The organism is Xanthobacter agilis, assembly GCF_021730435.1.
GTDB lineage: Bacteria > Pseudomonadota > Alphaproteobacteria > Rhizobiales > Xanthobacteraceae > Xanthobacter > Xanthobacter agilis.
In genome coordinates, this window is record NZ_JABWGX010000004.1 from 1 (window position 1) to 55,126 (window position 55,126).

At 68.6% G+C, this 55,126-nt stretch carries 51 protein-coding genes, 1 tRNA gene and 1 pseudogene (1 of these 53 cut by a window edge); 30 read left to right on the top strand and 23 right to left on the bottom strand.

Features of this window, described 5'->3' with window-relative positions; genetic code table 11:
- Window positions 1-445 precede the first annotated feature (445 nt).
- Complete coding sequence (locus HUW53_RS03395) at window positions 446-964, bottom strand: GcrA family cell cycle regulator (RefSeq protein ID WP_237344347.1); 519 nt, start codon at window positions 962-964, stop codon at window positions 446-448.
- A 544-nt stretch (window positions 965-1,508) separates the two neighbouring features.
- On the opposite strand from HUW53_RS03395, the gene HUW53_RS03400 reads away from it, so the two are divergent.
- The 4 genes from HUW53_RS03400 (at window position 1,509) to HUW53_RS03415 (ending at window position 5,506) form a co-directional block, all read left to right on the top strand.
- Window positions 1,509-2,717 (top strand): aspartate aminotransferase family protein, encoded by a 1,209-nt coding sequence (locus HUW53_RS03400; RefSeq protein WP_237344348.1) that lies wholly within the window; start codon window positions 1,509-1,511, stop codon window positions 2,715-2,717.
- Window positions 2,714-3,640: an ornithine carbamoyltransferase gene (gene argF, locus HUW53_RS03405; protein WP_237344349.1), complete on the top strand. Its 927-nt coding sequence runs from the start codon at window positions 2,714-2,716 to the stop codon at window positions 3,638-3,640. Before HUW53_RS03400 ends, argF begins: the two co-directional genes overlap by 4 nt.
- An 80-nt stretch (window positions 3,641-3,720) precedes the next feature.
- The gene (locus HUW53_RS03410; protein ID WP_237344350.1) at window positions 3,721-4,716 is read left to right on the top strand and encodes an Hsp33 family molecular chaperone; all 996 of its coding nucleotides are present in this window, start codon (window positions 3,721-3,723) and stop codon (window positions 4,714-4,716) included.
- A 175-nt stretch (window positions 4,717-4,891) separates the two neighbouring features.
- The gene (locus HUW53_RS03415; protein WP_237344351.1) at window positions 4,892-5,506 is read left to right on the top strand and encodes a 2-hydroxychromene-2-carboxylate isomerase; all 615 of its coding nucleotides are present in this window, start codon (window positions 4,892-4,894) and stop codon (window positions 5,504-5,506) included.
- Between the two features lie 54 nt (window positions 5,507-5,560).
- Here HUW53_RS03415 and HUW53_RS03420 read toward each other — a convergent pair whose 3' ends face one another.
- The 5 genes from HUW53_RS03420 to HUW53_RS03440 all read right to left on the bottom strand — a co-directional run bounded on the left by HUW53_RS03420 (window position 5,561) and on the right by HUW53_RS03440 (window position 9,078).
- A complete protein-coding gene (locus HUW53_RS03420) occupies window positions 5,561-6,070 on the bottom strand; it encodes an RNA pyrophosphohydrolase (protein WP_237344352.1) in 510 nt (169 codons plus the stop codon).
- A 200-nt stretch (window positions 6,071-6,270) separates the two neighbouring features.
- On the bottom strand, window positions 6,271-6,903 hold the full coding sequence (locus HUW53_RS03425) for a GNAT family N-acetyltransferase (protein WP_237344353.1): 633 nt from the start codon (window positions 6,901-6,903) through the stop codon (window positions 6,271-6,273).
- Between the two features lie 197 nt (window positions 6,904-7,100).
- Complete coding sequence (gene rpmA, locus HUW53_RS03430; RefSeq protein ID WP_237344354.1) at window positions 7,101-7,373, bottom strand: 50S ribosomal protein L27; 273 nt, start codon at window positions 7,371-7,373, stop codon at window positions 7,101-7,103.
- A gap of 20 nt (window positions 7,374-7,393) precedes the next feature.
- A complete protein-coding gene (rplU, locus tag HUW53_RS03435; protein ID WP_237344355.1) occupies window positions 7,394-7,768 on the bottom strand; it encodes a 50S ribosomal protein L21 in 375 nt (124 codons plus the stop codon).
- A gap of 215 nt (window positions 7,769-7,983) precedes the next feature.
- Window positions 7,984-9,078, bottom strand: a complete 1,095-nt coding sequence (locus HUW53_RS03440) for a linear amide C-N hydrolase (RefSeq protein ID WP_237344565.1) — start codon at window positions 9,076-9,078, stop codon at window positions 7,984-7,986.
- A 381-nt stretch (window positions 9,079-9,459) separates the two neighbouring features.
- Here HUW53_RS03440 and HUW53_RS03445 point away from each other — a divergent pair, with 381 nt between their 5' ends.
- Window positions 9,460-9,855, top strand: coding sequence for an acyl-CoA thioesterase (locus tag HUW53_RS03445; protein WP_237344356.1), 396 nt, complete (start codon window positions 9,460-9,462; stop codon window positions 9,853-9,855).
- A gap of 50 nt (window positions 9,856-9,905) precedes the next feature.
- On the opposite strand, the gene hrpB is transcribed toward HUW53_RS03445, so the two are convergent.
- Window positions 9,906-12,380 (bottom strand): ATP-dependent helicase HrpB, encoded by a 2,475-nt coding sequence (gene hrpB, locus HUW53_RS03450; protein WP_237344566.1) that lies wholly within the window; start codon window positions 12,378-12,380, stop codon window positions 9,906-9,908.
- Between the two features lie 171 nt (window positions 12,381-12,551).
- On the opposite strand from hrpB, the gene HUW53_RS03455 reads away from it, so the two are divergent.
- The 6 genes from HUW53_RS03455 to HUW53_RS03480 all read left to right on the top strand — a co-directional run bounded on the left by HUW53_RS03455 (window position 12,552) and on the right by HUW53_RS03480 (window position 18,644).
- Entirely contained in the window at window positions 12,552-13,748 is a 1,197-nt protein-coding gene (locus HUW53_RS03455; protein WP_237344357.1) for an ABC transporter substrate-binding protein, read from the top strand.
- Window positions 13,749-13,888: 140 nt separating this feature from the next.
- A complete protein-coding gene (locus tag HUW53_RS03460) occupies window positions 13,889-14,908 on the top strand; it encodes a WD40 repeat domain-containing protein (RefSeq protein ID WP_237344358.1) in 1,020 nt (339 codons plus the stop codon).
- 125 nt (window positions 14,909-15,033) lie between these two features.
- Window positions 15,034-15,783 (top strand): acetoacetate decarboxylase, encoded by a 750-nt coding sequence (locus HUW53_RS03465; protein WP_237344359.1) that lies wholly within the window; start codon window positions 15,034-15,036, stop codon window positions 15,781-15,783.
- Window positions 15,784-15,933: 150 nt separating this feature from the next.
- A complete protein-coding gene (locus tag HUW53_RS03470) occupies window positions 15,934-17,091 on the top strand; it encodes a patatin-like phospholipase family protein (protein WP_237344360.1) in 1,158 nt (385 codons plus the stop codon).
- A 330-nt stretch (window positions 17,092-17,421) separates the two neighbouring features.
- Window positions 17,422-17,904: a hypothetical protein gene (locus HUW53_RS03475; protein ID WP_237344361.1), complete on the top strand. Its 483-nt coding sequence runs from the start codon at window positions 17,422-17,424 to the stop codon at window positions 17,902-17,904.
- Window positions 17,905-18,164: 260 nt separating this feature from the next.
- Window positions 18,165-18,644 carry a toll/interleukin-1 receptor domain-containing protein gene (locus HUW53_RS03480; RefSeq protein WP_307500138.1) on the top strand — a complete coding sequence of 160 codons (480 nt, stop codon included), beginning with the start codon at window positions 18,165-18,167 and terminating at the stop codon, window positions 18,642-18,644.
- Window positions 18,645-19,386: 742 nt separating this feature from the next.
- Here HUW53_RS03480 and HUW53_RS03485 read toward each other — a convergent pair.
- The 4 genes from HUW53_RS03485 to HUW53_RS03500 form a co-directional block, all read right to left on the bottom strand.
- A tRNA-Leu gene (locus HUW53_RS03485) sits at window positions 19,387-19,473 on the bottom strand.
- Between the two features lie 267 nt (window positions 19,474-19,740).
- Window positions 19,741-20,511 carry an enoyl-CoA hydratase gene (locus HUW53_RS03490; protein ID WP_237344362.1) on the bottom strand — a complete coding sequence of 257 codons (771 nt, stop codon included), beginning with the start codon at window positions 20,509-20,511 and terminating at the stop codon, window positions 19,741-19,743.
- Window positions 20,512-20,669: 158 nt separating this feature from the next.
- On the bottom strand, window positions 20,670-21,551 hold the full coding sequence (gene mutM / locus HUW53_RS03495) for a bifunctional DNA-formamidopyrimidine glycosylase/DNA-(apurinic or apyrimidinic site) lyase (protein WP_237344363.1): 882 nt from the start codon (window positions 21,549-21,551) through the stop codon (window positions 20,670-20,672).
- Window positions 21,552-21,642: 91 nt separating this feature from the next.
- Window positions 21,643-22,788, bottom strand: coding sequence for a DNA recombination protein RmuC (locus HUW53_RS03500; RefSeq protein ID WP_237344364.1), 1,146 nt, complete (start codon window positions 22,786-22,788; stop codon window positions 21,643-21,645).
- Window positions 22,789-22,868: 80 nt separating this feature from the next.
- On the opposite strand from HUW53_RS03500, the gene def reads away from it, so the two are divergent.
- The 5 genes from def (at window position 22,869) to recN (ending at window position 28,120) form a co-directional block, all read left to right on the top strand.
- Entirely contained in the window at window positions 22,869-23,387 is a 519-nt protein-coding gene (gene def, locus HUW53_RS03505; protein ID WP_237344365.1) for a peptide deformylase, read from the top strand.
- A gap of 32 nt (window positions 23,388-23,419) precedes the next feature.
- A complete protein-coding gene (gene fmt / locus HUW53_RS03510; RefSeq protein WP_237344366.1) occupies window positions 23,420-24,343 on the top strand; it encodes a methionyl-tRNA formyltransferase in 924 nt (307 codons plus the stop codon).
- 15 nt (window positions 24,344-24,358) lie between these two features.
- A complete protein-coding gene (gene truA / locus HUW53_RS03515; RefSeq protein ID WP_237344367.1) occupies window positions 24,359-25,096 on the top strand; it encodes a tRNA pseudouridine(38-40) synthase TruA in 738 nt (245 codons plus the stop codon).
- A gap of 450 nt (window positions 25,097-25,546) precedes the next feature.
- Entirely contained in the window at window positions 25,547-26,413 is an 867-nt protein-coding gene (locus tag HUW53_RS03520) for an outer membrane protein assembly factor BamD (protein ID WP_237344568.1), read from the top strand.
- Window positions 26,414-26,419: 6 nt separating this feature from the next.
- Window positions 26,420-28,120, top strand: a complete 1,701-nt coding sequence (recN, locus tag HUW53_RS03525) for a DNA repair protein RecN (protein WP_237344368.1) — start codon at window positions 26,420-26,422, stop codon at window positions 28,118-28,120.
- Window positions 28,121-28,249: 129 nt separating this feature from the next.
- Here recN and arfB read toward each other — a convergent pair whose 3' ends face one another.
- Both arfB and olsB read right to left on the bottom strand, forming a co-directional pair.
- A complete protein-coding gene (arfB, locus tag HUW53_RS03530) occupies window positions 28,250-28,672 on the bottom strand; it encodes an alternative ribosome rescue aminoacyl-tRNA hydrolase ArfB (RefSeq protein WP_237344369.1) in 423 nt (140 codons plus the stop codon).
- A 339-nt stretch (window positions 28,673-29,011) separates the two neighbouring features.
- A complete protein-coding gene (gene olsB, locus HUW53_RS03535) occupies window positions 29,012-30,121 on the bottom strand; it encodes a l-ornithine N(alpha)-acyltransferase (protein WP_237344370.1) in 1,110 nt (369 codons plus the stop codon).
- 329 nt (window positions 30,122-30,450) lie between these two features.
- Between olsB and HUW53_RS03540 the strand changes: the two genes are divergently transcribed.
- From HUW53_RS03540 to HUW53_RS03550, 3 genes and pseudogenes are all read left to right on the top strand, one after another.
- Window positions 30,451-31,044: a hypothetical protein gene (locus HUW53_RS03540; protein ID WP_237344371.1), complete on the top strand. Its 594-nt coding sequence runs from the start codon at window positions 30,451-30,453 to the stop codon at window positions 31,042-31,044.
- A gap of 185 nt (window positions 31,045-31,229) precedes the next feature.
- Entirely contained in the window at window positions 31,230-31,646 is a 417-nt protein-coding gene (locus tag HUW53_RS03545) for a transposase (RefSeq protein ID WP_237344569.1), read from the top strand.
- Window positions 31,592-31,999, top strand: a pseudogene (locus HUW53_RS03550) (transposase); the annotation flags it as partial. The gene HUW53_RS03545 and the pseudogene HUW53_RS03550, both read left to right, overlap by 55 nt.
- Here the strand turns inward: HUW53_RS03550 and HUW53_RS03555 are convergent.
- Window positions 31,996-33,528, bottom strand: coding sequence for a YifB family Mg chelatase-like AAA ATPase (locus tag HUW53_RS03555; RefSeq protein WP_237344372.1), 1,533 nt, complete (start codon window positions 33,526-33,528; stop codon window positions 31,996-31,998). The pseudogene HUW53_RS03550 and the gene HUW53_RS03555 overlap by 4 nt on opposite strands.
- 103 nt (window positions 33,529-33,631) lie before the next feature.
- Window positions 33,632-34,423, bottom strand: coding sequence for an MmyB family transcriptional regulator (locus HUW53_RS03560; RefSeq protein WP_237344373.1), 792 nt, complete (start codon window positions 34,421-34,423; stop codon window positions 33,632-33,634).
- Between the two features lie 116 nt (window positions 34,424-34,539).
- Here HUW53_RS03560 and HUW53_RS03565 point away from each other — a divergent pair, with 116 nt between their 5' ends.
- Window positions 34,540-35,334, top strand: a complete 795-nt coding sequence (locus tag HUW53_RS03565; protein WP_307500145.1) for a class I SAM-dependent methyltransferase — start codon at window positions 34,540-34,542, stop codon at window positions 35,332-35,334.
- A gap of 19 nt (window positions 35,335-35,353) precedes the next feature.
- Here the strand turns inward: HUW53_RS03565 and HUW53_RS03570 are convergent, their stop codons facing one another.
- The 4 genes from HUW53_RS03570 to rsmI all read right to left on the bottom strand — a co-directional run bounded on the left by HUW53_RS03570 (window position 35,354) and on the right by rsmI (window position 38,400).
- On the bottom strand, window positions 35,354-35,809 hold the full coding sequence (locus HUW53_RS03570; RefSeq protein ID WP_237344374.1) for a PepSY domain-containing protein: 456 nt from the start codon (window positions 35,807-35,809) through the stop codon (window positions 35,354-35,356).
- Between the two features lie 37 nt (window positions 35,810-35,846).
- Window positions 35,847-36,791 carry a glutathione synthase gene (gshB, locus tag HUW53_RS03575; protein ID WP_237344375.1) on the bottom strand — a complete coding sequence of 315 codons (945 nt, stop codon included), beginning with the start codon at window positions 36,789-36,791 and terminating at the stop codon, window positions 35,847-35,849.
- 225 nt (window positions 36,792-37,016) lie between these two features.
- Entirely contained in the window at window positions 37,017-37,394 is a 378-nt protein-coding gene (locus HUW53_RS03580) for a YraN family protein (RefSeq protein ID WP_237344376.1), read from the bottom strand.
- Entirely contained in the window at window positions 37,387-38,400 is a 1,014-nt protein-coding gene (gene rsmI, locus HUW53_RS03585) for a 16S rRNA (cytidine(1402)-2'-O)-methyltransferase (RefSeq protein WP_237344377.1), read from the bottom strand. Before rsmI ends, HUW53_RS03580 begins: the two co-directional genes overlap by 8 nt.
- 143 nt (window positions 38,401-38,543) lie before the next feature.
- Here rsmI and HUW53_RS03590 point away from each other — a divergent pair, with 143 nt between their 5' ends.
- From HUW53_RS03590 to HUW53_RS03610, 5 genes are all read left to right on the top strand, one after another.
- Window positions 38,544-39,929: a sensor histidine kinase gene (locus HUW53_RS03590; protein ID WP_237344378.1), complete on the top strand. Its 1,386-nt coding sequence runs from the start codon at window positions 38,544-38,546 to the stop codon at window positions 39,927-39,929.
- Window positions 39,926-40,933 (top strand): NADH-quinone oxidoreductase subunit B family protein, encoded by a 1,008-nt coding sequence (locus HUW53_RS03595; RefSeq protein ID WP_237344379.1) that lies wholly within the window; start codon window positions 39,926-39,928, stop codon window positions 40,931-40,933. The genes HUW53_RS03590 and HUW53_RS03595 overlap by 4 nt, the downstream gene beginning before the upstream one ends.
- A complete protein-coding gene (locus tag HUW53_RS03600; protein ID WP_237344380.1) occupies window positions 40,930-42,384 on the top strand; it encodes a nickel-dependent hydrogenase large subunit in 1,455 nt (484 codons plus the stop codon). Before HUW53_RS03595 ends, HUW53_RS03600 begins: the two co-directional genes overlap by 4 nt.
- A gap of 3 nt (window positions 42,385-42,387) precedes the next feature.
- On the top strand, window positions 42,388-44,697 hold the full coding sequence (gene hypF / locus HUW53_RS03605) for a carbamoyltransferase HypF (protein WP_237344381.1): 2,310 nt from the start codon (window positions 42,388-42,390) through the stop codon (window positions 44,695-44,697).
- A gap of 631 nt (window positions 44,698-45,328) precedes the next feature.
- A complete protein-coding gene (locus HUW53_RS03610) occupies window positions 45,329-46,660 on the top strand; it encodes a globin-coupled sensor protein (RefSeq protein WP_237344571.1) in 1,332 nt (443 codons plus the stop codon).
- A 57-nt stretch (window positions 46,661-46,717) separates the two neighbouring features.
- Here the strand turns inward: HUW53_RS03610 and HUW53_RS03615 are convergent, their stop codons facing one another.
- Together HUW53_RS03615 and HUW53_RS03620 are read right to left on the bottom strand one after the other, a co-directional pair.
- The gene (locus HUW53_RS03615; RefSeq protein ID WP_237344382.1) at window positions 46,718-47,677 is read right to left on the bottom strand and encodes a hypothetical protein; all 960 of its coding nucleotides are present in this window, start codon (window positions 47,675-47,677) and stop codon (window positions 46,718-46,720) included.
- A gap of 94 nt (window positions 47,678-47,771) precedes the next feature.
- A complete protein-coding gene (locus HUW53_RS03620; protein ID WP_237344383.1) occupies window positions 47,772-48,392 on the bottom strand; it encodes an alpha-ketoglutarate-dependent dioxygenase AlkB family protein in 621 nt (206 codons plus the stop codon).
- Between the two features lie 129 nt (window positions 48,393-48,521).
- On the opposite strand from HUW53_RS03620, the gene HUW53_RS03625 reads away from it, so the two are divergent.
- Window positions 48,522-48,902 carry a VOC family protein gene (locus HUW53_RS03625; protein WP_237344384.1) on the top strand — a complete coding sequence of 127 codons (381 nt, stop codon included), beginning with the start codon at window positions 48,522-48,524 and terminating at the stop codon, window positions 48,900-48,902.
- 12 nt (window positions 48,903-48,914) lie between these two features.
- Here the strand turns inward: HUW53_RS03625 and pncA are convergent, their stop codons facing one another.
- Window positions 48,915-49,586 carry a bifunctional nicotinamidase/pyrazinamidase gene (gene pncA, locus HUW53_RS03630; protein ID WP_237344385.1) on the bottom strand — a complete coding sequence of 224 codons (672 nt, stop codon included), beginning with the start codon at window positions 49,584-49,586 and terminating at the stop codon, window positions 48,915-48,917.
- Between the two features lie 223 nt (window positions 49,587-49,809).
- Here pncA and dnaK point away from each other — a divergent pair, with 223 nt between their 5' ends.
- Window positions 49,810-51,708 (top strand): molecular chaperone DnaK, encoded by a 1,899-nt coding sequence (gene dnaK, locus HUW53_RS03635; RefSeq protein ID WP_237344386.1) that lies wholly within the window; start codon window positions 49,810-49,812, stop codon window positions 51,706-51,708.
- A gap of 305 nt (window positions 51,709-52,013) precedes the next feature.
- Window positions 52,014-53,195 carry a molecular chaperone DnaJ gene (dnaJ, locus tag HUW53_RS03640; protein WP_237344387.1) on the top strand — a complete coding sequence of 394 codons (1,182 nt, stop codon included), beginning with the start codon at window positions 52,014-52,016 and terminating at the stop codon, window positions 53,193-53,195.
- 24 nt (window positions 53,196-53,219) lie between these two features.
- Here the strand turns inward: dnaJ and HUW53_RS03645 are convergent, their stop codons facing one another.
- Entirely contained in the window at window positions 53,220-54,209 is a 990-nt protein-coding gene (locus HUW53_RS03645; protein ID WP_237344388.1) for an NAD-dependent epimerase/dehydratase family protein, read from the bottom strand.
- A gap of 77 nt (window positions 54,210-54,286) precedes the next feature.
- Here HUW53_RS03645 and HUW53_RS03650 point away from each other — a divergent pair, with 77 nt between their 5' ends.
- Window positions 54,287-54,913 carry a TetR/AcrR family transcriptional regulator gene (locus tag HUW53_RS03650; protein ID WP_237344389.1) on the top strand — a complete coding sequence of 209 codons (627 nt, stop codon included), beginning with the start codon at window positions 54,287-54,289 and terminating at the stop codon, window positions 54,911-54,913.
- A gap of 66 nt (window positions 54,914-54,979) precedes the next feature.
- Window positions 54,980-55,126 carry the 5' end (the start) of a class I SAM-dependent methyltransferase gene (locus tag HUW53_RS03655; protein WP_237344390.1) on the top strand. 483 nt of this gene lie beyond the right edge of the window, so only the first 147 of its 630 coding nucleotides appear in the window; the start codon lies at window positions 54,980-54,982; its stop codon lies beyond the right edge, outside the window.

Consider the following 55,126-nt stretch of genomic DNA (forward strand, 5'->3'; position numbering starts at 1 on the left):
ATCCCGAAGAGCATCGCAATCCATCGCCGATCCTCCAAAATCAGCGTTGAATCTGATTTGCGACCACTTGGGAATCCCAAATCCTTAAATCGTCACTACAGCCTAGGCAGAGTCGCCAGCGGGGAGCGCCTGGATGACGGCTCCGGTTGAGGGTCCAGGTAAGCTGAATTGGCGCCCGTGAGCGCTTAGGCGCGGCGTCAACCCGCGACGGTGGATCCACGACAGTCGATCCCTGCTGGTCGGCACCCGCACCATGCGTGATCCGCCGTTTGCTCCGGAAGGCCCGCCAACGTGGACGTGCGCCGCACAAGGGCGTTGCGATGATCGCGATGCATGGCACAGCGATGCAGGTTCGGCGGATAGCCCGACATCATCCCCGCGTCGCCCGTCCTGCGGGCGACGCATCCGCGTCGGGGCGAAGAGCGCTTGGGGGTGCCTGCGGCGATCAGAGGTAGGCGAGGCGACGATCCCGGCGACGATCTTGCACGGGCTGATAGGCAATGCGTGCGTGATGGCTGCAATAGGGCATGCCCGGATTGCTCTTGGCGCCGCAGAAATAGAAGCTCTCGGTGCCCGGCTCGCCCATCGGCCAGCGGCAGGTGCTCTCGGTGAGGTTCATGATCGTGCAGCGCTGGGCCATGGGCAACACATTGCCGCTGGCCTGCGGCTGGGGCGCCGGGGCTTCCTCCGGCAGGTCGTCGAACTCGGCCGCAAGGGCGGTGTTGCCCTGGGTCATCGGCCGCTGCGGGCGGCTCTGCTCGCGCGGATTTTCGGGCCTGGTCGGCCGCTGCGGGCGAACCGCCGGGGCGGCGGTCTTGGCCCGGCCCGACAGGCCCAGCCGATGCACCTTGCCGATCACGGCATTCCGGGTGATGTCGCCTAGTTCATTCGCAATCTGGCTCGCGGAGAGGCCTTCGCTCCAGAGCTTCTTCAAGAGTTCGACGCGCTCGTCATTCCAGCTCATCGCTCTTCTCCATTTGCCGCATCTTTTCGGCGCCGGATCTGCACGACGCCACCGTTCCGCCGGGGCGGCAGCACCGCCATGCTGCCGGAGATAATCCGGACTCCGTCCCCGAGCCCGCCTGCGCACCGCAAGCGGAAGGTTAACAACCCATAGGTCCCAGGAAGCTTAGTCGCACGAGATCTCGTAGGCGATGTTGCGTAGACTACAATATGCGCCGCGCCGGCGACAGAGTCGGTTAACGCCTTCAGGCCGTTTTCCCCAGATCGTTGTCCCGCCCCCCTTCCGCTGGGGCGCACGCGGGCGCCGTCAGATGTGTTGACCTCGTGCGCGCGATCATTAGTATTCACGAGGTCGGGCCGCTCCCCCGCTGGGGCGGCCTTTTTTAATTCTTGCCACCGCGCCCCGCCCCGCGGGGTGTCCGATGGACCAGCGTTGCGCGCGGAGGGGTGCCTTCCGTTTGGAGTGCTGGCCCACAACCAGAAATGAAGATGTCGTCTTTGGCCGGTAATGTTGCCGGTTCCGGACCCGTTTTCAGGAGGATCACGTGATCGCCGCCGTTCTGCCGACCTATGCGCGCATCGACCTCGAATTCGAGCGGGGAGAGGGCTGCTGGCTCGTCACGACGGACGGGCGACGTTTCCTCGATTTCACCGCCGGCATCGCCGTGAACGTGCTGGGCCATGCCCATCCCTATCTGGTGGACGCGTTGACGCAGCAGGCTCGGAAGCTGTGGCACACCTCCAACCTGTTCCGCATCGTTGGTGGGGAGCGGCTGGCCGCGCGGCTTTCGGCTGTCACCTTCGCGGATACCATGTTCTTCACCAATTCCGGGGCGGAAGCGCTGGAATGCGCCATCAAGATGGCGCGAAAATATCAGTTCGCGAGCGGCAATCCCGAGAAGAACCGCATCATCACTTTCCAGGGCGCGTTCCATGGCCGCACGCTGGCGACCATTGCCGCCGGCGGCAACGCCAAGTATCTGGAGGGGTTCGAGCCGGCCCTGCCGGGCTTCGACCAGGTGCCGTTCGGCGACATCGACGCGGTGAAGGCGGCCATCACCCCCTATACTGGCGCCATCCTTCTGGAGCCGGTGCAGGGCGAAGGCGGCGTGCGGGTGCCACCGGACGGCTTTCTTGAGGCCCTGCGTGCCTTGTGCGACGAAAAGGGCCTGCTTCTGGTCCTCGACGAGGTGCAGTGCGGTGTCGGCCGCACTGGCAAGCTGTTCGCCCATGAATGGGCAGGCATCCGGCCGGACATCATGGCCGTGGCCAAGGGCATCGGCGGCGGCTTCCCCATGGGGGCCTGCCTTGCCACCGAGGCCGCCGCCAAGGGTATGACGCTTGGCACCCACGGTTCCACGTATGGCGGCAATCCTCTGGCCATGGCGGTGGGCAATGCGGTGCTCGACCTCGTTCTGGCCGATGGCTTTTTCGACCATGTGAATGCCATGTCGGCCCGGCTCAAGGACAAGCTGGGCGCGGTGGTGGCGCGCCATCCGCGGGTTTTGGCGGAGGTGCGCGGCAAGGGGCTGCTCCTGGGGCTCAAGGCCCAGGTGCCGGCCGGTGATCTCGTGACGGCGCTGCGCGCGGAAGGGCTGCTTGCCCCCGCCGCCGCCGACAATGTGGTGCGGCTCCTGCCGCCTCTCGTCGTTTCGGCGGACGAGGTGGATCTGGCAGCAGAAAAAATCGAAGCCGCATGTGTGCGGCTGGAAGAGGCTTCGAAGCCTCTCCCGGCCAAGGGGGCAGCGGAATGACGGAAAACGGTGTGCGCCACTTCCTCGACCTGTCGGAGATCCCGGCGGACGAGTTGCGCCGGGTACTGGATTTGTCCAAGGAACTGAAGGCCAAACGCAAGGCGGGGGAGATCGATCGCCCGCTCGCCGGCAAGACCTTGGCCATGGTGTTCGACAAGCCGTCCACCCGCACCCGCGTGTCGTTCGACGTGGCCATGCGCCAGCTCGGCGGCGAGACCATCATGCTCACGGGCCAGGAGATGCAGCTCGGGCGGGGCGAGACCATCGCCGACACGGCCCGCGTGCTGTCGCGCTTCGTCGACGCCATCATGATCCGCATCCTGGATCACGACGACCTGATGCAGCTCGCCGATTACGCCACGGTGCCGGTCATCAATGGCCTCACCCGCATCTCCCACCCCTGTCAGGTGATGGCGGACGTGCTGACCTTCGAGGAGCATCGCGGCTCGATCCAGGGGCGGCAGGTGGCCTGGACCGGCGACGCCAACAATGTGCTCGCCTCCTGGGTCCATGCCGCCGAGCGGTTCGACTTCTCCATGAAGGTGGCGACCCCGAAGGAGCTTGGGCCGCGCCAGGCGCTGAAGGATTTCGTGAAGCGCACCAAGGCCAAGGTCACCTTCATGCGGGATCCGGAAGAGGCGGTGGAGGGGGTGGATTGCGTCCTCACCGACACCTGGGTCTCCATGGGTGACAAGGAGGCCGAGCGCCGCCACAATCTGCTGAAGCCCTATCAGGTGAACAGCGCCCTGATGGCGCGCGCCCACAAGGATGCCATCTTCATGCACTGCCTGCCCGCCCACCGCGGCGAGGAAGTGACCAGCGCGGTGATGGACGGTCCGCAATCGGTGGTGTTCGATGAGGCCGAGAACCGCCTGCATGCCCAGAAGGGCATTCTGGCCTGGTGCTTCCACACGGCGGGCTGAGGCGGGCTGCGGCGCCGCAGCGGACCAAAGGATGCCGGGCGATCCCGGCATTCCGCCGACACAGGGATGAGGAGGGGCGCATGACTGCCGCGCGCTCGCGCAGCGCCAAGGACGAGGCGCAGGACGATATTGTCACCGCCTTCCAGGTGGACGCGCTGGACCTGCGCGGCCGCGTCGTCCGGCTCGGTTCGGCTCTCGACGCGGTGCTGGCGCACCATGATTATCCGGCCTCGGTGAAGCGGGTGCTGGGCGAGGCGGTGGCGCTGGCGGTGTTACTGGGCTCCTCCCTGAAGTTCGAGGGGCGCTTCATCCTCCAGACCCAGACCGACGGCCCGGTGGACATGGTGGTGGCGGATTTCGTGAGCCCGGACAAGATCCGCGCCTATGCCCGCTTCGACAAGGACGCGGTGGCGGCGGCGGAACAGCGCAACGACACGGCCCCGGCGGTGCTGCTCGGCCGTGGACACCTCGCCATGACCATCGACCAGGGCCTGTCCGCCAACCGGTATCAGGGGGTCGTGGCCCTCGACGGCGCGGGGCTTGAGGCGGCGGCGCACGAATATTTCCAGCAGTCCGAGCAGATCCCCACCCGCGTGCGCCTCGCCGTTGGCGAGGAGGTGCGGCCGGGCGGGAAGGCATCGTCCTGGCGCGCCGGCGGCCTGCTCGCCCAGTTCCTGCCGGATGATCCCTCCCGCGCCCGCATGGCGGACCTCGCGCCCGGCGACGCGCCCGAGGGAACGGCGCCCCATCGCCTTGACGAGGATGACGCCTGGGCGGAGGCGCGGTCCCTCACGGCGACGCTGGAGGATGTGGAACTGCTCGACAAGGACCTGTCCAGCGAGCGGCTGCTCTATCGCCTGTTCCACGAACGCGGGGTGCGGGTGTTTGACCCGCTCGCCATCGGCGCCCACTGCTCGTGCTCGCGCGAGCGGGTCGCCGGCGTGCTCGCTTCCTTCACGGTGGAGGAGCGTCGCGGCATGATCCAGGACGACGGCAAGGTCACGGTGACCTGCGAATTCTGCGGCCGCACCTATGGCTTCCCCGCCGAGGAGGTGCTGGGCCACGGGGACGCCTGACGCGGAGCAGCCTTGCGCGTGTGCGGCGACGGGAGCGTTGACGCATTTTCCTCACGCGCACCGGATCCACTTCGCTTGAAACCGCTTCAAGGTGCCGGTGGTTGAGTGGTGAGGATGTATCCTGTCCCCGGCCCCGGCGCGACGGGTTGGGGCCGCGACCTTCTGGGGGACCCAATTGCCCGAGATCATCTGCTATTTCAGCCCGCAATCGGGCTATGCCTATCTGGGCCATGCCCGCCTGCGTGAGATCGCGCGGGAGGCCGGAGCCCGCATCCTCTGGCAGCCGGTGGACATCTTGAAGGTGTTCGCCGCCGGCGGCTCCACGGCGCCGGCCAAGCAGTCGCCCCAGCGCAACGCCTATCGCAAGCTGGACATCGTGCGCTGGGCCAGGCGCGCGGGTGTTTCCATCAATACGGAGCCGGCCTATTGGCCGACCGACACGCTGCCCGCCTGCCGGCTCATCGTCGCCGCGCAGATGGAGGGCATCGACCCGGCCGATCTCATCGGCGCTTGCCTCGCCGCCGTCTGGGCGCGGGACATCCAGATCTCGGAGCGGGACAACCTCATCCGACTTGCCGACGGGCTCGGCCTCGATGGGGCGCGCCTCGCCACGCTTTCGGACACGGTGGAAGCGGCCGAGCGGGTGGAGCGCAACACCGCCGCGGCGATCGCGGCCGGCGTGTTTGGTTCGCCGTCTTATGTGGTGGGCGGAGAGCTGTATTTCGGACAGGACCGGCTGGACTTCGTGGCCGCCAAGCTGGCGGAGCTGAAGGCGGCCGGGGTGGTTTGAGCGCTGGCGGCCCGACGACCGGCGCGGGGCGCGCCGGTCGTCCCATGGCGGCCGTCACATGCCGGCGAAACGGCGGAAGTTCTTCACCACATCCTCATAGACGTGTCGCTTGAACGGAACGACAAGGTCGGCGATGGCGCCGATGTCTTCCCAGCGCCAGTCCATGAATTCCGGCTTGTGGACCCCGCCGCCCGGCGTGGTGATGTCGATCTCGCCATCGGCGCCGGTGAAGCGCAAGGCGAACCATTTCTGGGTCTGGCCGCGATACTTGCCTTTCCAGGCTTCTCCGGCGATGCGACCCGGCAGGTCATAGGACAGCCACTCCTCAACCTCTCCGAGCTTGACCACGGAGCGCATGGAGGTTTCCTCATAGAGCTCGCGCAGGGCGGCATCGAAGGGCTCTTCCCCTTTGTCGATGCCGCCTTGGGGCAATTGCCATGAGTGGGTGGCGTCCACATGCTCGGGCCCGCCGATGCGGCGTCCGACGAAGACCTTGCCGGCGCCGTTGAAGACGCATAGCCCCACGCAGCGGCGATAGGGAAGTTCGTGGTGATGCTTACTCATGGCGTCCCCTTGGATCGGTTCGCCGTGTGATGGCGCCTGCTGCGTCGCAGCGCAAGCTCTGCCGCAGGGGAAGGGGTGCGGCGGCGCGGCAGGCGGGTCGCGCTCCGGGCCGGGGGCCAGTCGCGTCCCCACGGTCGGGGGGCGGCTGGCGATCCCTACGCCGGTGATGCGGCACCCGGTCGAAGACCGGGCCGCCGGGTTCAATGGGCGGCGGCGCGCAGGTGGGGCAGCACGGTGGTGCCCCAGGCCCGCAGCGATGCCCAGGTGCGCCGGTCGAGCTGGAACCGATCCACCGGCACCGAGGCGCCCAGCGCCCGCACCTGGCACAGGCCGACCCCGCACCACTGGAAGCCGCACTTCTCCAGCACCCGGCGCGAGCCCGGATTGACCACCCGCGCGGCGCCCGCGACCAGCGCGATGTCGGTCTGCGAGAAGACATAGTCGATGACGGCGCGGGTGGCCTCGGTGGCGATGCCACGGCCCCAATAGGGCTCTCCGACCCAATAGCCGATCTCGGGATCGGTCTCGGTGGGGCGGCGGCCAAAGCCGCACATGCCTGCGAATTCAAGGTACCCTTCGCGCTTCAGCAACAGCGCGAAGGTGGCGGCATGGGGCGTGGCGCCGAGGGTTTCGACGAAGGCGTGGGCGTCGGAGGCGCGATAGGGGAAGGGCAGGTTCGCGGTCATCTCCGCGATCCGGCGGTTGTTGGCGAGCTCCGCGATGGCTCCCACGTCCTCGATGTGCGGCGCGCGGAGCACCAGCCGATCGGTTTCGAGGACGGGGATACTGGACTCCGCGAGCGGCCTTTCGGGCGGCACTTCGATGACGGTCATGGCGGGCTCCTGACGGCTGGACAAACGAAAACCGGGAAGACGTCTCGTCTCCCCGGTTCGTTCGGAGCCCAGTCCGTGAAGCCGCCCGATCTGCGATCCGCCTTCTTGCGATCCGCTGTGGCGCTTCGGGATCCTGGCTCAGGCTCCCCCCGGTTCGACGAGACCGGCGGGATCCTGCATTGAGCGGTCTCGCCGGCTTACTCAGCCGCCTCTGCGGCGGTGGGAACGACCGATACGAAAGTGCGGTCGTTGGCTCGGGTGCGGAACTCGACTTTCCCTTCCACCAGGGCGAACAAGGTGTGGTCCTTGCCCATGCCCACATTGGTGCCGGGATGCCATTGGGTGCCGCGCTGACGCACGATGATGTTGCCCGGAATGACCGCCTGGCCACCGAAGCGCTTCACGCCAAGGCGTTTGCTCTCGGAATCGCGACCGTTACGGGACGAGCCGCCTGCCTTTTTATGAGCCATTGTTGCTCTCCTCGTTCAGATCAGGCGTCGGCAGCGGCTTCAAGAGCCGGCGCGCCTTTGGTTTCGGCTTCGGCCTTGACGGTCTCGCCCAGGCCGGAAATCTCGGTGATGCGCACCACGGTCAGGTCGGCGCGGAAACCGCGCTTGCGACGGGAGTTCTGCCGGCGGCGCTTCTTGAAGGCGATGACCTTGTCACCGCGGGTCTGCTCCACCACTTCGCCGGTGACGACGGCGCCGTCCACGTGGGGCGTGCCCACGACGGTGCTCTGGCCGCTCAGCATCAGCACCGGGAAGGTGAAGATGGAACCCACCTCGGCGTCGAGGTAGTCGATGGTGATCTTGTCGGCGGCGGCGACGCGATACTGCTTGCCGTTTGCCTTGATGACCGCGAACATTCTGTCTCGCTTTCGTGTTCCGCCACGCCTCTTCGAGGGGCTTGCAAGGACACCTTGCAAGGCAGCCGGAGGGCGGGCTTCTTTCGGTCGGTTCGGGATCTGCGGGTGCAGGCACCCACGCGAAGACGGTTCGATACAGGAAGAAGGGACCCAAAGTCAATGCGCCGCAGCGCTTGCGCGGGGCGGCGCATTGGGGTCTGGCGCTGTCCGCGCGGCTATTTCACATCCACCGGCAGGAAGGTGAAGGGCTGCGCCAGCTCGAACGCGCGCGCCGCATTGCCGGAATAGAGCTTGCCGCCGGTCAGCGGCAGCTTCTTCACCGGCGCGCCCGGCTTCAGGTCGAGGTCGTCGAGCGGCACCCAGAAGGTGTTGGGGCTGGTGGCGGAATCGAAGAAATAGACGCGGTTCTTCTGGTCACTCACGGTGCGCCAGAGGGTGGAGGCGATGTTGGGGGAGCCGGGCTCGATGAAGCCGAGGGGCACGCTCACGGCGCGCATCACGCTGGCGACGCTGCCCACCGCCTGGTTGGCATAGCTGTGGTCCGGCACGGCGGTGATGATGGCGGGCTCGGCCTTGGTCGGCAGCGCCTTGATGAGGAAGCTCGCCCGCGCGAAGCGGTCGGCCGCGCGGAAGGTGCCGGGCAGGAACACCGTGCCGCCGATCTCTTCCCAGTAGGAATCGAGGGCGAGCTGCTGGTCGTAGGACGGCGAATTGGTCATCACCTGGTACTGGCGCCCGTGGTGGATCACCAGCTTGCCATCCAGATACTCGAAGATGGCGCTGTCGCCCGAGGGGTCGGAGATGGCGAGATGGAGCTGCGCGGCCCGGCCGTTGGGCAGCACCGATGTGACCACCACGAACGGTTCCTTGGCGAGCGCCTCCACCGCCTCGGTCACGGTGGCGAAATTATCGAGAACATACTGCGCCCACAGGCTGATGGAGAGGGCCGGCCGGCCGTTGGGCGTGGCGTATTGGGATTCGGCCAGATAGAGCAGGTTGGCGACGAGGCCCTTCTCGTTCATGCCGTCGGCGGTGCCCACATCGTAGCCGGAAGCGATGACGCTGCCGTATTTGGCGACCCACTTCGGCGTATTGGCCCCGGCGGCGCCGTTGCGCGTGATGCCGGCCGGGAAGGCCCACAGATTCGAGCGCATGTCCTCCGACCAGTCCATGGACCGGCCGGTGACCACCATGCCCTCCCCGCCGAGATAGACGGCGCGGGTGCAGGCATCGGCGGCGCCGACGCCGAGCAGGGTTCCGCTCAGTACGGATGCGGTCATGCCAAGGGCGAGGCCGGCACGGCCGATCATGCGGGAGAGGCGGGCCGCAGCCGTGCGCAGGGGAGCTGCGCGCTTCAGGATGGAGGTTTCAGGGATGTGTCGCATGACGGTTCTCTCCGACGAAACAATCCGCGATCCGGCGCGCCATCCCGGCGCTGTGCGGTACGCTGATATGCAAGAATCGAGCTTGAGAGAGAATAGCGAAAAGAGAAGATACCGGCTCCGCCCACACAGCCGGGCGGAGCCGGTTATCCATGCCCTGTCTGCCCCGAAAAGACATGGACAAGTGGAGATAAACACAGTCGCCGGATCGATTCTCTGAGGTGGATCAAATTTCGGTGTGCACCGGGTTATTTTTGTCTAATCGGAGCGTGGCCGGGTCGTGGGTCCGGCGACCTGGAGAGCGTTAGGATGCAGGATAAAGAGTCGAAGGTGCCTGATGGCATGCCGGTCATTCGCACCATTGCCATGCCGGCGGACACCAATCCGAGCGGGGACATCTTCGGCGGCTGGCTGATGTCGCAGATGGACCTTGCGGCCGGCAATCTGGCGGCCCGCCACTCCCGTGGCCGCGCGGCCACGGTGGCGGTGGAGGCCATGAGCTTTCTCTCGCCGGTGCTGGTCGGCGACGAGGTGAGCCTGTTCGCGCGCCTGGCGAAGGCGGGGCGCACCTCCATGCGCATCGAGGTGGAGGCTTGGCGCCGGGCCCGCGAAAGTGAGGAAACGACCAAGGTCACGGAAGCGGTGTTCACGTTCGTCGCCATCGACGCTTCCGGCCGTCCGCGCGCGCTGCTGCCGGCCGCGTAGGGCGGACCAACCCCCGCGCCGTCGCACGCGTTCAGGTGCCGCGCGCCCTTTCAGGTGCCGCGGGGCTTGGCGCGGGTGGTCGGGGGCGCTTCGGCCGGGTCCTCGGGCCAGGGGTGCCGGGGATAGCGTCCGCGCATCTCGGTCCGCACCTCGCGCCAGGAGCCGCGCCAGAACTGGGGCAGGTCCTTGGTCACCTGGATCGGCCGGTGGGCCGGCGACAGCAAGGCGAGGGTGAGCGGCACCCGCCCGCCGGCGATGGCGGGATGGGCCTTCAATCCGAACAGCTCCTGCACCCGCACCTCCACCTGAGGGCCGCCTTCCGCGTCATAATCGATGGCGAGGCGCGAGCCGGTGGGCGCGGTGAAATGGGTGGGCGCCTCCGCCTCCAGCCGCGCGCCCAGGCCGTAAGGCAACAGGGCGTGGAGCGCGTTCGACACCGTATCGGCGCCCACATCGGCGCGGCCGGTGCGGCCTTCCAGGAAGGGCGCGAGCCATGTGCCGGCGGTCGCGGCGAGGGTCGCATCGGACAGGTCGGGCCAATCCTCCCCCTCGGCGGCGCGCAGGAAGGCGATGCGGGCGCGCCATTGCTTCAGCGCGGGACTGAGGGGCAGGCGCGACAGGTCGGCGCCGGCCAGGCCATCGGCGAGGATGCGGGCTGTGGCGGCATCGGCCGGCACCGGCTGTGGCGCATCGGCGAGCACCAGGGCGCCGAGCCGACGCACCCGCCGGGCGCGGACCGTCCCGGACGCCGGGTCGAAGGCGACCTCGGTGCCCTCGGTGATGGCATCGGCGAATTGGGTTTCCACCTCGTCCCCGGTCAGCGCCGCGGCGAGGGTGATGCGGGCGGCCTCGGCGCGGCCGGTCACCTCCGCCACCGCCAGGAACGGCGCGCGGGCGAGGCTCGCGGCGGGGTCCATGACGGCGCCGCGGCCGTTGGCGAGGAGGAAGCGGGTGCCGTCGCCGCGCGCTTTCGCCACCCGGTCGGGATAGGCGAGGGCGAGTAGGGCGGCGGGCGAGGGCGCTTCTTCGGACACGGTTGCGCCGCCGGCCAACTCCGCCCAGCGCCCGGCGAGGCGCCGGGCATCCTCCGCCCGGCGGGAGCGGTCGTGGCGGACCGTGTCCAGGCGGTGCAGGAGATCCACCCCGTCGCCGCCGAGGCCGCGCTCGGAGACCAAGGCGGCGATGTCGGCGGCGCGGCGCCCGGCGCCCCGGTCGGCGCCGGTCACCACCATGTGGGCGAGCCGCGGCGGCAGCGGCAGGCGCGCCATGCGCTGGCCCAGCGGCGTCACCCCGCCGCCTGTGTCAAGGGCGCCGAGCAGGCGCAGCAGCGCCTTGGCCTCGCAGACGGCGGGGGCCGGAGGGGGATCGAGGAAGGGCAGGGTCGCCGGGTCGCGCACGCCGACGCGGGCGAGGTCCAGCACCAGGCCGGTGAGGTCGGCGGCGAGAATCTCCGGCGTGGCGAAGGCGGGCAAGGCGGCGGTTTCGCCCTCGCCCCACAGCCGGTAGCACACGCCGGGCGCGGTGCGGCCGGCGCGTCCGCGCCGCTGATCGGCGCTGGCGCGGGAGACGCGCAGGGTTTCGAGGCGCGTCAGCCCCACGTCGGGCTCGAAGCGGGGCACGCGGGCCAGGCCGCTGTCCACCACCACCCGTACCCCCTCGATGGTGAGGGAGGTTTCGGCGATGGAGGTGGCAAGCACCACCTTGCGGCGGCCCTTGGGCGCCGGCAGCACGGCGCGGTCCTGCGCGTCCGTATCCAGGGCGCCGAACAGGGGGGCGATATCGGTGTCGGGGTCGCGCACCGCCGCCCGCAGCAGATCCTCGGTGCGGCGGATCTCGGCGGCGCCGGGCAGGAAGGCCAGCACCGAGCCGCGCTCGCGCGACAAGGCCTTGAGAACGGCATCGGCCATCTGCCGGTCGATGGGCGTGCGGGGGTCGCGGCCGAGATAGTGCGTCTCCACCGGAAACGCCCGGCCCTCGCTCTCGACCACCGGGGCCGGGGTGGCGCCGTCGCCCATCAGGCTCGCCACGCGGGCGCCGTCGAGGGTGGCGGACATGGCGAGAAGGCGCAGGTCGGGACGCAGCGAACGTTGACTGTCGAGGGCCAGGGCCAGCCCCAGGTCGGCATCCAGGCTGCGTTCGTGGAACTCGTCGAACAGCACGGCGGCGACGCCGCTCAGCTCCGGATCGTCCAGCACCATGCGGGTGAACACGCCTTCGGTGACCACTTCGATGCGGGTGCGGCGGGAGACTTCCGCCTTGAGGCGGACCCGGTAGCCCACCGTTTCCCCGACCCGCTCGCCCAGGGTCTGCGCCATCCGATGGGCGGCGGCGCGGGCGGCTAGGCGGCGGGGCTCCAGCACCAGGATGCGTCCGCCCTTCACCCAGGGCTGCTCCAGCAGGGCCAGGGGCACGCGCGTGGTCTTGCCCGCTCCGGGCGGCGCCACCAGAACGGCGCATGCGGACGCGGCGAGGGTGGCGGCGAGGTCGCCGAGGACGGCGTCGATGGGCAGGGGCGAGGCGTACATCACGCCCGCGTCATAGGGCAGAGGGCCGGGCCAAGGCAAAGGGAGGATCTTTGCCGCAAAATCACATTAAATAAATGTTTAATCTATGAAATATCACATAAAATAGTGTTTTTAATTGAATCACCCGACATTGTTGTTTAAGGAGGCACCGAACGTCCATCGGAGCCCCTCATGCGTGCCCTTCTCGCCCTCGCCGCCGTTTTCGGCCTCGCGTCCACGGCCGCCCTCGCGGAGCCCGCGCCGCTGAAGATCGGCGTGCTCAACGACCAGTCGGGAATCTATGCGGACATGGCCGGCCCCGGCTCGGTCATCGCCGCGCAAATGGCGGTTGAGGATTTCGGCGGCAGCGTGCTCGGCCGCCCCATCGCGATCGTGGCGGGCGACCACCAGAACAAGCCGGACGTGGGCGCGGCGCTGGTCAATCGGTGGATCGACGAGGATGGGGTGGAGGTGATCGCCGACATTCCCACCTCATCGGTGCTGCTGGCGGTGCAGGAGATCGGCCGGCGCAAGAACAAGCTGGTGCTGGCCTCCACCGGCGGCTCGTCCGACTTCACGGGCAAGGCCTGCGCGCCCACCGGCATCCATTGGACCTATGACACCTACGCGCTGGCCGCCGGCACCGGGAAGTCGCTGGCCAAGGATGGGCCGTGGTTCTTCATTACCGCGGATTATGCCTTCGGCGCGGCGCTGGAGCGCGACACCGCCAAGGCGGTGGAGGAGAGTGGCGGCAAGATCGTGGGAGCGGTGAAGCATCCCCAGGGCACCACCGATTTTTCCTCCTATCTGCTCCAGGCCCAGGGCTCGGGCGCCAAGCTAATCGCCTTCGCCAATTCGGGCGCCGACCAGGTGAACGCCATCAAGCAGGCCAACGAATTCGGCATTCCCCAGTCGGGCGTGAAGCTGGCGGGGCTCTACCTGCACATCACCGACATCCACGCCATCGGCCTCGATGTGGCCCAGGGGCTCATCCTCACCCAGGGCTTTTACTGGGACCTGAACGAGGAGACCCGCGCCTGGTCGAAGCGCTTCTACGCGCGGCACAAGGCGATGCCGACCATGGGCCAGGCCGGCACCTATTCCGCCATCCTGCATTATCTGAAGGCGGTGAAGGCCGCCGGCACCACCGACACCGACAAGGTGGTGGCCCAGATGAAGGCCACCCCGGTGGATGACTTCTTCTCCCACGGCGGCCGGATCCGCGAGGACGGGCGCATGGTGCACGACCTCTATCTGCTCCAGGTGAAGGCGCCCTCCGAGCAGAAATACCCTTGGGACTATCTCAAGCTCATCCGCGTCATTCCGGGCGACGAGGCGTTCCGTCCCCTCAAGGACGGCGGCTGCCCGCTGGCGACGGCGGGCCACTGACCCGGCTGCCGAAGTCCGCTCGCGCCGCCGGTTCGCGCCACGGGCCGGACCGAGCGACGCGAACGGTCCTTGCGGTGACGGCCGCGGAACGCCTAAACGAGGGCATTCCGCGGCCGTCGCGTTTGGGGAGTTCCGCCGTCATGTCCTCCGCCCCGTCCAGCCTCTCCGACAAGGTGCTGCCGTTCTCCGTGGACGGCGCGATCATCGCCGCCGCCTTTCTCGGCGCGGTGCCTGCCCTCGTCACCGGCGGTGGCAAGATCGTGCTGGAGGGCGCGGCGCCGGTGACGGTGGAGGCCCATGGCGGCGCCATCCTGGCCGCCGCGGGCGACGGCACCCGCCTCGTGACCGGCGGCGACGACGGCCGGGTGATGGAGACCGTGGCCGATGGCACCTCGCGCATCCTGGCCGAGCACAAGGGGCGCTGGATCGACCGGGTGGCCGTGGGGCCCGACGGCGCGGTGGCCTATTCCGCCGGCAAGACCGCTTATGTGCTGAGTGGCAAGGGCGCGGCGACCGGGGGTGAGCCGAAGAGTTTCGAGGCACCCTCCACGGTGGGCGGCCTGGCGTTCGCGCCCAAGGGCTTGCGCCTCGCCGTCGCCCATTACGGCGGGGTGAGCCTGTGGTTTCCCAATGCGGCGGGGGCGAAGCCGGAGCTGCTGGGCTGGAAAGGCTCGCACCTTGGGGTTGCCTTCTCGCCCGATGGCCGGTTCGTGGTGACCACGATGCAGGAGCCGGCCCTGCACGGCTGGCGGGTGGTGGACGGCGCCCATATGCGCATGAGCGGCTATCCCTCGCGGGTGAAGTCCTTCGCCTTCACCGCCGATGGCAAGTGGCTCGCCAGCTCCGGTTCGGGGGAGGCCATCCTGTGGCCGTTCCAGTCGAAGGACGGCCCCATGGGCAAGCAGCCCACCATGCTGGCGCCATCGCCCACCTCGCGGGTGACGGTGGTGGCGCCCCACCCCAAGGATCCGGTGGTGGCCGTGGGCTACGAAGATGGCATGGTGATGATGGCGCGCATCTCCGACGGTGCCGAGATCCTGCTGCGGGCGCCCACCAACGCCGCCGGCGGCGACGGCGTGAGCGCCATCGCCTGGCATCCGGCGGGCGGCGCGGTGGTGTTCGGCACCGCCACCGGCAAGGCCGGGCGTCTCGTTTTCTGACGGAACAGGAACGATTTGGCCGTGTTGCGGAATCCGCGTCGCGGGGGTGTCACGGCGCGGCATTATTGGCTAACGTGTCCTGCCTCTCGCATCCGCGAGATCCGCGCAGCCGGAGATTTCCGCCGATGAAGATCGACGACGTCCGCCGCACCGCCTATTCGATGCCGCTTACCAGTCCCTCCTTTCCCAGGGGCCCCTATCGTTTCATCGACCGCGAATTCCTCACCATCACCTACCGCACCGATCCGGAGGCGCTGGCGAAGGTGGTGCCCGAGCCGCTCGAGATCGTTGAGCCGGTGGTCAAGTATGAGTTCATCCGCATGCCGGACTCCACCGGCTTCGGCGACTATACCGAGACCGGACAGGTCATTCCGGTGAAGTTCAACGGTGTCGAGGGCGGCTATGTGCACGCCATGTATCTCGACGATGAATCGCCCATCGCCGGTGGTCGCGAGCTGTGGGGCTTCCCCAAGAAGTTCGCCAACCCCAAGCTCAAGGTGGAGAAGGATACCCTGGTCGGCACCCTGCACTACGGCAGCGTGCTGTGCGCCCAGGGCACCATGGGCTACAAGCATGTGGCCGCCGACAAGGAGAAGGTGCTCGCCTCCCTCCTGGCACCCAATTACATGCTGAAGATCATCCCCCATGTGGACGGCACCGCCCGTGTGTGCGAGCTGGTGCGTTACTTCCTGGAAGAGGTGACGCTGAAGGAATGCTGGGTGGGGCCCGCCGCCCTCGGCCTTTATCCGCACGCCTTGTGCACCGTGGCGCAACTGCCGGTGCTGGAGGTGCTCTCCGCCGTGCACCTGAAGGCGGACCTCACCCTCGGCCTCGGCACGGTGATCTACGACTATCTCGACGAACCGGCGAAATGAGCCGCGGCCGGCGCCCTCCAGGCGCCGGCCCACCCGTTCGCGACGATGCCGCGCCGCGGCCGGTCCCTGGCCGCGTGCCGCTCCACCGTGAGGCCGGGGTCCGTTTCGGGGCTCGCTGCCAGACAGAACACGTTGTTAGGACAAAAGGCCATGACCGACAGCCCGCGCGCGAAGAAGGCCCTGCCGCCTGATCTGTGTGACATCGTCAAGCAATATGAGCGCACGGCCCTGGTGTTCCAGGGCGGCGGCGCGCTCGGGGCCTATCAGGCCGGCGTCTACGAGGCCCTGGCCGAGGTGGGCTGCGAGCCCAACTGGATCTCCGGCGTTTCCATCGGCGCCATCAATTCCGCCATCATCGCCGGCAACACCCCCGAAAACCGGGTGCCGCGCCTGCGCGAGTTCTGGGAAACCATCTCGGCCCGCAAGGCCGCGCCCTGGGCGCCGGAAGGCGATATTTACCGCCAGTTGCGCAACCAGGTGAGCGCCACCCTCACCATCTTGCAGGGACAGCCCGGCTTCTTCCGGCCGCGCGTGCCCAGCCCATGGCTGCTGCCGGCGGGCGCGACCGGCGCCACCTCTTTCTATGATACCTCGCCCCTGCGCGACACGCTGCTGAAGCTGGTGGACTTCGACCTCATCAATTCCGGCGAGAAGCGGTTCTCGGTGGGCGCGGTGAATGTGCGCACCGGCAACTTCATCTATTTCGACAACAAGGACACCGTCATCGCCCCCGAGCACATCATGGCCTCGGGCGCGCTGCCGCCGGGGTTCCCGGCGGTCAAGATCGACAGCGAATACTATTGGGACGGCGGCGTCGTCTCCAACACCCCCCTTCAGTTCCTGCTCGACCAGCCCGATCACCCGAGCGCGCTGGTGTTCCAGGTGGATCTGTTCAGCGCCCGCGGGCCGCTGCCGCGCGACATGTACGACGTCGCCGAGCGGCAGAAGGACATCACCTATTCCAGCCGCACCCGCTACACCACCGACGTGTTCCGCCGGGTGCAAGAGCTGCGGCAGAAGCTTTATGAATCGCTGCAGCGTATTCCCGAGCAGTTGCGCACCGAAGAGGACATGGCCCTCATCGACGATTATGCGTCCTCGGGGCCGGTCAACATCTGCCACCTGATCTACCAGGAAAAGCCCTACGAGCGGGAATCGAAGGACTACGAGTTTTCCTACACCACCATGCGCGAGCATTGGCAGACCGGCTACGAAGACACGGTGAAGACCTTGCAGCGGCGCGAATGGCTGAAGATGCCGGACGATATCGGCATCGTCGTGCACGACATCCACCGCATCTCCGAATAGGCGCGGCGACGATCGGGCATCGGGGGCGGTTCTGCGCGGCCCGACCCGATGCCGGCACCGTGGGCCGTGCCGGAGGCGGGCATGATACGCGGGCATGACACAAGGCGCGTGGGATCCGGGGATCCCACGCGCCTTTTTTGCGCCCCGCGCCGGGGGTGGGTCGCGTCGGTGCGGGCGGACGGATGGCAGACCCCCCGATCGGTCCGGGCTTCTTCCATTTCCGCGACGGCTACCCGTGCCGCCCACAGACAAGCGGGGGCAAGGGCTGATGGCACCCATGTGGCCACTGCCCACGACACCGCCCCCGCCGAGCAACGGAAAGGATGACCGATGGCCGATTTCGATTTCGTGATTCACCAGCGCACGGGCGTGAAGCGCCGGCTCATGCCGGGGGACACCATGCGCACGGGCGAGGTGATGTACATGCCCATGGAGGGGATGCACCAGTCTGCCACCCTCAAGCTGTCTGACACGACCGTGACCGCCTTCATTCGGAACGCGGCCGGCGGCGGCAAGCCCGACGACGTGCCCGCCGGCTTCTTCCGCGACGGCTACGGCCGGCTCCTGCCTACGGGCACCACCTGTGGCGATGACCGGGCGGACGGCAAGGCGCTCGGCTTCCGGCTGGCCTACGAGGCCGACCTGCGGGACGCGTACAAGGCCGGCGACGCCGAGCCTGCGGACAGGTCGGCGAACACCACACCCACCATCGCCCGGCACGGCGAGCAGGAAGGCCCCGAGGCAAAGAAGGCCCGCGAGAGGTACGAGAACGACATGCGCGACGCGTGGCGGCAGAGCAATCCTAGCGCTTGAGCGCGACAGCGGCGTTCGATATCATTGGTTGTATGGCTAGATGCACTGCACCAGTACAAGGTCATCGCTCAGCAAGCGCTGCTGCGGCCTGTCCCGCATGTCGTGGTAGCTATGGCCGCAGGTACAGCAGCTATAGCGACTACACGTCGTATCCTCTCCCTTCCTACTCCACTTCGGGGGGCAGCGGGGGCAGCCGGATCAGCGGTAGTGGGTCCGGCAGCAGCGTAAGGCCGAGATGGTCGCGAGCCGGTTCCTCCGTTGTGTACACGCCTGCCGAAGTGCGGACACTCACGCCCTACCGCGAGAGTGTCGAGAAGAGAGCGCCCCTGCCGGACCTTCGGGACGTTTTTCTCTGCCACGCATGGGACGACCGTGGAGGTGCCGCCAAGGAGCTGCATGATCTGCTAGAGTCGCGCGGTGTTTCGGTCTGGTTCAGCGAAAAGGATGTCCTCCTAGGGGCGCCCCTGCTCCGCGAAATCGACAAGGGGCTGGCAAAGTCGCGAGTCGGGATTGTGCTAGTAACACCGGCTCTGCTGCGCCGTGTCCAAGGCGAGGGCATCGCCGACAAAGAGCTTTCGGCACTCTTAGCGCGCGACCAGCTCGTGCCCATCGTGCACGACACGACGTATGAAGCTCTCCGCGAAGTCAGCCCCTTGCTCGGCTCGCGAAGCGGCCTGAGCACTGCAGAAAATACGATGGCAGACGTCGCGGCCAAGCTCGCCGAGTTGGTCGCCCCCTAGCTCTGGCCGGGGTAGTCGGTTGCTGAAAGGCTCTGCGCCGCTAGCATCGCCCGCCCTACAGGCGGGCGTTTTGCGTTGAGTTCACACTCCGGATGCCCCACCAGAAAACTGCAAGGCGCCCTTGCGTCACCTGAATAGCCTCCCCATTTTGATGGAGTTGACGAAATAGCCGCAGCGGTTTGGGGGTACTCAAAGCGGTTAACTTGAGAACCCCCACTGCTGGCCCATCCACGAAGGCGGCTACCGGAAGGGACCCTCGTGGTGATACAGGAGGTGCGAGTGATCGCATTCGTCTGTGTCGAAGCCAGCCAGTCGGGTGCGTCGAGCAGTTATCGTCTGGTTGTGGGGTGCAGCGTTCATCCCACGATGGTTTCGATGATTGTTTGGTTCGCTCGACTGTTTTGATGGAGGGGCGCCTCGGCGACGGGGCGCCCTTCTGTTTTAAGGCAGACTGATTGCTGGGGCCTTCTTTTGCCCACGCCATGGCGAGCCCTGCGACTTCGCGGAAGGCGCCCGCTGCGCCGAGATGCCCGCCACGGGGTGCCGCTGTGGGCATAGCATAGCCCCGCCGCGCCGTTGGTCCGGCGGCTCACCCCGTCGCCCTGGTACAGTGGCGAAATTGTGGCAAATAGGTGAGCGATGCTTACCCGAATCCAGCCCGCAACGCCTAAAACCAAACCGGGGGCTATTCGGGGGCTACCTAGGAAGCCGGGTCAAAAAACCCAATGTTTTCAAAGGTAAATGGTGCCCAGGAGAGGACTCGAACCTCCACGGCCGTTAAGCCACTGGCACCTGAAGCCAGCGCGTCTACCAATTCCGCCACCTGGGCCCCGCGACCGTTAGGTCGTTGGGAGCGCGACAATTAATGAGCGGGTTGCCGCTTGTCAACACGGCTCAGCTTTCCATCGCGAAGAATTTGAACTGTCCACAGGAGCCGGCGCGGGTGGCCGGCTCAAGCGCCAAGGGCGGGCTTCGTCGAAGCCCGCCCTTGGCGTATTTTCTGTTCGCTTGGGCTTAACGTGTTCCGCGCAAGAGCCTTGAGCCCGCAGGTTTTTGCCCGGCGGGCCGGAGGCGGCTTCGCGCAACCGCGCCGGCGTCAGCGGCGGAAGTTCGGCGGCCGCTTTTCCATGAAGGCACGCATGCCTTCCTTCTGATGCTCCAGCGCGAACATGGCCTGGAACACCCGGCGCTCGAAGCGGATGCCTTCGGCGAGGGTGGTCTCGTAGGAGCGGTTCACGCTTTCCTTGGTCTGCATGGCGACCGTCGGCGACATGTCGGCGATGGTTTTGGCCACCGCCAGGGCTTCGCTCACCAGATCGGCGGCGGGGACCACCCGCGAGACGAGGCCGGCGCGTTCCGCCTCGGCGGCGCCCATGAGGCGGCCGGAAAGGCACATCTCCATGGCCTTGGACTTGCCCACGAAGCGGGTCAGGCGCTGGGTGCCGCCGGCGCCGGGCATCACCCCGAGCTTGATCTCGGGCTGGCCGAACTTGGCGGTGTCGGCGGCGAGAATGAAGTCGCACATCATGGCGAGCTCGCAGCCGCCGCCGAGCGCGAAGCCGGCCACCGCCGCGATCACCGGCTTGCGCACCCGCGACAGGCGCTCCCAGGAGGTGATGAAATCGTTATCGTAGCTCTCGGGATAGGTCAGCGCGTGCATCTCGGTGATGTCGGCACCGGCGGCGAATGCCTTGTCCGATCCGGTGATGACGATGCAACCGATGTCCGCATCCGCCTCGAAGGCGTCGAGCACCACGTTGAGCTCGCCGATCAGGTCGGAATTGAGCGCGTTCAGAACCTTCGGCCGGTTCAGGCGGATCAGGCCGACGCGCTCGTGCCGCTCTACCAGAATTGTCTCGAATGCCATTCCTGTCTCTCCCCGTGGCCGCCCGCGAGCTGGACGGCCATGTTCCCTCTCAAGGCTGCACCTTGTGCTCTAGCCCGAGTTCGGGCTTTGGGGAATGGGGGAACGAAAAATAGCATGGCATTGCTGTATCGATCCGCTGATGCGCGGCGCCATGGGCATCAGCGCTGGCAGACGGGGCAGAAGAACGTGGAGCGTCCGCCCTGGACGATGCGCTGGATGGTGCCCTTGCAATGCAGGGTCGGGCAGCGCTCGCCCTCGCGATCATAGACCCGGAAGGCGTGCTGGAAATAGCCGAGCTGGCCGTCGACTTGGCGGTGGTCCTTGAGCGAGGAGCCGCCCGCCTGGATCGCTTCGCGCAGCACGTCGCGGATGGCGACGACCAGCCGTTCCGCCCGCCGCGTCGGGGCGCCCTCGCGGGTGGCGATGGTGTGGGCGCCGCGGCGCGGCGAAAGGCCGGCGCGGTGCAACGCCTCGCATACATAGATGTTGCCGAGCCCCGCCACCAGCTTCTGGTCCAGGAGCGCCGATTTGAGGCAGGTGTGCCGCCGCGCGCAGGCTTGGGCGAGATATGCGGCGTTGAAGGCGTTGCCGAGCGGCTCGGGCCCCAGGTTTTGCAGCAGCGGGTGGTTGTGCAGCCCGTCGTAGGGGACGATCAGGATGGCGCCGAAGCGGCGCGGATCGTTGAAGGTCACCGTGGCGCCACCGGCGAGGTGCAGCACGACATGGTCGTGGGGGCCGCTCTCCGACCGCGGGTGGTGGAACACGCCGGGCCGTCCCTTTATCGTGGTGCCGTCGATGCGGATCGAGCCGGACATGCCGAGGTGCATGATCATCACCTCGCCCCCGGACAAATCGGCCAGCAAATATTTGGCGCGGCGCCCCAGCGCTTCCACCCGCCGGCCGGCGAGGCGCGCGGCGAAGTTTTCGGGCAGGGGCCAGCGCAGGTCGGGGCGTCGCGCCTCTGCGCTTTCAATCACGGCGCCTTGCAGGACGGGGATGAGGCCCCGGCGGACGGTTTCCACCTCGGGCAGTTCAGGCATTTTGGTTCAGCTCGCCGGTGCAGCGGTAGGGCTCGGATTCGGTCATTAGCGATACAGAATCAGGCAGCTCGCGACTTTGCGCAAGATGTAATCACACGTTCTGCCCGCTTTCCGGGTGGAGCGGCGCTGTAAATTCCAATTGTTCCAGGCGCATGCCCCGCTTGGCGATCTTGTCGGCGGAAATCAGCACCTTGGCCACGTCGTCGCCTACCTGGCCGAAATGACGGGAAAGCTCGCCCACCCGCTCGCGCAGGCGCGCCACATCCTCCACCAGGGCGCCCACCTCGGTGCGGATGTGGTCCGCCTCGGCGCGCATGCGGGCGTCCTTGGCGATGGCCTGGACCAGTTGCACCGCCAGCATCAGCAGCGTGGGCGAGACCAGCACCACGCGGGCGCGGAACGCGGCCTGCACCACCGCGTCGAAATGCTCCTGGATCTCGCCATAGACCGATTCCGACGGCACGAAGATCAAGGCGATGTCCTGGGTTTCGCCGGGTAGCAGATAGCGCTCGGCCACATCGTTCACATGCTTCATGAGGTCGGCCTTGAGCCGCGCGGTCGCCACCTTGCGGGCCTCGGCCGTCGGCGCCTCGCGGAAGGCCGTCACCGATTCCAGGGGAAACTTGGCGTCGATCGCGAGCGGGCGGGCGTCCCCCGGAAGGAAGATGGCGCAGTCCGGCCGGCGGCCATTGGACAGGGTGTATTGGAAGGCGAACGAATCCTTCGGCAGCCCGTCGGAAATGAGCGCTTCCATCCGCGCCTGGCCGAACGCGCCGCGCGCCTGCTTGTTGGCGAGGGTGTCGCGCAGGGACACCACTTGCGCCGACAGGTCGGAGAGGCTGCGCTCGGCCTTCTCCACCATCACCAGGCGCTCGGCGATGCGGGTGAGGCTTTCGTGGGTGGCGCGCGCGGAGGCGCTCATGCTCTCGCCAATGCGGTAGGAGGTGGCGTCGAGCCGCTCCGCCACGGCGCGGGCCAACTCGCTCTGGCGCTGGGAAAGCACCTCGGCAAGGCTCTGCACCCGGCCCGCTGTTTCATGTTGGATGCGGGCCAGATCGCGCATCCGGCGATCGAACTCCTGCGCCCGCAGCGCCTCCTCGGCGGCCCGTGTCGCCCGCGCGGTCGCGCCCCGCCACAGGCCGGCGGCCAGCAGCGCCAGCCCCACCGCGAGGATGGCGGCGAGGGCTTCCCCCATCGGCACCGGATGACCGGCGAGGCTGAACAGCACATCGGACATGCGTTTCCATAGCCCGATTCGGATTTGGAACAAAGTATGAACATATTGACCGCGCGCGCGCTATCGCTTATTTCCCTCCGATGACTACGCGACCCATCCTCATCATTCCCGATAGCAAGCTGCGGACCATTTCGGAGCCCGTGGGCAAGATCGATTCCGAGATCAAAAAGCTGGTCGAGGACATGTTCGAGACCATGTATGAGGCGCCGGGCATCGGCCTTGCCGCCATCCAGGTGGGCGTGCAGAGGCGGGTCATCACCATCGATATCGCGCGCGAGGACGAGGGGAAGAAGCCGGTGGCGCTCATCAACCCCGAGATCATCGCCGCATCCGAGGAAACCTCGGTCTATAGCGAGGGGTGCCTGTCCATTCCCGAATATTATGAGGAAGTGGAGCGGCCGGCGCGGGTGGCGGTGCGCTTCCAGGACGTGGACGGCGCGGTGCGGGAGGTGGAGGCCGATGGGCTGTTCGCCACCTGCATCCAGCACGAGATCGATCACCTGAATGGCGTGTTGTTCATCGACCACATTTCCAAACTCAAGCGCGACCGGGTGATGAAGAAGTTCACCAAGGCGGCGCGGCGCGAGGCCGCGAGCTGACGGCGCGCGGCCCGGACGGACGTTGGAATTTCATGCGCATCGTTTTCATGGGCACGCCGGATTTCGCCGTGCCCACTCTCTCCGAGATCGTCGGGCACGGCCATGAAGTGGTGGCGGTCTATACCCGCGCGCCGGCTCCGGCCGGTCGGCGCGGGCTCGATCTTACCCCTTCGCCCGTGCACAAGGTGGCCGAGCGCTTCGGGCTGCCGGTGCTGACGCCGACATCCCTGCGCTCGAACGCGGCGACCGAGACCTTTCGCGGTCATGGAGCCGATGTGGCGGTGGTGGTGGCCTATGGCATGATCCTGCCGCCGGCCATCCTGGAGGTGCCGCGACTGGGCTGCCTCAACCTGCACGGGTCACTGTTGCCGCGCTGGCGCGGCGCCGCGCCGATCCAGCGGGCGATCATGGCGGGGGATGCCGAGACCGGTGTCGCCGTCATGAAGATGGAGGCGGGGCTCGACACCGGGCCGGTGGGGGTGGTGGAGCGCATCGCCATCGGGCCGGACATGACCGCCGGCGAGCTGCATGATCGCATGATGCTGGTGGGGGCCGACCTCATGGGTCGGGCGCTGGCCGCCCTGGAGCGGGGCGGGCTGGTGTTCACGCCGCAGCCTGAGGCGGGCGTCACCTATGCGGCGAAGATCGAGAAGGGCGAGACCCGGATCGACTGGACCCAGCCGGCCCAGGTGGTGCATGACCGCATCCGCGGTCTGTCGCCCTTCCCCGGATCGTGGTTCCCGATGGGCGAGCCCGAGGCGCGGGTGAAGGTGCTGCGCTCGACCCTGGTGGCGGGCGAAGGCGCACCCGGCGAGGTGCTCGACGATCAGCTCGCTATCGCCTGCGGCACCGGCGCCGTGCGCCTGCTGGAGCTGCAGAAGGCCGGCAAGCAGCCGGTGGCCGCCGCGTCTTTCCTCAACGGCAATGCGGTGCCTCCGGGCCGCCGGCTGGCCTGAGCCGGCAAGCGCCCGATGCCACGCTACAAACTTATCATCGAATATGATGGCACGCCTTTCGCCGGCTGGCAGGTGCAGGCCGGGCTGCCCACGGTACAGGGGGTTCTGGCGGAGGCGTTCCGGCGCTTTTGCGGCGAGGCGGTGCAGGTGTCCGGTGCCGGGCGGACCGATGCGGGGGTGCATGCCACCGGGCAGGTGGCCCATGTGGACCTCGCCCGCGAGTGGCGCACGGACACGGTGCGCGACGCGATGACCGCCCAGCTTCGGCCCCATCCGGTGGCGGTGCTCCAGGCGGAGCGGGTGCCGGACAGTTTCGACGCGCGCTTTTCGGCCACCAAGCGGCATTATCTCTATCGCATCGTCAATCGGCGGCCGGACCTCGCCCTTGATCGTGACCGGGCGTGGCGCATTCCGCAGAAGCTGGATGCGCAGGCCATGCACGGCGCGGCGCAGCGGCTGTTGGGCAAGCACGATTTCTCCACCTTCCGCGCGGCCGAATGCCAGGCGGCCTCCCCTGTGAAGACACTCGAGCAGCTCGACGTGGCGCAGGTGGGGGACGAGATCCGCGTGGTGACCTCGGCGCGCTCCTTCCTGCACCATCAGGTGCGCTCCATGGTGGGGTCGTTGATGCGGGTGGGGGAGGGGCGCTGGAGCGCGGACGACCTGGAAGCGGCGCTGAATGCTGCCGATCGCACCCGGTGCGGGCCCATGGCACCGGCGTCGGGCCTTTATCTTGCGGCGGTGAGCTACTGAGGAGCCGTGGCCGGGCGGCCACAGGGTTGAGGATGATGGTCGGCGCCGGGGTCTTCGCCACATTGCGGACCGAAAAAGCCGATACCGCAAACGTGAACGCCGCCGCATCCGCTCGCGGGTCGGCGCGGGGGTCCTGGGGGGCGGTCCTGGGGGGCGGTCCTGGGGCGTGGTCCTGGGGCGCGCGCGGGCGGCGCGCAAAACAGGTCCGGATTTCGGCACCCCTGCCGGGCCGGGCCGAGCGCACCGGGCGGGGCAAGGACGGGGACGGCCGCAGGGCATTCTTGTCCTGAGCCGGGATCCTGCTAAAAGGCGTCTTCAGGCGAATTGGGTATCCGTTCGTGTGAAGAAAACGCGGCAATGCAATGGCCTGGAGCATTTTGCCGGTTCATCGGCGCTCTGGAATGTTCTAGAAGATCGACGCCATCCGGCGCGGGACGGAACCTGATCGTGATGACTTTCATCGAGACGGCGCAGCGCGTGCGCGCGATCATCAAGGGCAGGGGCCGGGCCTTCAGCCTCGCCCTGGTGCTGGCCGGCGGCACCTTGCTTTCGGCCTGTGCCAGCGACAAGGACGACGTGATTCCGCCCGACGAGCCGGCGGAGAAGATCTACAATGAGGGCCTCACCCTGCTGCGCAAGCAGGAGCCCGAGAAGGCCGCCAAGCGCTTCGAGGACGTGGACCGCACCCACCCCTACTCGGAGTGGGCGCGCAAGTCCCTCATCATGACCACCTTCGCCTATTTCGAGGCCGGCAAGTACGACGAGGCCATCGCCTCCGGCCGGCGCTACGTCTCGCTGTATCCGGGCTCGCAGGATGCGGCCTATGCCCAGTATCTGGTGGCATCCGCCCTCTACGAGAACATTCCCGACATCACCCGCGACCAGCGCAAGACCCGCCAGGCGCTCGACGCCCTGGAAGAGGTGGTGCGCAAGTATCCTAATACGGAGTACGCTGCGACCGCCAAGAAGAAGATCGAGGTGGCGCGCGACCAGCTGGCCGGCAAGGAGATGCTGATCGGCCGCTATTATCTCGAGCAGCGCAACTATACCGGCGCCATCAACCGCTTTAAGATTGTGGTGACACAATACCAGACCACCCGGCAGGTGGAGGAAGCACTGTTCCGCCTCACCGAGGCTTATATGGCGCTCGGCGTGGTGAACGAGGCGCAGACGGCGGCCGCGGTTCTTGGCTATAACTTCCCGGACAGCCAATGGTATAAGGACGCCTACAAGCTCGTTCATGCCGGCGGCATGGAGCCGCAGGAAAACAAGGCGTCCTGGATTAGCCAGGCGTTCAAGAAGATGGGGCTCGGCTGATCCTCCATGCTGGCATCGCTCTCGATCCGGGACATCGTCCTCATCGAGAAGCTCGATCTCACCTTGTCGGACGGGCTCACCGTCCTCACCGGTGAGACGGGGGCGGGGAAGTCCATTCTGCTCGATTCGGTGTCCCTCGCCCTGGGTGGGCGGGGCGACGGCGCGCTGGTACGGCATGGCCAGCCGAAAGGGCAGGTCACGCTCGCCTTCGACCTTTCGAGCGACCATCCGGCCCATGCCATCCTCGCCGCCGCGGATCTGCCCGACGAGGACCATCTCGTCATCCGCCGCATCCAGATGGCCGACGGGCGCACCCGTGCCTTTGTGAACGAGGAGGCGGTGAGCGTGCAGGCTCTGCGGCTCATCGGCGCCAGCCTCGTTGAACTCCACGGCCAGCATGCCGACCGGGCGCTGGTGGATCCCGCGACCCACCGTGCTCTGCTGGATGCTTATGGCGGCCTCTCGGCCGATGTGGTGGCGCTGGGCGGCCTGTGGCGGCACTGGCGTGCGGCCCGCGAGACCGCGCGCGAGGAGCGCGTGCGCCTGGAGGCGGCGGAGAAGGAAGCCGATTACATCCGCCATGCCGTGGAAGAGCTGACCGCGCTTGGCGCCGAGGTCGGGGAGGAGGCGGCGCTGTCCGAGCGGCGCAGCGCCATGATGCGATCGGAGAAGATCGCAGCCGATCTGTCGGAGGCCCTCAATGCGGTGGCGGGCGGCGGCTCGCCGATTCCCTCGCTGTCGGCGGCGGTGCGGCGGCTGGAGCGGCGGGCGGGCGAGTCCCAGGATGTGATCCGGCCTGCGGTGGAGGCCATCGACCAGGCCCTCGACGCGCTGGAGCTGGCGCGCGGCCATCTGGAAGCCGCACTGGCCGATGCGGACTTTGAACCGCGCGAGCTGGAGCGGATCGAAGAGCGCCTGTTCGCCTTGCGCGGCGCGGCCCGCAAATATGCGGTGAGCCCGGATGTGCTGCCGGAAGTGGCGGCCCGCTTCGTGGCGCAACTGGAGCATCTCGACCAATCGGAAGCGCGCCTGGCGCGGCTAGATGCCGCAGCAATGGAGGCGGAGACGGCCTATCGCCACGCGGCTGAACGCCTCTCGGCGGCGCGCCGCGCCGCGGCGGACGCCCTCGATGGCGCGGTGGGCGCGGAGCTGCCGCCGCTCAAGCTGGAGCGGGCGGAGTTTCTCACCAAGGTCACCGCCGATCCCGCCGCCGCCGGGCCGGAGGGCTGCGACGGAGTGGAATTCTGGGTGCGTACCAATCCCGGAAGCCGGCCGGGGCCCATGATGAAGGTGGCGTCGGGTGGCGAGCTGGCGCGCTTCCTGCTCGCGCTCAAGGTGGTGCTGGCGGACCGCGGATCGGCGCCGACGCTGATCTTCGACGAGATCGACACGGGGGTGGGGGGCGCGGTGGCCGACGCCATCGGCCAGCGACTGGCGCGGCTGTCGCAGAAGGTCCAGGTGCTGTGCGTCACCCATGCGCCGCAGGTGGCGGCGCGGGCGCACCACCATCTGCTCATCGCGAAGGCCGCCCACCCGGCGTCGGCGGATGGGGCGGGCGCGGCCGATGGCGAAGTGCCGGTGACGACCCGCGTCGCCGCCCTCACTCCGGCCCTGCGCAAGGAGGAGATCGCCCGCATGCTGGCGGGCGCCTCCGTGACCGCCGAGGCGCGGGCGGCGGCCGAGCGGCTGCTGAAGGCGGCGCGCTGAGCGCCGCACGGCGTTGGCTTCAACCCGATCGGCTGCGGCTTTGAGCGATGTCCAGGGGGGATCGGTCGCACCGCCGCGCGGCACGCTTGGCGGCATGCTTGCGGGCGTCGGGTCTCAGTCCAGGTGCGGTCAGTCCAGGTGCGGCTTGTTCTGGCGCAGGGTCTTGATGTGGCCGCGCCGCTCCTTGGCGGCAAGGCGTCGTTCCTTGGAGCCGAGGGTGGGGCGCGTGGGGCGGCGCGGCGGGGCCACCACCGTGGCGCTGCGAATGAGCTCCACCAGCCGCTCGATGGCGTCGTCGCGGTTGCGCTCCTGGGTCCGGAAGCGCTGGGCCTGGATGACGATGACCCCATCCTGGGTCAGTCGGCGGCCGGCAAGGCGCGCGAGGCGCTCCTTCACCGGGCCGGGGAGATCGGGCGAGCGGGCCATGTGGAAGCGCAGCTGCACCGCGCTCGACACCTTGTTCACATTCTGCCCGCCCGGCCCCGAGGCGCGCACGAACGCATACTCGATGTCGTCCTCGGAAATGGCGATGCGGGGTGTGATCTCGATCATGGGCGGTTCAGATGGGTGACGGCGCACCCTAGAGCAATTTCAGCAAAAGTGTGCAGCGGTTTTGCGTCTGAAATTGCGATAAAATAAGGAGCTAGAGCATTTTCGCGGGCCGAGGATACTAGCGCGCGGCGCGTCAGCCATTTGTCGATTCATCGGACACGGGCGCACCCTCGGCACGGCCGCGGCGGATGGGCGCCGTCGCAGCCGTCAAGCGACATCCGGTGTCGCGGCGAGAAGCGGTAACCCCCGCGACACGGACGCGGGGCCGGTGGAAACGCCAGCTCCGCAGGCATCCCGGCGGTTCGCCCGTCGCGATGCCGGCCGGTGCCGGCGGGCGGATCAAATGGCGTGCCGGTTGGCGGTGGGGCCGAAATGCTCCACGTAGCGCGGGCTGATGACCGAGACCGGCAGGATGATGAGCACGTCGGTGGTGCCGAACTGGCGGTCCACCACCGCGCCGTCGCCCACGAAGCCGCCGAGCCGCAGGTAGCCCTTCACCAAGGGCGGCAGGCTCTGCACCGCCGCCTTGGGCGAGATGTCAGCCTTGGCCATGCGGTTCATCTCCACGCGGCGGCCGGGCAGTGCGTGGGCCCGCCATTCCTCGGGCGCGAGCGCGTTGTGGTGCAGGAAGGACAGAGGCAAGGCGAGCGCGTCCGGGTCGGTGCCTTCAAGGCTGGCGCAGCCGAACATCACGTCGATCTTGTTGCGCAGCACATAGGTCCAGATCCCGTGCCACAGCAGTTCCACCGTGCGCTTGTTGCGGTAGGACTTCAGCACGCAGGAGCGGCCGAGTTCCAGGAACCGCAGGTCGGGATGGGCGGCGATGATCGGCGCCACATCGAACTCGCCCTGGGTGTAGAACCCGCCGTGACGGGCCGCGACATCCTGGCGCAACACGCGATAGGTGCCCACCACCTTGGGCTTGCGGCGGCCGAGCACCACCTTGCCGGCGTCGTAGTCGAGGACCAGCAGGTGGTCGCAAATGGCGTCGAAACTGTCCATGTCGCGCCGGGCCAGACGCGTGGTGGCGTCGGGCAAGGCCGACATTTCCTCATAGAAGACCTTGTAGCGCAGGCGCTGGGCGCGGCGCACGTCGCGCGCGGTGCGGGCCAGGCGCACTTCCAGCGGCCCGAGGCGTCCCAGCACCAGGGCCTCGTCGCCCGGCACCGCTTCACGGTGGCGGATGCCGGAATAGGCCCGCAGATCGGCCACCAGCTTCTGCGGTGCCGGCAGCGGGGGCCGTCCGCCGGCCTCGACCTTGGCTTTCTCGAAGAAGGCGAAGGGGGTGTCGCGGCCGAACAGCGGCGCGCGCTTCTCCACGCCTTCGGCAGGCTTGAAGCCGGGCCAGCGGGCGAAGCTCTCCTTGGCCACTTCGCGCGCGGCGTCGAAACCGCGCCCCACCAAGGCCGGCAGGTTGAAGGCGTCTTCCGTGTCACCGATGCGCTTCATGCGTCGACCCTCCCCGAGCCGCCGCCGGCGACGAAACCGTCATCTCGCGGGCCGCCCACCCTTTTGGTGCCGTCGCGGGCCGCGCCGGTTCGTCCCGTGCAGCTATCGCGATCTTCAGCGCCTGTCGTGACATGCGTCTGAATGTGACCGTCACATTCACCATAGATTTCATACGCGCATGTGACAATGGTTTCGGTCGTGTTCGCACGGTCTTAAGGCTTCCGAGCGATTATCCGGGCACGGAGTTGTGACAGCGGTGCGGAATCTGGCTTTATCGGGCCGCGGCGCGGATGCCGGCGGGGCCGGACGCGCGATCATCGGGGGGTATCATGAAGACTTATCTCGTGGCGGCGGCTGTGTCCGCCCTGGTGGCGCTCGGCGCCGGCGGCGCCGTGGCCCAGCCGCAGCCGACCGCGACCGAAACCGTGGTCATCGCGGGCGTGGGGACGGTGCCGGTTCTGGTCTACCAGGCGCGGTTCGTCTCGGCCGATCCGGCCACTCGCCGCATGGTGCTGGAACTGCCCAACGGCAAGCGCTGGGCGATCGTCGCGCCGCCGATCCTGGGCGACCTCGAGGCCTACCGCAACAGCGAGCGGCTGCTCATCCGCGTGGTGCCGGGCATCGTCACCGGGCTCGGCAAGGCGCGCCAGGGCACGCCCGGCGAGGTGCTGAGCGAAGTCGCCATCAATGACGGCCTGCCGGGCTGGCCGGAGGGCTTCGGCATCCGCGCGGTGACGCTCACCACCATTTTCGTGGACGTGAACCGCCAGGCTGGCACCGTCACCTTCGAAGGCCCCGACGGCGGCGTGCGCACGCTGCGCGCGGTGGACCCCAAGGTGCTGGCCGACCTGCAGCAGGTCAATCCCGGCGACCTCGCCCAGATCAGCTATCTGGAAGGCATCGCCATCAACGCTGGTCGGTGAGGCTCGCGCCTGCGGGGCGGGCTCGGCCCGCTCCGCACGGTACGTGGATGGGAGCGAGGCGTGTTCCCGTTCCGCTAGGCAGTGTGGACGGTTTTCCGCCGGTTGAGGCGGAGGGGATTCCCTTTTTGTGCTTTCGGTGATTCATAGCGGGTCGGCTTTTGGCGAGGTCGACCATGCTGACGCGGATGACGGATGAGGATTGGGCAGTGGCTCTGGAGGTGTTCCGCGCCTGCCGGTCGCGACGCGGCGACAAGGGCCGCGACGATCGCAAGTTCCTTGAAGCCATGCACTATTTCACCGTGCACAACATCTCCTGGCGGGCCCTGCCCGCCGAGTTCGGACCCTGGAACAGCGTCTGGAAAAGGTTCTGGCGGCTGCGCCAGGCCGGCGTGTTCGAGCTGTTCTTTGAAACCCTGGCCTCCCTCAGCCGCACCGCGCATCTGGTGCAGATGTTCGATTCCACCGTGGTGCGCGCCCATGTTTCCGCCGCCGGCGCAAAAGGGGGCAGCAAGGCCAGGCCCTCGGCCGCTCGCGCGGCGGCTTCTCCACCAAGATCCACCTCAAGAGCGACTTCGATGGCCACCCGCTCGCCTTCCACCTGACCGGCGGCGAGGTCGGCGACAGCCCGCTGTTCAAGCTGCTGTTGGATCTGGGGCCGGACGTCACGCCACGCGCGGCGCTCGCCGACAAGGGCTATGACGCCAAGGCCAACCGGGCCATTGCCCGGGCTCGGGGCATCGCGCCGGCCATCCCCTTCAAATCCAACGCGAAGCACCGGCCAACCTTCTTCCCGAAGGCGCTCTACCAGGGCCGTGCCCGCATCGAACAGTGCTTCGGAAAACTGAAGCGATTCAAGCGCGTCGCCCTGCGCTGCGAGAAGACCGAATGCGGCTTCGCCGCCATCGTCGCCCTCGCCCTGAGCTTCATCCTCATCAAATCCGTCCACACTGCCTAGGCGGCGGCCCGAGGGCGGTCGGCGGCGGCGCGATAGGCGAGGGCTTCGGCCAGATGGCGCCGGCCGACGCCCTCCGACCCGTCGAGATCGGCCAGGGTGCGGGCCACCTTCAGTACGCGATGGTAGCCGCGGGCGGTGAGCCGCATGGCGTCGGCGGCGTCGCGCAGCAGGGTGGCGCCTCCGGCGTCGGGCTGGGCCACGGTTTCGAGCAGGGGGCCTGAGGCTTCCGCATTGGTGCGCACATCCGGCCGGCCGAGGGCGGCATAGCGCTCCATCTGCATGTTGCGTGCCTGCGCCACCCGCGCGGCCACCTCGCGCGAGCCTTCCGTTGGGGCCGGCAGCACGAGGTCCGCCGCGCGCACCGCCGGCACCTCCAGGTGAATGTCGATGCGGTCGAGGAAGGGACCGGACAGCCGGGCCTGATACTCGTCGGCGCAGCGCGGCCCCCGCTTGCAGGTATAGCCCGGCTCGCCCGCGCGTCCGCAGCGGCAGGGGTTCATGGCGGCGATGAGCTGGAACCGCGCCGGATAGGTGACGCGGTGGTTGGCGCGGGCGATCAGAACCTCCCCGCTCTCCAGCGGCTGGCGCAGGGAATCGAGCACCTGGGGCGAGAATTCCGGCAGCTCGTCGAGGAACAGAACGCCGTTGTGGGCGAGCGACACCTCGCCGGGGCGGGCCTTGGCGCCGCCGCCCACCATGGCCGCCATGCTCGCCGAATGGTGGGGCGCGCGGAACGGTCGCCGGCTGACCAGGGCCCCATCCTCGATGGCGCCGGCCACCGAGGCGATCATGGACACGTCCAGCATCTCGGCCGGGGCCAGCGGCGGCAGGATGGAGGGCAGGCGCTGCGCCAGCATGGACTTGCCGGCGCCGGGCGGTCCGATGAAGATGAGATTGTGTCCGCCCGCGGCGGCGACCTCCAGGGCGCGCTTGGCGGTTTCCTGCCCCTTCACGTCCCTGAGATCCAGCTCGGCCACGCTGCCGGCCTTCATGCGCGGTTCGGGGCGGCTCATCACCTGGCGTCCGGTCATGTGATTGGCAAGTTCGAGCAGGGAGGCGGGCGCAAGGATGTCCATCTCGGGGCTGGCCCAGGCGGCTTCCGCGCCGCAGGGCTCGGGGCAGATGAGCCCGTGGCCGCGGGCATTGGCGCCGATGGCGGCCGGCAGCACGCCCGCCACCGCCGCCACGGTGCCGTCGAGCGCCAGTTCGCCCACCACGGTAAAGCCGGCAAGGGCATCGCCCGGAATGGCGCCGATGGCGGCCATGAGCCCGAGGGCGATGGGCAGGTCGTAATGGGAGCCTTCCTTCGGCAGGTCGGCGGGGGCAAGATTGATGGTGATGCGCCGCGCCGGCAAGGCGAGCCCGGAGGCGATCAATGCCGCCCGCACCCGCTCCTTCGCCTCGGTGACGGCCTTGTCGGGCAGGCCGACGATGGTGAAGGCGGGCAGGCCTGCCGCCACATGCACCTGCACATCCACCGGGCGTGCCTCCACCCCTTCGAATGCGACCGTCGCCACCCGCTGGATCACCGCCGCGCCCCCCGTTCAGCCCCGTTGCTACTCACGGTAGCGGAAGGTTTCCTGAGCGGCAAGAACGAAACTGGAACAAGACTGAAGTCGGCATGCGCGCCGGTCAATCCGCCGGCATCAGCACCACCAGCCGGGCGCCGGCATCGGGCAGCGGCACCAGGGTCAGCTGATCGTAATGGTGCTCCGCGCCCGCCGGATCGGAAAAGGCGCGGCGGCCCCCTTCCCGGCCGAGCACCGCCTGGCTGTTCCACAGTCGGGCGAACAAGGGGGAGCCGGCGGCGAGTTCGGCGATGAGGGCGGCCAGGGCTGGATCGGCGAAGCGCCGCGAGTAATCGGCGCGCAGCTCGGCCAGCACGCGGCCGGCGCGGTCGTCGAAGTGCGGGATCAGGCGCGGTGCATGGGGGGAAAGGAAGATGAAGCGCAACAGGTTGCGGTCACCCGGCTGGTCCAGCCAGCCGCGGAACAGGGCGGCGGCGGAGACGTTCCAGGCGAGGGCGTTCCAGTGGCGATCCACGAGATAGGCCGGATGGGGCAGGTCGCGCACCAGCCGGGCCAGGGCCGGGGGTGGTGCGGCCTCTTCCGGCGGGGGCTCGGGATCGTGACGGCCGGCGAGATCGAACACATAGGCCCGCTCCGCCGGGGTCAGGCCCAGGGCGCCGGCGAGCCGGGCGAGGGCGGCGGCGGACAGGGACACCTCGCGCCCCTGCTCGATCCAACTGTACCAGGTGGCGCTGAGACCAGCGATCTGGGCGACTTCCTCGCGGCGCAGGCCGGGGGTGCGCCGCCGCCGCAGGTCGGTGATGCCGAAGGCCTTGGGGTCCATCTGCTCGCGATGCGCCCGGAGGAAGGCGCCGAGCGCGGCGCGGGTCTGGCCGGTGGTGTCGGGTGGGGTCATGTGGGGAGATGTTATACCAGGATAAAATCGGCTCTGGCACCGGTTTAAGACACCTCTATGTCTGGCCGTGCGGCAGCCTGCCGCCGACGTGCGCCATCGGGGCGCGACAGGAGGAGATGATGGGCGAAGTTCAGTCGGGCACCGCGGCCGAGAGCAGCCACGAAGGCCGGGTTTCGGCCCAGTTCGGGCCGCAGGCGGCGGCCTATGTGGCGAGCGCGGTGCATGCGCGCGGGCCGGATCTGGACGCGCTGGCGACCATTCTGCAGCGCGAGCGGCCGCATCGGCTGCTGGATCTGGGGTGCGGCGGCGGTCATGTGAGTTTCACCGCGGCGCCGTTCGTGGGTGAGGTGGTGGCCTATGACCTGTCCGAGGCGATGCTGGAGGCGGTGCGGGTCGAGGCGGCCCGGCGCGGCGTGTCCAACATCGCCACGCGGCAGGGCGTGGCCGAGGCGCTGCCGTTCCCGCACGCCGCGTTCGACGCGGTGGCCTCGCGCTACAGCGCCCACCATTGGCGGAACCTGAAGGTTGGCCTCGCCGAGGCGCGGCGGGTGCTGAAGGCCGGTGGGCGGGCGGTGTTCATGGATGTGGTGGCGCCGCAATGGCCGGTGGCGGATACCTTCCTCCAGGCCATCGAACTGCTGCGCGATCCCTCCCACGGTCGCAATTTCTCGCGTGGGGAATGGGATGCGCACCTCGCGCAGGCGGGGTTCGTGGTGGAAGCGGTGACCGCGCATCGGCTGCGGCTGGAGTTCGCCTCCTGGGTGGCGCGCATCCGCACGCCGGAGCTGCATGCGGCCGCGATCCGCAGCCTGCAGCAGGGGGCCAGCGCCGAGGTCGCCCGGCATTTCGAGATCGAGCCGGACGGCACCTTCACCCTCGATACGCTGACCCTGGTGGCGCGGGCGGTCTGACACCCGCGCCACCGCGCCCTCAATCGGGCTTGGAGGAGCGGATGGCGCCGGTCATGGGGTCGATCTCGGCCTCGGTGCGCGCGCCGGCGCGGTCGGTGAGGTCGACCTCGTAGCCGGCGGCCTCGGTCTCGATCTTGCGCACGGTGAAGCCTTGACCCTCCAGGTGGCGGGCCACCTGGGCGAGGGTGAGCCACTGCTCGTGCACCGGGCCGGCGCGGCCCTCATACTTGGTGGTCACCAGTTCGGCGGTGACGGGGTTCACCCGCGCCTCCACCCGGTTGCCCTGGCGGTCGATGAGGTCGGCCTCGAAGCCATCGCTCTCCCGATCGAGCTTCATCACGCGGAAGCCGTTTTCCGCCAGATGGGTGGCGATGTCGGCAACGGACAACCATGGGGCCGCCGGCGGGGTTTGCGCCCGCGCGGGCAGGGTGAGAAGCGCGAGCGCGGCCAAGGCGGGAACAAAGAGACGCGTCATGGCAATCTTCTCCGCGGTCAGAGGGGGCGCCGGGCGATCAGGCGCGGCGCTTGTCCTCGATCCTGTCCCAGATCTGGGCGGCGATGTCGGGGCCGCCCAGGCGCTTGATGGCTCTCAGGCCGGTGGGGGAGGTGACGTTGATCTCGGTCAGGTTGCCGTCGATCACGTCGATGCCCACGAAGAGGAGGCCCATGGCCTTCAGCGACGGGCCGATGCGGGCGCAGATCTCCAGTTCCCGGTCGGTGAGGTCGGTGGGCCGGGCGGCGCCGCCACGCACCATGTTGGACCGGAGGTCGCCCTCATTGGGCACCCGGTTCACGGCGCCGGCGGCCTCGCCATCCACCAGGATGATGCGCTTGTCGCCGTGCTTCACCGCCGGCAGGAAGCGCTGGATAACCCAGGGTTCGCGGAAGGTGGTGGCGAACAGGTCGTAGAGCGAGCCGAAATTGAGGTCGTCGGCGGTGAGGCGGAACACGGCGGCGCCGCCGTTGCCATAGAGCGGCTTCATCACCACATCGCCGTGCTCGGCGCGGAACGCCTTGATCTCGTCGAGGTCGCGGGTGATGAGGGTCGGCGGCATCAGCTCCGGGAAATGGGTGACGAAGATCTTCTCCGGCGCGTTGCGCACATGGGCCGGGTCGTTCACCACCAGGGTCTTCGGGTGGATGCGCTCCAGCAGGTGGGTGGTGGTCACATAGGCCATGTCGAACGGCGGGTCCTGCCGCAACAGCACCACGTCCATCTGAGAGAGGGCCACGCGGCGCTTCTCGCCGAGCACGAAATGGGCGCCCGCCTCGTCCTTCACGCTCAGGCTCTCAAGGGTGGCGAAGACGGTGCCGTCGCGCATCGCGAGGCGGTCGGGGGTGTAGTGAAACAGCGTGTGGCCGCGCCGCTGGGCTTCCAGCAGCAGGGCGAAGGTGGAATCGCCGGCGACGTTGATGGTGGCGATGTGGTCCATCTGGACCGCGACCTGAAGGGTCATGACAATCTCCGGCGCCCGTGGCGGGCTCTGACAAGGGAGCGGATGCGTTCGACCTGAGGCGTGACGATCTGAGGCGTATAGAGTGAGGCCCCGGTGTTCGACCGGCGCGGGACGGGACGGCGTGGGGGCCGCACGGGCTCCTGCCTTATCTATAGCGCGGGCGTGCCGCCCGCCAGTTCACGCGCGTCATGTCAGTCCTGCCGTTTGGCGCGCGGGGCGGAGCGATCACCCGGCCTCGAAGGCGCCCGGCAGGTGCTCGGCCGCCGTGCCGGCGATGAGGATGGCGTCAAACCGCATGTCCAGGGGCGAAAGCTCGGGCCGCTCCGCGAGCCAGGCTTCGGCGGCGGCGGCAATGCGCCGCTGCTGGCGCGTCAGGAGGGATTCGGCGGCGGCGGCGAGGCTGGCGCGCTGCTTGACCTCGCAGAACACCAGCAGATCGCCGCGCCGGGCGATCAGGTCGATCTCCCCGGCCTTGGTGCGGGCGCGGCGGGCGACGATGGCGAAGCCCTGTGCCTCCAGCAGTCGCGCGGCCCGTCCTTCCGCCGCCACGCCGCGGGCATGGGCGGCGCGCTGGGCGGGCGTGCGCGGTGCCGGTTCAGGCATCGTCTTGGGGCGGATCGCGGTCGGCGCAAGGTGGCTCCGCAGACGGGTGTCCGGTGGTCTGGCGTCCCTCCGCCAGGGCCAGGGCGCGGGCATAGACCTCGCGCTTGGGCCGGCCGGTCACGGCGGCGACGGCGGCCACGGCATCCTTCAGGGAGGCGTCGTTCAGGGCGCGGGCGAGGGCGGCGTCCACCGCCTCGTCCCCGGCCGCCGCCTCCAGGGGCGGGCCCACCACCAGCACGATTTCGCCCTTGGGCGTGTCGGCCGCGGCATAATGGGCGGCGAGGGACGGCAGGTCGCCGCGGCGCACCTCCTCGAACGTCTTGGTCAGCTCCCGGCAGACGGCGGCGCGGCGCGGGCCGAGCACGGCGGAAAGGTCGGCCAGGCTTTCGGCCAGACGCGGGCCGCTCTCGTAGAAGACGAGGGTGGCCGGCACCTGGGCCAGCGCGGTGAGGCGGTTCTTCCGCTGGCCGGCCTTGGGCGGCAGGAAGCCGTCGAACAGGAAGCAGTCGGTGGGCAGGCCCGCCGCCACCAGCGCCGCCAGCAGCGCCGAGGCGCCGGGCAGGGGGTGCACCGTGTGGCCTTCGCCCGCCGCCTCCACCACCAGCTTGAAGCCGGGATCGGACACCAGCGGCGTGCCGGCATCGGAAATGAGCGCGACCTTGTCCCCCGCCGCGAGGCGCGCCAGGAGCTTCGGCCGCGCGCTGGCGCCGTTGTGGTCGTGATAGGGCACGAGCGGCGTGTGGATGGCGTAGCGGTCCAGCAGCCGGCGCGAGACGCGGGTGTCCTCGCAGGCGATGACATCGGCCGCCGCCAGGGTTTCGAGCGCGCGCAGCGTGATGTCGCCGAGGTTGCCGATGGGGGTTGCCACCACATGCAGGCCGCCTGCCAGCCGTGGCGCGGTCACGGTGGTGCCGGCGATCTGGAAGGTGCGCGGGTGGTCGGCGCTGCCGGTGGCGGCAGGGTGGGAGGCGGTCGCGCCGGAATGCGGGCTCGAATGCGTATTCATGGACCGACCATAGCGCCGGACGGGCGCGAATGGGAGCACCCGCGCCCCTCATTGCACCGGGGCGAGCGGCGGGATTAGCATGGCCAGCCTTCGCGCCGCGCGACGGGCCGAAATGCCGCGCCTTGAACCTTAAGGATCACGCCATGCCCGCGGGGGAGGACATTCCGCTCGTGCCCCCGCTCCCGGCCTTCGGGCGGGAGGGGGACCTTGGCGCGGCCGAGGCGGACCAGGCCTGGATCGCCGTCATCCAGAAGATGGACGAGACCTATGCCGAGCTGGTGAGCCAGCAGGTGGAGCTGGAGGCCAAGAACGCGGCGCTGGAGGAGGCGCAAGGTTTCATCGCCGGCCTGCTCGGCGCCATGACCGACGTGCTGGTCGCCTGCGACCTCACCGGCCGGGTGGAGCAGGTGAACCGGGCCGCCGAGCGCGCCTTCGGCCAGCCGGCCGAGGCCCTCCTCGGGCGGCCGCTCGCCACGCTCATTGATCCGGCCTCGCCCACCAGCGCCGCCGATGTGCTGGCCACCATGGCCAGCCGCGCCCGCATCGTTGATCGCGAGTTCTCCCTCGCCACGCCGGACGGGCCGCAGCCGGTGGCGGTGAACGGAGCCCTGCGGTTCGATCCGCGCGGGCGCGCGGTGGGCATCGTGCTGGTGGGACGGCCCATCGGCGAGCTGAAGCAGGCTTATTCGGACCTCGCCAGCGCCCACGAGCATTTGAAGCGCACCCAGCAACAGCTTGTCCATGCTGAGAAGATGGCCTCCCTCGGCCGGCTGGTGGCGGGGGTGGCGCACGAATTGAACAATCCGATCTCCTTCGTCTATGGCAACGCCCATGCGCTCAAGCGCTATGTGGACCGGCTGATGGCCTATCTCGATGCCGTGCATGGCGGCGATGCGGCCGCCGCCGCCCAGGTGCGCGCCGAATTGCGGGTGGACCGGGTGCTGGCCGACATCCCCTCCGCCTTCGCCGGCATGCTGGAGGGGGCGGAGCGGGTGCGCGATATCGTGGCCGACCTGCGCCGCTTCTCCTCCGACCGGCGCGAGGCGCGCGAGCCGTTCGACCTCGCTGGCGTGGTGCGCTCAGCGGTGGACTGGGTGGCGAAATCGCAGATGCCCGATCTTCAGACCCGCGTGGAGCTGCCGGAGAATTTCACCACCGTCGACCATCCCGGCCATATCCACCAGGTGGTCATGAACCTCGTCCAGAACGCCATCGACGCCATGGAGGGGCGGCCCGCGCCGCGCCTCGACATCCACGGCAGCCGCGCCGCCGACGCCGTGGTGCTGGAGGTGCGCGACAGCGGGCCGGGACTTGCGCCAGAGGTGGAGGGGCGGGTGTTCGACCCCTTCTTCACCACTAAGCCGGTGGGCAAGGGCACCGGGCTCGGCCTGTCCATCTGCTACCGCATCGTGGAGGAGCACGAAGGCCGGCTCACCATCGATAACGCGCCGGGCGGCGGCGCGGTCGCCACCCTCACCCTCCCGGCGCTGTCGGGTCGGGGGGGGGCGGGCGGAGGGAGCCGGACATGAGTGCGCCCTTCCATATCCTGTGGCTGCAATCGGGCGGCTGCGGCGGCTGCACCATGTCGTTGCTGTGCGCCGAGGCGCCGGACCTTGCCACCACCCTGGCGGGCGCCGGCATCCGCATCCTGTGGCATCCCACCCTGTCGGAAGAGACGGGAGCGGAGGCGGTGGCCCTGTTCGCGCGCATCCTTGCCGGCGAGATCCCGCTTGACGCCCTGTGCGTGGAAGGCGCGCTGCTGCGCGGGCCGAACGGCACCGGGCGCTTCCACATCCTTGCCGGCACCGACCGGCCGATGCTGGAGTGGGTGCGGGAACTGGCCGCCGTGGCGCGGCATGTGGTGGCGGTGGGCACCTGCGCCGCCTATGGCGGCGTCACCGCCGCCGGGGTCAATCCGGCCGATGCCTGCGGCCTGCAATATGACGGGCGCCGGAGGGGCGGGGCGCTCGGCGTGGAGTTCCGGGCGCGCGGCGGCCTGCCGGTGGTCAATGTGGCCGGCTGCCCGACCCATCCCAACTGGGTCACGGAAACCTTGATGCTGCTGTCGGCGGGCCTGCTGGCCGAACCTGATCTCGACGTCTACGGTCGGCCGCGCTTCTATGCCGATTATCTGGTGCACCATGGCTGCCCGCGCAACGAATATTACGAATACAAGGCCAGCGCCGAGAAGATGAGCGATCTCGGCTGCATGATGGAGCATCTGGGCTGCCTCGGCACCCAGGCCCATGCCGATTGCAACACCCGGCTGTGGAACGGCGAGGGCTCCTGCACACGCGGCGGCTACGCGTGCATCAACTGCACCGCGCCGGAGTTCGAGGAGCCGGGCCACGCCTTTCTCGACACGCCGAAGATCGGCGGCATCCCGGTGGGTCTGCCCACCGACATGCCCAAGGCCTGGTTCATCGCCCTCTCGTCGCTGGCCAAGGCGGCGACACCCGAGCGCCTGCGCCGCAACGCCACTTCGGATCGCGTGCTGACGCCGCCCATGGTGCGGGACATCAAGAAGCGATGAGCGAGAACACGACGCGGCTGGTGGTGGGCCCCTTCAACCGGGTGGAGGGCGACCTGGAAGTGCGGCTCGACATCGCCGACGGGGCGGTGCGGGCGGCCTATGTGTCGTCGCCCTTGTTCCGCGGCTTCGAACGGATCCTGGAGGGGCGCGACCCGCGCGATGCCTTGGTGATCGCGCCGCGCATCTGCGGCATCTGCTCGGTCTCCCAGTCCCACGCGGCGGCCCTGGCGCTGGCGGAATTACAGGGCCTCGCGCCCACCCGCAACGGGCGCCGCGCCACCAATCTGATGGTGGCGACCGAGAACGTGGCCGATCACCTGACCCATTTCCATGTCTTCTTCATGCCGGATTTCGCCCGCGCCGCTTACGCGGGCCGTCCCTGGTTCGGCGCGGTCGAGCGCGGCTTCAAGGCGGCGCGGGGGCACAGCGTGACCCGCGCGCTCGCGACCCGCGCCAGCCTGCTGCATGTGATGGGACTGCTGGCCGGGCGCTGGCCGCACACTCTCGCCCTCCAGCCCGGCGGGGTGAGCCGCAGCGCCGACCCGCGCGACCAGATGCGCCTTCTCGCCACCCTCTCGGCGGCGCGGGCGGCGCTGGAGGAACACCTGTTCGCCGGGCCGCTGGAGGAGGTGGAGGCGCTGTCCAGCGTGGCGGAGCTGGAGGCGTGGGCGCATGGGCGCGGCGGCGATTTCGCCTTGTTCCTCGCCATCGCCGCCGATCTCGGCCTCGACCGGCTCGGTCGCGCCTATGACCGCTTCCTGTCCTACGGCGCCTATCCGGGGGACGAGGGCCGGCTCTACCGCGCCGGCACCTTTGCCGACGGTCGGCCGGGGCCGCTTCAGGTGGAGGCCATCACCGAGGATCACAGCTTCGCCCGCATGGAGGGGCGGGAGGCGCCCCACGCCCCGTTCGAGGGCTCGACCTTTCCCGATGCGGCGGACGAGACCGGCTACACCTGGTGCAAGGCGCCGCGCCTTGCCGGCCTGCCGTTCGAGACCGGGGCGCTGGCGCGGCAGGTGGTGGACGGCCACCCCCTCGCCCGCGATCTGGTGGCGCGGGAGGGGGCGAGCGTGCGCGCGCGGGTGGTGGGCCGCCTTCTGGAGACGGCCCGCACGCTGCGCGTCATGGCGGCCTGGGTGCGGGAGCTGGAGCCGGCCGCGCCCTGGTGCGCGCAGGGGGAACTGCCCGCCGCGGGCCGCGCCTTCGGCCTGACCGAGGCGGCGCGCGGGGCGCTGGGTCATTGGCTGGTGGTGGAGAAAGGGCGCATCGCCCGGTACCAGATCATCGCCCCCACCACCTGGAATTTCTCGCCCCGCGATGCGGCCGGCGTGCCCGGTCCGTTGGAAGCTGCGCTGGTGGGCGCGCCAGTGGCGCTGGGGGAGACGACGCCCGTGAGTGTGCAGCACATTGTGCGCGCGTTCGATCCCTGCATGGTGTGCACGGTGCATTGAGCCATGACCGACAACGGGGCGGACTCAGCGGAAATCGGGATCGAGATCACCCTCGGCGGCATCGTCCAGGGGGTGGGCTTCCGCCCCTTCGTCTATCGTTTGGCGCGGCGCCTGGGGCTGCGCGGCACGGTCTGCAATCGCGGCGACCGGGTGGTGATCCATGTGGCGGGGCCGGGCGCGCGCCTGGATGCGTTCGTGGCGGCCCTCACGGCCGAGGCGCCGCCTCTGGCGCGCGTCGATCAGGTCTCCCGGAGCGTGGCGCCGATGCCGGAGGGCGCCGATTTCCGCATCATCGAGAGCGGAGCCGGGACCGTCTCCGTGGGGGTGGTGCCGGACATCGCCACCTGCCCCGCGTGCCGGGCCGAGATGGCTGATCCCAAGGCCCGGCGCTTCCGCTACGCCTTCACCAATTGCACCGATTGCGGACCGCGCTTCTCCATCGTCACCGGCCTGCCCTATGACCGTTCGGCCACCACCATGGCGGGCTTTGCCATGTGCCCCGACTGCGCGGCCGAATATGGCGACCCCGCCGACCGCCGCTTCCATGCCCAGCCCATCGCCTGCCCCCGCTGCGGGCCGCGCCTGTGGCTGGAGGGGGTGGATGCGGGGCCGGGCGATCCCATCGCCAGGGCGGCGGAGGTGCTGCTGCGGGGCGGGATCGTGGCGGTCAAGGGCATCGGCGGCTTCCACCTTGCCTGTGATGCCACCCAGGCCGCGGCTGTGGACGAATTGCGCCGACGCAAGCGGCGGCCCACCAAGCCGCTGGCGGTGATGGCGGATGCCGCCACCCTCGCGCGCCTGTGCGCGGTGGGGGCGGCGGAAGGGGCGGCCCTCGCCGGACCCTCGGCGCCCATCGTGCTGCTGCCGGTGCAGCCGGACGCCCCGCTGGCGCCCGGCATCGCCCCCGGTCAGCGGCAGGTGGGGATGATGCTGCCCTACACGCCTTTGCATCACCTGCTGGTGGCGGCGGTGGGGCGGCCGCTGGTGATGACCTCGGGCAATGGCTCCGGCGCGCCCCAGGTGATCGACAATGAGGAGGCGCGTACCGTCCTCGCCGGTATCGCCGATGCCCTCTTGATGCACGACCGTCCGATCGCGCGGCGGCTCGACGACAGCGTGGTGCGCCTTGCCGCCGGCCGGATGCGGGTGTTGCGGCGCGGGCGCGGGCTTGCGCCCCTGCCGCTCGCCTTGCCCGAGGATTTCGCGGACGCGCCGCCGGTGCTGGCGCTGGGCGCGGAACTGAAAAGCGCCATCTGCCTCACCCATGGGGAGAAGGCGCTGCTCTCCCACCATCTCGGCGATCTCGACGAGCCCGGCACCGCCGACGCCTTCGAGGCGGCCATAGCCGATTACGGGGCCTTGTTCGCCCACGCGCCCGCCGTGGTGGCGGTGGACCTGCACCCCGGCTACCACGCCACCCGGCTCGGCACCGCGCGCGCGGCGGCGCTCGGCGTGCCGCTGGAGCCGGTCGGGCACCACCATGCCCACATGGCCGCGGCCATGGCCGAAGCGGGCTGGCGCCGCCGCGACGGGCCGGTGGTGGGGGTGATCCTCGACGGGCTGGGGTTCGGCGCCGACGGCAGCCTCTGGGGCGCCGAGATCCTGGTCGGGGATTATGCCGCGGTTCGGCGGGTGGGCCGGCTCTCGCCCATTCCGCTCCTGGGCGGCGATGCGGCAAGCCGCGAGCCGTGGCGGGTGCTGCTCGCCCATCTCGACCGGGCGCTCGGCCGCGCCGCCGTGGACGGCGAACCGAGCCTGCGGCCGGTGTTCGCGGGGCGGCCGGTCGCCACCCTGCGGGCCATGGCGGACAAGGGGCTCAACGCGCCCTTGTCCAGCTCCGCCGGACGCCTGTTCGACGCGATGGCGATGCTGCTCGGCTGCGCGCCGGGGCGCCTCAGCCACGAGGGGGAGGCGGCCATGGCCCTCGAAGCCTGCGCGCAGGCGGACGCGGCGCCTTATCCGTTCGTGCTTCGGGAAAACGACGGCCTGCTGGAGATCGACCCCGCGCCCCTGTGGCGGCATGTGCTGCGCGACCGCGCGGCGGGGGCTTCGTGCGGCGCCATGGCGGGGGGCTTCCACTCCGGGCTTGCGGCGGCGTTCGCCGATGCGGCGGCCGGGGTGGCGCGGCGGGCCGCCATCGGCGCCGTGGCTTTGTCCGGCGGCGTCTTTCAAAATGCGCTGCTGCTGCAGGACATGACGCGCCGCCTGGAAGGGCAGGGGGTGCGGGTGCTTGCGCCGGCCGAGGTTCCGGCCAACGATGGCGGCCTCGCGCTCGGACAGGCGGTGGTGGCCGCCGCCCGACACCTCGGCTGATGCCGCCCCGCTGCGCGGGCTTCGATTTCACCGGGCGGGTCCCTGATCTCCTCAAATCTGCGCGCGGACGGGGCGGGAAACCGAGCCGTCTCATTTCTTAGGTGACGAATGGTATTTTGAGGTGTAAAATGTCAGCATTGTTGTCGGGTCAAGAGGAGCTGACATTTATATGAGGGAATAGCGTGGTCCTCCGATGTCCGGAGAGGCGTGCGGATTGTATGCAGCACGCGCTTCATTGTCGGGATTCTGACAATTTTTGTCGTTTCCCGTCATGGGGACTATGGGCGTGGCGTGAACTTGTGGTTGTGTGTGGGGCGGAAGTATTTTTGCTCCATTGATCCCGCGCGGGGAGCTCCTTTCATGCGCGGGCCATGCAGGTATCCAGGCTGTTATTAGAAGAGATTAAATGTGTCGCGGAATCACTATGTTCCACGTTGAATGAAGTTTGGTTTCTGGTAAGTTTTCATCCCATTCCTCGATTTGTAATGGCGTCGGCGTTGGGTGATTTGTTTTGTGTTGGACTCCACTTTGTGGTCCGCCGGAAATAGCCTTGTGATCTGAGAGTATATGATTCGTTTTCCTGCCGTATTGTTGTGGTGGGGTGAGGGTTGCCATGTCATCTGACCTCAATATGCGTGAGCGGTTGAATTTTAATCTCATTGACGCTGAGGCCGTTCAATTACTAAGGTCTTCGAAGGAGTGTATTCTTCCGCTCCTCGATGGTGTTCTGGATAGATTCTACGAACATGTCGGGTCCATTGCGGAGACGCGGAGATTTTTCGGGGGGCCTGAGCAGATGGCGCGTGCCAAGCGCATGCAGCTCACGCACTGGGGTGTCATTCTGGATGCGCGCTTCGACGAGGAATACGAAGCCTCGGTGACCCGCATCGGCGAGATGCACAATAAGCTTGGGCTGGATCCCCATTGGTATATTGGCGGCTACAGCTTTCTCATCAGTCATCTGGTGCAGGCTCTCGGCGGCGATCTCGGCGCCACGTTGTTCGCGCGGAAAAAGGCCGAGCAGGCGCTGAAACTTCAGACCGCCGTCATTCGCGTGGCGATTCTCGACATGGACCTTGCGATCCACGTCTATCTCCAGGCCGGGCGGCGCGACCGCAGGGCTACCCTCGACCGGCTCGCGCAGTCGTTCGAGGCGTCGGTGGGCTCGGTGGTTTCCCTGGTCTCGTCCTCTGTCGTTGATCTTCATACGACGGCGAAGGGCATGACCGCCTTCGTGGAGGAAACCTCGGTGCAGTCGCGGGCGGTCGCCGCCGCGTCCGAGCAGGCCTCGGACAACGTGGCGACGGTGGCGGCCGCCACCGAGGAATTGTCGGCGTCGGTGCGCGAGATCAGCCGCCAGGTGGCGCAATCGGCCGATGTCACCTCCCGCGCCGTGCTCGACGTGGAGCAGGCGAGCACCAAGGTGAAGACCTTGGCGGAGGCGACCGATCGCATCGGCAGCATTATCGGGCTCATCCGCGAGATCGCGGGGCGCACCAATCTCCTGGCCCTCAACGCCACCATCGAGGCCGCCCATGCCGGCGTTGCCGGCAAAGGCTTCGCGGTGGTGGCCGACGAGGTCAAGCAGCTGGCCGAGCAGACCGGCAAGGCGACGGCGGAGATCCGCTCCCAGATCGAGACCATCCAGGCGGATACCGACGCCACCCTCGTCACCATCGAGAGCATCTCGGGCACCATCGGGACCATCAACACGGTGGCCGAATCCATCGCCGATTCGGTGCGGCAGCAGGAGAATGCCGCGCGGGAGATTGCCCGCAACATTCACGATGCCTCGCAGGGCACCATCGAGGTGTCCTCCAGCATCGGCCGCGTGACCGACGCGATGACCCAGTCCAACACGGCGGCCACACGGGTGTTTTCGGCGGCCTCCGGCCTCACGCAGCAGCTCGATGAGCTGAACGGCGAGGTGCGGCGGTTCCTCGCTGACATCAAGGTGGCCTGAGATCCGAGCGGCCGGGGCACGCCCCGGCGCGGGGCCGTCAGGGAACTGCCAGGGGGCTCAGCGTGCGTCGACGCCGTCGCGGATGGCGCGAAAGCGCGGGTAGAGCTCCGGGAAGGCGTCGACCTTTGAGATGCCCACCATGCGCATGTGGCCGGTCTGGCCGAACCGCAGCCACTGGATGATCTTCACCGGCTCGCCGGTCTTGGCGTCCACGGCCTGGGCCATCACCTCGAAACCGGGCACCTGGGAGATGCGCAGCGGCTCCGCCCGCTCCAGCCGCATGTCCTTCAGGCCGGACAAGGTGGAGAGCGCCCGCAAGGCGAATTGGCGCCGCTCGTCCTCGCGCGGGGCGCCGACCGCCACCGACACCACGAAATAGGGCTGTTCCGCCCCTTCGATCACATTCTTCGGGCCATCGGTGAGCATCACGGTGGACCCGCCGAAGGTCCGCACCACGCGGAAGCCGGCGAGGTCGGTCAGGGTGAAGGGCAGCGCCGCCACCTGCGATTCCGGCGAGCGGAAGGCGAGGCTCGCCAGCGCCGCGCGCACCTCGGCGTCGGGCAGGGTGGCGGCATCGGTCTCGGCCACCTGCACCGTGACGAGGGCGGTCACGAGGTCGGTTCCCGCCAGCAGCACCCACTTGCGCACGCGGAACGGCCCGGCGGTCTGGGTACCGGTAACAAGATAGCCCTTGGCCCCGGAAATGGCGAAGGGGCCGCGCGATTCCACGGTGATGCCCTTGGCCGCCAGGGCGGCATCGGAAAAGCCGCCCTCAAGCTGTCCATAGGCCTCCGGCGGCATGTCCACGATCAGGATGGAAGCGTTATGGGCGCGGTCCTCGAAGCCGGAAAAGGTGGTGCTCTCCACCATTCCGGGCGGCGGCGCGAGCCCCACCACCGCGCCGCGCGGAAACACGACCTCGCCGGCGAGGGCGGCGGTAGCCGTCACGATGATCGCGTACGACAGGCAAAGGGCGGCGAGCCCGGTCATTCCACGGCGCAGCAGGCCACGACGCATCGGGAAAGCTCCAATCGAGGGTGCCGGGGCGCGGACGAGGCCCGAATCGGCCCGGCAAAATCGTTGGAAGGGTGGCATGAATGGCGGGCCCGCGTCACCCGGTACAGCTCACCCGCCGCAATGTCAGGTTGAACCGGCCACCCTCCTGCAGCAGGCGGGAGGAGCCCCCGAGGATGCGGTCGACGCCGTGAAAGGCCAGGCGGCTCGGTCCCGACAACACGAACACGTCGCCGGAGGCCAGCCGGATCGCTTGCGTGGCGCCGCCGCGTTCCGGGCCGCCGAGCCGGAACAGCGCGGTATCGCCGAGGGAGAGGGACACCACCGGTGCCGTGAGGTCGGCCTCGTCGCGATCCTGGTGCAGGCTCATGCGCGCGTCGGGCGCATAATAATTGATGAGGCACGCCTCGGCCGGGGTGGCGGCGCCGAAGCGGGCATAGGCCGCCTGGAGACGGTCCGGCAGGGGCGGCCAGGGCTGGCGGGTATCGGGGTGGAAGCTCTGGTAGCGATAGCCGGAACCGTCGGAGACCCAGCCCAGCGGCCCGCAATTGCTCATGCGCACGGAGAAGCTCTTGCCGGTGCGCGGCATGGTGGGGGTGAACAGGGGTGCCTGGGCCAAGACGGCGCGGACATCGGCCAGCAGATCCGCCTGCGCTCGCGCATCGAAGGCGGCCGGATACCAGAAGGCGCCGGGGGCGAGCTCAAGACGATCGGTCACGGCGGCCTCCGGCGCGGGGCGGGATCTTGCCCTTGGGAAACCTTACCCGCGCGCGCGAAGAAGACAAATGGGATCGCGCCGATGGTCGGGACTTCCTGTAAACAGGGCCATCGCACGGAGGAGACAGTCATGGCCCTGCACGGGAAATTCTACTGGAACGAGCTGATGACCGACGATGTGGAGAAGGCCAAGGCCTTCTATGGGGCCACGCTCGGCTGGTCGTTCAGCGAGATGCCGTCCGAGGGGGGGCCCAGTTATTATGTCGCGCACCTCGGGGACGAGCCGGTGGCCGGCCTCATGGACAAGACCGACATCCTGCCGCCGGAAGTGCCGCCCCACTGGTTCCCTTATATCAATGTGGACGACCTGGAGGCGCGGCTGAAGCTGCTGGAGGCGAATGGCGGCCATGTGATCCGCCCGCCGTTCGAGGTGCCGGGGATCGGCCGGATCGCCATCGTGGTCGACGCCACCGGTGCCGCCATGGGCTGGATGACGGCGGCCGAGATGTGACCCCGCGCGGGGTCAGGCGCGGAGCGCATCAAGCCGCGTGCGCTTGACCCCGGCCGCGTTCATCTGCGCCCAGGCCTTGTCCAGCGAGCCGTTCACGTCGATGGCGCGGCAGGCATCCTCCACCACATAGGTGGTAAATCCATGGCGCGCCGCGTCCACCGCCGAGCAGGAGACGCAGAAATCGGTGGCGAGGCCGAGCAGATAGACGGTCTCGATCCCTCGGTCGCGCAGATAGCCGGTGAGGCCGGTGGGGGTGGTGCGGTCCGCCTCGTAGAAGGTGGAATAGCTGTCGATCGCCCGATGGTGTCCCTTGCGGATGATGAGCTGGGCATGGGGGATCTCAAGGCGCGAGGCGAGGCGCGCGCCGATGCTGTCCTCGACGCAGTGGACCGGCCACAGCACCTGCTCGCCATAGGGCAGGGCGATGGTGTCATAGGGCGCCTTGCCGGGATGGTTGGCGGCGAATGAGATATGGTCCGCCGGGTGCCAGTCCTGGGTCAGCACCACGTTGCGGAAGAACTGGGCCGCATGGTTGGCGAGCGGGAGGATCTCGTGTCCCCCGGCCACCGCCAATGCGCCGCCGGGCAGGAAGTCCACCTGCAGGTCCACGGCGATGAGCGCCGTGCGGTCGGCGGCACTGTGGCCGGGAAGTCCGGCAGGGGAAGAGGCGGGCACGGGCGACATCGGGGGCGTCATCCTCGCGGGGGCGTGAAAAAGGGCGCATCGGCCTGCTACCACGCCTTGCGGCGCCAAATCACCCCCCCTATATCCGCCTCGATCGTCGTATTCGCGACGAACCCCAATTTCAAGTGAAGGGGGCCGGCGGATCGGCTGCGGGAGGGGCTCGCGGCCTGTTCCAGGCGGGTGCCGCAAGGGCCCGGCCGGTCTGCCGACAAGGAGAAACTATATGGCCAAGATCATCGGTATCGACCTCGGCACCACCAATTCGTGCGTTGCGGTGATGGAGGGCGCGTCCCCGAAAGTCATCGAGAACGCCGAGGGCGCGCGCACCACGCCGTCCATCGTCGCCTTCTCGGAGGACGGCGAGCGTCTCGTCGGTCAGCCCGCCAAGCGGCAGGGCGTGACCAATCCGGAGCGCACCTTCTTCGCGGTGAAGCGCCTCATCGGCCGCCGCTTCGATGATCCCACCGTGGCCAAGGACAAGGGCCTCGTGCCTTACAACATCGTGCGCGCCGACAATGGCGACGCCTGGGTGGAGGCCGACGGCAAGAAGTATTCGCCCTCGCAGATCTCCGCCTTCATCCTGCAGAAGATGAAGGAGACGGCCGAATCGTACCTGGGCGAGACGGTGGAAAAGGCCGTCATCACTGTTCCCGCCTACTTCAACGACGCCCAGCGGCAAGCCACCAAGGACGCCGGCAAGATCGCCGGCCTGGAAGTGCTGCGCATCATCAACGAGCCGACCGCGGCCGCGCTCGCCTACGGCCTCGACAAGAAGTCGGCTGGCACCATCGCGGTCTATGACCTCGGCGGCGGCACCTTCGACGTGTCGGTGCTGGAGATCGGCGACGGCGTGTTCGAGGTGAAGTCCACCAATGGCGACACCTTCCTCGGCGGTGAAGACTTCGACATGCGGCTGGTGAACTACCTGGCCGACGAGTTCAAGAAGGAGCAGGGCATCGACCTGCGCAACGACAAGCTCGCCCTCCAGCGGCTGAAGGAAGCCGCCGAGAAGGCCAAGATCGAGCTGTCGAGCGCGACCCAGACCGAGATCAACCTGCCCTTCATCACCGCCGATGCCTCGGGTCCGAAGCATCTCACCATGAAGCTCACCCGCGCCAAGTTCGAGGCGCTGGTGGACGACCTGATCCAGCGCACCGTTGAGCCCTGCAAGAAAGCGCTCAAGGATGCCGGCCTCACCGCCGGCCAGATCGACGAAGTGGTGCTGGTGGGCGGCATGACCCGCATGCCCAAGGTTCAGGAAGTGGTGAAGCAGTTCTTCGGCAAGGAGCCTCACAAGGGCGTCAACCCGGATGAGGTGGTCGCCATCGGCGCCGCCATCCAGGCCGGCGTGCTTCAGGGCGACGTGAAGGATGTGCTGCTGCTCGACGTGACCCCGCTGTCGCTCGGCATCGAGACCCTGGGTGGCGTGTTCACCCGCCTGATCGACCGCAACACCACCATCCCGACCAAGAAGAGCCAGGTGTTCTCCACGGCCGAGGACGGACAGACCGCGGTGACCATCCGCGTGTTCCAGGGTGAGCGCGAAATGGCGGCGGACAACAAGATCCTCGGCCAATTCGACTTGGTGGGCATTCCCCCGGCGCCGCGCGGCGTGCCGCAGGTGGAGGTCACCTTCGACATCGACGCCAACGGCATCGTGCAGGTGTCCGCCAAGGACAAGGGCACCGGCAAGGAGCAGCAGATCCGCATCCAGGCCTCCGGTGGCCTGAATGACACCGACATCGAGAAGATGGTGAAGGACGCCGAGGCCCACGCGGCCGAGGACAAGAAGCGCAAGGCCCTGGCGGAAGCCAAGAACCATGGCGAGGCGCTGGTCCACTCCACCGAGAAGGCGCTCTCCGAGCACGGCTCCAAGGTCGGCGCGGCGGAGAAGACCGCCATCGAAACCGCGATCACGGACCTCAAGGGCGTGCTCGCAGGCGAGGATGTCGAGGCCATCGAGGCCAAGACCCAGGCCCTGGCGCAGGCCTCCCTCAAGCTCGGCGAGGCCATGTATGCGGCCCAGCAGGGCGGCGAGGAGGCGGGTGCCGCCAAGCCGCAGGACGATGTGGTGGACGCCGAGTTCACCGAAGTGGACGACGACAAGAAAAAGTCGGCCTGACGACGCGGCGGCGGGCGCTGACGCCCGCCGTTCTCCCTGCCCGGCAGGGAATGGATTTTCAACCGCTGCGGCATGATCCGTGGAGACCGGCCTTGTGCCGGGCACCGGATCTGCCCCGGCCTCCCGATGGAGCCGGGTCGCAGCGACAGATGAAACGGAACCGCCTGTCCCCGGCGCCCGGCCTTTGGCGCCTTCGCTCCGGTGCCTGCACCCTCGGTCCGCGCAAAGCGCGGTGCCTGCGGGTCAGGGGCGGAGCACGGACCGGGTGGCGGACCAGGGCCGGTTGCGGCGGGTGAAGAGCAAGCATGGCCAAGCGCGATTACTATGAAACCCTCGGCTGCGACCGCGGCGCCGACGAGACGGTGCTGAAGGCCTCCTATCGCAAGCTGGCCATGAAATGGCATCCGGACCGCAATCAGGGGGATGCGGACGCCGAGATCCGGTTCAAGGAAGTCAACGAGGCCTACGAGATCCTGAAGGATCCGCAGAAGCGCGCCGCTTATGACCGGTTCGGCCATGCCGCCTTCGAGAATGGCGGCGGCGGGGCGGGTCCCGGCTTCGGTTCCGATTTCGCGTCCTCCTTCGCGGACATTTTCGACGATCTGTTCGGCGGCACCATGGGGCGCGGCGGCGGTGGCGGTGGTGGCCGCTCGGGCCAGGCGCGCGGGCGCGGGGCGGATCTGCGCTACAATATGGAGATCACGCTGGAGGAAGCGTTCTCCGGCAAGACCGCTCAGATCAAGATCCCGACCTCGGTCGCCTGCGAGGCCTGCAACGGCACCGGCGCCAAGGCCGGCACTGCACCTAAGCCCTGCCGCACCTGCGGCGGCGCCGGCAAGATCCGCCACGCCCAGGGCTTTTTCACCCTGGAGCGCACCTGCCCGAGCTGCCAGGGGCGCGGCTCGGTTATCGAGGATCCGTGCGGCGCCTGCGGCGGCGCGGGCCGGGTGACGCGCGAGCGCACCCTTTCGGTGCAGATTCCGGCCGGAGTCGAGGACGGTACCCGCATCCGCCTCGGCGGCGAGGGCGAAGCCGGCGTGCGCGGCGGACCGCCCGGCGACCTTTACATCTTCCTGTCCCTGGAGCCCCACCCCTTCTTCCAGCGCGAGGGGGCGGACCTGTATTGCCGCGTCCCCATCGCCATGGTCACCGCGGCCCTCGGCGGCCAGGTGGAGGTGCCGACCATCGGCGGCGAGAAGACCAAGGTGAAGATTCCCGAGGGCACCCAGTCGCAGAAGCGCTTCCGCCTCACCGGCGAGGGTATGCCGGTGCTGCGCACGCGCAACTTCGGCGACATGTATGTGCAGGTGGTGGTGGAAACCCCGCAGAAGCTGACCAAGCGCCAGCGGGAGCTGCTGACCGAGTTCGACAAGGAATGCTCGGGCGAGACCCATCCTGAATCCACCGGCTTCTTCGCCAAGGTGAAGGAATTCTTCCAGGGCGCGGCCGGTGCTGGCGCCACGGGAACCACCGGCGACGGGGCGTGACGCCCCGCGCCTCTCTCACCCGCCTCATGACCGGCGCAGGGCGCGGCGGGCGGCATCGAGGGTGCGGGCGATCCCCTCGGCGTAGGAGGTCTTGGGGATGGGTCCGATGAGCCGGGCGAGGGCGTGGTCGTCGAAGATGACCGGGTCGCTCATCAGGTAGCGCATCTCCACCAGCTCCCGCATGACGGGATCGAACAGGCCGGCGAGGCGCAGCAGCAGCGCATTGGCCACGAACAGCTTCGGGTTTTGCCGCATCAGCATGAACGCCTGCTCGGCCACGTTGCGCACCGTGATGGTGCCGGCGCCGCCGAGGTTGAAGGTGTGGCCGAACGCGCCCGCGCTCGCCAGCAGCCGCAGCACCACCGGCCCCACGTCGGGCACGAAGACGAATTCGTGGGGCGTGTCGATGGGACCCATCACCTTCGCGCGGCGGCCGGCGGCAGCGGCGGCGAAGATGTCGGCGAGATAGCTGCGCTCCACATCGGGACCGTAGAAATCGGGCAGGCGCAGGATGGAGGTGGCGATCCGCCCCCGGGCGTGCGCCTCCAGCACCAGGTCTTCCTGTTCCTTGCGCATGCGGCCCTTGAAGGTATGGGGCGCGCGGGGATGGTTCTCGTCCACCCGCGCGGTGCGGGGCCGGCCGAACGGATAGGCGGTGCCGATGAGCAGCAGCCGGCGCACGCCCTCCGCCTCGGCCGCCTCCAGGGTGCGCCGCATGAGCGGGGGATGCAGATGAAAGGCGTCGTAGGGCACGCCCACCATGTAGACGAGCGTGTCGATGCCGCGCACGGCGGCGCGGATGCGCGCGGGGTCTTCAGGATCCCAGCCGCGGGCCTCGACCGCCGGGATCGCGGCAAAGCGGGTGGCGATGGACGAACTGTCGCGGCCGATGACCGCAAACGGCGTGCCGGTCGCGGCGAGGGCCGTGCCGATGCTGGCGCCGATGGGGCCGGTGCCGCCGACCAGGGCAATGCGAGGGACGAGCGGCGCTTGCGCGGAAGGGGCGTTGGACATAGAACAGCTCCTGAACAGCGTTCACTGAACGATGTTCATAAACTAAACGCCGTTCATGTCAACGGGTGAAAGAGTCCATGTCGGACAACGAGAGCCCGAGCCCCCGCCTCCGCCGGAAGGAGGATGCCCGCGCGCACATTCTTCAGGCCGCGCGGCGCATCGTTCTCGACGAAGGATTCGCGGCGCTCACCATGCGTCGCATTGCCGCCGAGGTGGGCTATTCGCCGGCCGCCCTGTACCTGCATTTCGAGAGTCGGGAGGCCATCGCCCGCGAACTCGGCGGGGCTGGCATGCGCTCTCTTCATGGGCGGCTGGCGCGGGCGGCCGAAACCGTCGATCCCCTGGCGCGGATTTCCGCCTTGGGCGCGGCCTATGTCGCGTTCGCTCGGGAGGAGCCGGAAACCTACCGCCTGATCTTCATGGAGCCGGGTTTTGCGGCGAGCGCCCTGGGGGGCGAGGACGAGGCCGGCGCCGCCGCCTTCGCCCTGCTGGCGGGGGCCTTTGCCGAGCTGGCGGCGGCCGGCCGCCTGCGCGCCGCGGCGGATCCGGCGGCGCTCGCGACCGGCCTGTGGGTGCTGCTGCATGGCATCGCCAGCCTTAAGATGACGTGTTCCGCCTTCCTTGCGACGCCGGAGGAACCACTCCTTGCGTCGATGCTCGACAGCCTCCTGAACGGGGTGCTGCGCCGGGTCGACCAACCTTGACCATCGTCCCGTTCCCGTCTAATCGCCTGACATTCTTTCGATGACCGGGCGCCAGAGGTGCCGCTGATGTTGCATTCCCGAGAGTCGCGCAAGTCCACCGCCAAATCCGCAGCCAAGCCCTCCCCCTTCAAGCCGGGCCTCAACGATGAGGTCCGCTTCCTCCAGTCGTGGTTCCGCAACCCGCTGAAGACGGGCGCGGTTTCCCCTTCCAGT

What these genes read in the sequence shown, in the direction of transcription:
- HUW53_RS03610 (WP_237344571.1), top strand. Translation starts at nt 45,329, where the DNA reads ATGCGTGAGCGGTTGAATTTTAATCTCATTGACGCTGAGGCCGTTCAA.
- HUW53_RS03590 (WP_237344378.1), top strand. Translation starts at nt 38,544, where the DNA reads ATGCCCGCGGGGGAGGACATTCCGCTCGTGCCCCCGCTCCCGGCCTTC.
- HUW53_RS03490 (WP_237344362.1), bottom strand. Translation starts at nt 20,511, where the DNA reads ATGGCATTCGAGACAATTCTGGTAGAGCGGCACGAGCGCGTCGGCCTG.
- hrpB (WP_237344566.1), bottom strand. Translation starts at nt 12,380, where the DNA reads ATGTACGCCTCGCCCCTGCCCATCGACGCCGTCCTCGGCGACCTCGCC.
- HUW53_RS03565 (WP_307500145.1), top strand. Translation starts at nt 34,540, where the DNA reads ATGATGGGCGAAGTTCAGTCGGGCACCGCGGCCGAGAGCAGCCACGAA.
- dnaJ (WP_237344387.1), top strand. Translation starts at nt 52,014, where the DNA reads ATGGCCAAGCGCGATTACTATGAAACCCTCGGCTGCGACCGCGGCGCC.
- HUW53_RS03395 (WP_237344347.1), bottom strand. Translation starts at nt 964, where the DNA reads ATGAGCTGGAATGACGAGCGCGTCGAACTCTTGAAGAAGCTCTGGAGC.
- HUW53_RS03470 (WP_237344360.1), top strand. Translation starts at nt 15,934, where the DNA reads ATGACCGACAGCCCGCGCGCGAAGAAGGCCCTGCCGCCTGATCTGTGT.
- HUW53_RS03475 (WP_237344361.1), top strand. Translation starts at nt 17,422, where the DNA reads ATGGCCGATTTCGATTTCGTGATTCACCAGCGCACGGGCGTGAAGCGC.
- HUW53_RS03580 (WP_237344376.1), bottom strand. Translation starts at nt 37,394, where the DNA reads ATGCCTGAACCGGCACCGCGCACGCCCGCCCAGCGCGCCGCCCATGCC.
- HUW53_RS03440 (WP_237344565.1), bottom strand. Translation starts at nt 9,078, where the DNA reads ATGATCGGCCGTGCCGGCCTCGCCCTTGGCATGACCGCATCCGTACTG.
- HUW53_RS03615 (WP_237344382.1), bottom strand. Translation starts at nt 47,677, where the DNA reads ATGCGTCGTGGCCTGCTGCGCCGTGGAATGACCGGGCTCGCCGCCCTT.
- HUW53_RS03455 (WP_237344357.1), top strand. Translation starts at nt 12,552, where the DNA reads ATGCGTGCCCTTCTCGCCCTCGCCGCCGTTTTCGGCCTCGCGTCCACG.
- HUW53_RS03600 (WP_237344380.1), top strand. Translation starts at nt 40,930, where the DNA reads ATGAGCGAGAACACGACGCGGCTGGTGGTGGGCCCCTTCAACCGGGTG.
- fmt (WP_237344366.1), top strand. Translation starts at nt 23,420, where the DNA reads ATGCGCATCGTTTTCATGGGCACGCCGGATTTCGCCGTGCCCACTCTC.
- rpmA (WP_237344354.1), bottom strand. Translation starts at nt 7,373, where the DNA reads ATGGCTCATAAAAAGGCAGGCGGCTCGTCCCGTAACGGTCGCGATTCC.
- mutM (WP_237344363.1), bottom strand. Translation starts at nt 21,551, where the DNA reads ATGCCTGAACTGCCCGAGGTGGAAACCGTCCGCCGGGGCCTCATCCCC.
- HUW53_RS03570 (WP_237344374.1), bottom strand. Translation starts at nt 35,809, where the DNA reads ATGACGCGTCTCTTTGTTCCCGCCTTGGCCGCGCTCGCGCTTCTCACC.
- HUW53_RS03520 (WP_237344568.1), top strand. Translation starts at nt 25,547, where the DNA reads ATGACTTTCATCGAGACGGCGCAGCGCGTGCGCGCGATCATCAAGGGC.
- arfB (WP_237344369.1), bottom strand. Translation starts at nt 28,672, where the DNA reads ATGATCGAGATCACACCCCGCATCGCCATTTCCGAGGACGACATCGAG.
- HUW53_RS03410 (WP_237344350.1), top strand. Translation starts at nt 3,721, where the DNA reads ATGACTGCCGCGCGCTCGCGCAGCGCCAAGGACGAGGCGCAGGACGAT.
- HUW53_RS03445 (WP_237344356.1), top strand. Translation starts at nt 9,460, where the DNA reads ATGCAGGATAAAGAGTCGAAGGTGCCTGATGGCATGCCGGTCATTCGC.
- HUW53_RS03465 (WP_237344359.1), top strand. Translation starts at nt 15,034, where the DNA reads ATGAAGATCGACGACGTCCGCCGCACCGCCTATTCGATGCCGCTTACC.
- HUW53_RS03595 (WP_237344379.1), top strand. Translation starts at nt 39,926, where the DNA reads ATGAGTGCGCCCTTCCATATCCTGTGGCTGCAATCGGGCGGCTGCGGC.
- HUW53_RS03540 (WP_237344371.1), top strand. Translation starts at nt 30,451, where the DNA reads ATGAAGACTTATCTCGTGGCGGCGGCTGTGTCCGCCCTGGTGGCGCTC.
- HUW53_RS03420 (WP_237344352.1), bottom strand. Translation starts at nt 6,070, where the DNA reads ATGAGTAAGCATCACCACGAACTTCCCTATCGCCGCTGCGTGGGGCTA.
- HUW53_RS03545 (WP_237344569.1), top strand. Translation starts at nt 31,230, where the DNA reads ATGACGGATGAGGATTGGGCAGTGGCTCTGGAGGTGTTCCGCGCCTGC.
- HUW53_RS03625 (WP_237344384.1), top strand. Translation starts at nt 48,522, where the DNA reads ATGGCCCTGCACGGGAAATTCTACTGGAACGAGCTGATGACCGACGAT.
- pncA (WP_237344385.1), bottom strand. Translation starts at nt 49,586, where the DNA reads ATGTCGCCCGTGCCCGCCTCTTCCCCTGCCGGACTTCCCGGCCACAGT.
- HUW53_RS03460 (WP_237344358.1), top strand. Translation starts at nt 13,889, where the DNA reads ATGTCCTCCGCCCCGTCCAGCCTCTCCGACAAGGTGCTGCCGTTCTCC.
- def (WP_237344365.1), top strand. Translation starts at nt 22,869, where the DNA reads ATGACTACGCGACCCATCCTCATCATTCCCGATAGCAAGCTGCGGACC.
- hypF (WP_237344381.1), top strand. Translation starts at nt 42,388, where the DNA reads ATGACCGACAACGGGGCGGACTCAGCGGAAATCGGGATCGAGATCACC.
- HUW53_RS03650 (WP_237344389.1), top strand. Translation starts at nt 54,287, where the DNA reads ATGTCGGACAACGAGAGCCCGAGCCCCCGCCTCCGCCGGAAGGAGGAT.
- gshB (WP_237344375.1), bottom strand. Translation starts at nt 36,791, where the DNA reads ATGACCCTTCAGGTCGCGGTCCAGATGGACCACATCGCCACCATCAAC.
- olsB (WP_237344370.1), bottom strand. Translation starts at nt 30,121, where the DNA reads ATGAAGCGCATCGGTGACACGGAAGACGCCTTCAACCTGCCGGCCTTG.
- argF (WP_237344349.1), top strand. Translation starts at nt 2,714, where the DNA reads ATGACGGAAAACGGTGTGCGCCACTTCCTCGACCTGTCGGAGATCCCG.
- recN (WP_237344368.1), top strand. Translation starts at nt 26,420, where the DNA reads ATGCTGGCATCGCTCTCGATCCGGGACATCGTCCTCATCGAGAAGCTC.
- rplU (WP_237344355.1), bottom strand. Translation starts at nt 7,768, where the DNA reads ATGTTCGCGGTCATCAAGGCAAACGGCAAGCAGTATCGCGTCGCCGCC.
- HUW53_RS03560 (WP_237344373.1), bottom strand. Translation starts at nt 34,423, where the DNA reads ATGACCCCACCCGACACCACCGGCCAGACCCGCGCCGCGCTCGGCGCC.
- HUW53_RS03500 (WP_237344364.1), bottom strand. Translation starts at nt 22,788, where the DNA reads ATGTCCGATGTGCTGTTCAGCCTCGCCGGTCATCCGGTGCCGATGGGG.
- dnaK (WP_237344386.1), top strand. Translation starts at nt 49,810, where the DNA reads ATGGCCAAGATCATCGGTATCGACCTCGGCACCACCAATTCGTGCGTT.
- rsmI (WP_237344377.1), bottom strand. Translation starts at nt 38,400, where the DNA reads ATGAATACGCATTCGAGCCCGCATTCCGGCGCGACCGCCTCCCACCCT.
- HUW53_RS03425 (WP_237344353.1), bottom strand. Translation starts at nt 6,903, where the DNA reads ATGACCGTCATCGAAGTGCCGCCCGAAAGGCCGCTCGCGGAGTCCAGT.
- truA (WP_237344367.1), top strand. Translation starts at nt 24,359, where the DNA reads ATGCCACGCTACAAACTTATCATCGAATATGATGGCACGCCTTTCGCC.
- HUW53_RS03645 (WP_237344388.1), bottom strand. Translation starts at nt 54,209, where the DNA reads ATGTCCAACGCCCCTTCCGCGCAAGCGCCGCTCGTCCCTCGCATTGCC.